We start from the raw sequence: 55,042 nt of genomic DNA on the forward strand, positions 1-55,042 counted from the left end.
GTCGTTCCACTCCATCGCTGCCGACTCCGCGACCCCGTTGTCCGAGGGCGAGCGCGCCGAGTCCGCCGGGCGGATGACCGGCGAGGCGATGCTCGCGCGGGACTCCGACGCCGTCGTCGTCGTCAGTGAGGCCGAGGCGCACACCGTCCGCTCCCGGCTCGGCGGGGAGCCGTCCCGGGTGTGGATCGTGCCGCCGGGGGTCGACGGGTCCGTCTTCCGCCCCGCCGCCGTCGGTGCGCGCCGCCCCGAGGCCCCCTACGTCGTCGCCGCTGCCCGTGTCCAGCCGCTCAAGGGGCTCGACCTGGCGATCGAGGCCATCGCGGGCATCTCCGAGGAGGCCCGTCCCACCCTCGTCATCGCGGGCGACTCCTCGAGCGAGGCCGGCGACCACATGGCCGAACTCCAGGAGCTCGCCGCCGCGCACGGCATCGCCGACCGCGTCACCTTCATCGGACCGCAGTCGCGGGCCGACCTCGCGCTCGTGTTCCGCGGGGCCTCGGCCGTGCTGGTGCCGTCGCACTCGGAGACGTACGGGCTCGTCGCACTCGAGGGCTCGGCGTCCGGGGTGCCCGTCGTCGCCGCCGCGGCCGGTGGACTCCGCGAGGCCGTCCTCGACGGGGAGACCGGGGTGGTGCTCGAGTCCCGGGACCCGGGCGTCTGGGCCGCCGAGATCGAGCGCATCCTGACCGAGCCGGAGTACGCCCGCGGGCTGTCGGCAGCGGGGCGCGAGCACGCCGAACGCCTGAGCTGGGAGCGGTCCGCCGCCGGGCTCGAAGACGTCTACCGGCGGGTGCTCGGGCGTTCCGCGTGACCGAGCTCGACGGGTTCTGGGCGGCGCTCGACGCGGTGCCGGTCGCAGCCGACGCGGAAGCGCTGTACTCCGCGGGGACCGCCGAAGGGGTTCTCCGTCGGGAGAACCTGTCGCGGTACCTCGACGCCGTCGGCCCGGGGGCGGACACGCTGCTCGTCGCGGAGGCTCCCGGGTGGCGCGGCATGACGAACACCGGTGTGCCGTTCACGAGCATGCGGGAGCTCGGGCCGCAGTACCTCGTGCCGCCGGCGCCGACCGCCCCGTGGGAGGCGTCCTCGCGCGTCGTGCACGCTGCACTCGCCGAGTGGCAGGGGCCGCTCCCCGTGGCGTGGGCGATCTTCCCGCACCACCCGTTCGTCCCCGGGGACCGGCTGACGAACCGGACGCCGCGTCCCGCCGAGGTCCGCGCGGGAGCGCCCGTCGCGCTCGAGCTCATCGCTGCGCTCGGGGTCCGGCGCGTGGTCGCCGTCGGGCGGAAGGCGCAGGGGGCGCTCGCGTCCGCGGGCATCGACGCCGTGGCCGTCCGGCATCCGGCGCAGGGTGGGGCGCGGCAGTTCACGGAGCAGGTGCTGGCGTTGTCGCGGGCGTAGGCGTGGGCGCGGTCGTGTTCGTGGTCGTGTCCGCCGTGAGACGCCGGTGTCTCGCGGGTCGGGCACGCTGAGCTCGCCGAGACGCCGGTGTCTCGCAGGTCGGGGTCGCCCAGACGCCGGTGTCTCGCGGGTCGGGCACGCTGGATTCGCCGAGACGCCGGTGTCTCGCGGGTCGGGGTCGCCCACACGCCGGTGTCTTGCCGAGACGCCCTCTCGACGTCGAGACGCCGCAGTTTTCGGCGGCGTCTCGAGCACGAGGAAGCGTCCCGCGCAGACAGGGGTGTCTCGCCGCCGGGGCTCGGTGAGACGCCGGCGTCTCGAAGTTCTGCGAGACGCCGGCGTCTCACGTGCGAGTCCTGGGCGAGACGCCGGTGTGTCAGCGAGACGTCCCTATGACCTCGAGACGCCGCAGTTTTCGGCGGCGTCTCGAGTACGAGGAGGCGTCTCGCACAGACAGCGGTGTCTCGCAGCAGGCAGGGCCGGTTCGCGCTCAGAAGGGCGTCTCGCGCAGACAGGGGTGTCTCGCAGCAGACGGGGGTGTTTCGCGGCAGACAGGGGCGTCTCGCGCGGGCGGGGCAGGGCGGCGCCGGGTCAGGCGGAGCGGACCTCGATGTCCTTCGCGGCGAGGGCGTCGGCGACGTGCGCCGGCAGTCGGGTGGCGGCGTACACGGTGCGGAGCGCGGGGAGGTCGAGCACGTCGTCCCAGTTCTGCGGGTCGAAGCGGTCGTCGGTGCCCTCCCACCCGGGGTGCACGTCCTGCAGCACCTCGAGCGCGGAGTCGACGGTGAGCTCCGTCACCAGGGACAGGTGCGACGGCAGCAGGTCGAGGTCGTCGTAGTACTCGCGGGCGCGGTCGTCCTGGCCCTCGACGTCGAGGTCCTCATCGGTCTCGTCGGCGGTGTCGGCGTCATAGGGCTCCAGCACGCCGAGGTCGTAGCAGAGCACGTCGAGCACGAGCAGCTTGGCGTTGAAGTCCGCGAACTCGACGGGTTCCTCGGTGGTGTTCGACTCGTCGTCCATGCAGCGGATCGTAGCCGGGCGCTGGCACGTCGTCCGGTTTCGGGCAGGGCACGGCCGTGTTGCGATCGAGGTCGAGAACTCTGTGAGACTCGACAGGGAAGCGATCGTCGGGAACAGTGTGTGCATGGCCACCACGAACACCGAACGCCCGTCCACGGAGCAGCCAGCGCTCCGACGGGTCATCGGCCCCAAGCTCCTGCTGCTGTTCATCATCGGAGACATCCTCGGCACGGGCGTCTACGCGCTCACCGGTCAGGTCGCCGCGGAGGTGGGCGGGGCAGCGTGGCTCCCCTTCCTCATCGCGTTCTCCGTCGCCCTGCTCACGGCGTTCTCGTACCTGGAGCTCGTGACGAAGTACCCACAGACCGCCGGTGCCGCGCTCTACGTGCACAAGGCGTTCGGCGTCCACTTCGTCACGTTCATCGTGACCTTCATCGTGATGTGCTCCGGGATCACCTCGGCGTCGACGGCATCGCGTGCGTTCGCCGCCAACCTCGGCGTCGGCTTCGGTCTCGAGCTGCCCAACACGGTGGTGATGCTCATCGCGATGGGCTTCATGCTCGCGGTGATGCTCGTCAACTTCCGCGGGGTGAGCGAGAGCGTCAAGACGAACGTCGTGCTGACCCTCGTCGAGCTGAGTGGTCTCGTGATGGTCATCCTCATCGGGTTCTGGGCGATGGCGGGCGGCAACGCCGACTTCTCCCGCGTGGTGATGTTCGAGACGCCCGAGGACAAGAGCCTGCTGCTGTCGATCTCCACCGCGACCTCACTGGCGTTCTTCGCGATGGTCGGCTTCGAGGACTCGGTGAACATGGCCGAGGAGACCAAGGACCCCTCGCGCATCTTCCCGAAGGTGATGCTGACCGGCCTCGGCATCACCGCCGTGATCTACGTGCTCGTGTCCATCTGCGCCGTCGCCGTCGTGCCGATCGGTGAGCTCGCCGGCAACGAGACGCCGCTGGTCACCGTGGTGCAGACCGCCGCACCGGACTTCCCGATCGGCAACCTGCTGCCGTTCATCTCCATGTTCGCCGTCGCCAACACCGCCCTGATCAACATGATGATGGCGTCGCGACTGCTGTACGGCATGAGCAAGCAGGGCGTCCTGCCCGGGTTCCTCGCCAAGGTGTCCCCCACCCGCCGCACGCCGTCCACCGCGATCGTCTTCACGACGCTGATCTCCCTCGCGCTGATCGGGTGGGTGTCCCTCAGCCCGGACTCCCCGATCGTCGTCGTCCTCGGCGGCACCACGTCGCTGCTGCTGCTGTCGGTCTTCGCCGTCGTGAACGTCTCGGTCCTGGTGCTGCGCCGCGACAAGGTCGACCACCGCCACTTCAAGGCCGGGGTGGTCATCCCCGTGATCGGCATCGTCACCTGCCTGTGGCTCGTGCTGCCGTTCTCGTCCGGCCGCGACATCGAGCAGTACCAGATCGCCGGCGGGCTGCTGGGGCTCGGCATCCTGCTGTGGGCCGTGACGTGGTTCACCCACGGCCGGAAGCAGGCCGGCAAGCCGCCGACGGGCGTGGTCACGGAGCCGACGAAGGTCGTCCACCAGGACGAGCACCGCGGCTGACCGACCGACGCACCGAGCGCGCACGGGTGACCCTCGGACCGGGGCATGTCGAGGGCGGCCGTTCCCAGGCCGCCCTCGTACCCTCGTCCTGGCACCCGGACGGAAGGACCCGAGCATGCGCCGCGTCGGCATCACCCTGGCATCGGTGTTCGGCGCGGGGATCGTCGCGGTCGGCATCGGTGTCGTCGTGCTCGTCGTGATCGCGGTCAACTCGCTCTCCGGCATCGGCAACTCGGCGTCCACGCCGCGGGCGGTGACGTGTCCGGCGGTCGCGTCCAAGACCGTCGGCGGGATCGTCGTCCCCGCTGGCCCCGTCGCCGGGTACTGCCAGGACCGCCTGGTCAACGCCGCCTCGGTGATCCAGGCGGCGCGGGCACTCGGCATCGGACCGCACACCCAGGCCGTCGGCGTGATGACGGCGATCGGCGAGTCAGGGCTGCAGAACCTCGACCACGGGGACACGGTCGGGCCGGACAGCCGCGGCCTGTTCCAGCAGCGCGACAACGGCGCCTGGGGCACGTACGCCGACCGGATGGACCCGTACACGGCCGCGTCGATGTTCTACGCGAAGCTCGTCAAGGTCCCCGGGTGGAAGACGATGACGCCGACGCAGATGGCGCACGCCGTGCAGGTGAACGCAGACCCCGACCACTACGCGAAGTCGTGGCCGGCCGCGAAGGCGATCGTCGAGCGCCTGACCGGCGAGACCGTGCCGGACACCGCCCCGCAGGGCTGACCCCCAGAACCACGCTCCGCACCGCGCTGCACCCCGTCATGCCGCGGCCCCGGTGACCTCGTCGTCGTCGAGCTCGACCATCGACGCACCGCCGTCGTGCACCACGACCTGCCCTCGCAGTCGAACGCGGTACTCGGCGAAGACGCACACCATGGCGTCGACCCACTCCCAGTCGACCGGGGAGAGCTCCGTGGTGGTCGGGCGTTCCCACGCGAGCACGACCTCTCTCGCATCGACCTGCTCCATGAGGTCGGCCACCAGGGCGGCGAAGTCCTCGACGTGTTCGTCGGGTTGGTACGGCAGGTCGGCGATCGGGATCACGAGGCGGATGGGCACGGCGTCGGCGCCGAGGAACAGCACCCAGCACTGTCGGCGGACGGGGCGTTCGAGGAGTGCGACGACGAGGTCGACCACGTCGTCGTCGGTACGGACTGCGGTTCGCTCGAGTCGGTCGAGCACGTCGGTGTCTGGCATGCCTCCACGCTCGCGGACGCCGACGCCCCGAGCACGCCCACGACGAGAACTGTGGACAACCGACGGAATGACCGGCCCTGTGGAGGAACGGCTCCGCAGCGGAGTCCTAGATCCCGAGCGTCACCGCGCTGTCGACGAGCAACAGCGCCGCGAAGAACACCGCGACGACGGCAACGAGCCCGGTGACCGCGATCGGCCAGGCCATGCGGCGCCGGACGAGCCGCAGGACGCTCACCACGACGGCCAGCACCACGATGAGGGCGACGACCACGGGTCCGGCGTAGACGACCACCCCGCCGAGGGTCTCGTCACACCGGTTCCCCGGCGCCGAGCACGAGTGGAAGCCGAGGGAGAGGAACACGATCCCCCACGCGACCGCCAGCGCAGCCGCCGTCGCGATGGTGAGCACGGTGATCGTGGCGACCATGTCGGCGACGCGACGCCCGCCGACCAGGGGCTGGCGAGCCTCCCGTCCGGTCGTCGACGCAGGGGCGTCCGGAGCGGACAGCCGCGGCGGCATCAGCGGCGCCCGCCGGACGGCCGCCGCACACCGCGAAGCCGGGACGGCACGGCCCGGAGCGGCAGGAGACGGACGGTCGAACGCATGGTCCCAGCATGCCCGCCGGAGCGACCGTCGGTCAGCCCGTGCCCCCTGGACCGGCGTCTCCCGGACAGCTGGCCGCGTCGGTATGGTCAGGGCATGGCCGCTCGGACCCGAGACCACGAACCCCCCGCAGCCCCGGCGTTCGCCGCCGTCGTCCTCGCGGTGATCGCGCTCGTGCTCGGGTGTCTGGTGCCTGCCGAGTCGATCGTCCGGCACTGCGTCCTCGGGGCGGTGTTCGGCCTGGCCGCGCTGCTCAGCTCCTGGCGGGCGATCAGCATCTCCGGGCGTCGGCGAGCGCCGCGGGCCTGGGCGTGGGTCGCCGTCGTCGTCGCCGGTGTGGGGCTCGCGATGCTGCTCTACCAGGTGCTCGAGATGGTCTCGGGCGGTGCGCTGCCGCGGCCGTTCTGGTCCCCCTACGCGACGCACTGAGGACGCAGGACGGCGCGCAGGAGCGCGAACCACCGAAGACGAGCAGGACCGAGCACGGACCCCGCCGAAGGTGCATCCTGGCCGGGTGACAACGACGCCGCGCCCCACCCTGTTCCGTCGCAAGCCGATCGAGGAGATCGACGACGACACCGGGGGCGACGGCGGCCTGCAGCGGCACCTCGGGCTGTGGCAGCTCACCGCGATCGGCATCGGCGGGATCATCGGCGCGGGCATCTTCACCCTCGCCGGCACGGTCGCCCACGGTGTCGCCGGACCCGCCGTGCTCATCTCGTTCCTCGTCGCCGGGGTCGCGAGTGCCGCCGCTGCACTGTCCTACGCGGAGTTCGCCGGGATGATCCCGAAGGCCGGCAGCGCCTACACCTACGGGTACGCGGTGCTGGGCGAGATCGTCGGGTGGTTCATCGGCTGGGACCTGCTGCTCGAGTACACCGCGATCGTGGCAGTGGTCGCGATCGGCATCTCCGGCTACGTCGGGTTCCTGGTCGGCCAGTTCGGCATCGACCTGCCCGCGTGGATGCTCGGCGCGCCCGGCACCGGCGACGGACACGTGATCGACGTCTTCGCGATCCTGCTCTGCCTGCTCACCGCGTTCGTGCTCACGCGGGGCATCCGCAGTGCCGCGCGGTTCGAGTTCGTCACCGTCGGCATCAAGGTCGCGCTCGTCGTGCTCATCGTCGTGCTCGGCGTGTTCCACATCGACAGCGCCAACTACGACCCGTACTTCCCGTTCGGCTTCGGTGGCGTGATGACCGGAGCCGCGACGGTGTTCTTCGCCGTGTTCGGCTACGACGCCATGTCCACCGCCGCCGAGGAGTCCGTCGACGCCCGGAAGCACATGCCGAAGGCGATCCTGCTGTCCCTCGGCATCTCGATGGTGCTCTACGTCCTGGCGACGATCGTGCTGACCGGCATGCAGAAGTACACGGACATCGACCCGGCGTCCGGGTTCTCCTCCGCGTTCGCGTCGGTCGGGCTCGGGGGCGTGGCGAACGTCATCGCGATCGGGGCGATCGTCGGCATCGTCACGGTGCTGGTGACGTTCATGCTCGGCGCCTCGCGGGTGTGGTTCTCGATGAGCCGCGACGGCCTGATGCCCGCGTGGTTCGCCAAGACCGACCCGAAGCGACACGTCCCCACGCGGGTCACGTGGATCCTCGGCATCGCGGCAGCGGTGCTGGCGGGCGTGCTGCCGATCGGGGTCGTCGCCGAGCTGACGAACATCGGCATCCTGCTCGCGTTCGTCGTCGTCTGCACGGCCGTCGTCGTGCTCCGCTACACGCAGCCGGACCTGCCGCGGCAGTTCAAGCTGCCCCTGATGCCGATCGTGCCGGTCATCGGCGTGATCGCGTCACTGTGGCTCGTCACGTTCCTGCAGTGGGAGACATGGGTGCGCTTCGCGGTGTGGTTCGCGATCGGGCTCGGGGTGTACTTCGGCTACTCGCGGAAGCACAGCAAGCTGGCCGAGAAGGCCTGACAGCCGCCCCGCAGGCACAGCAAGTTGGACGACGAGGCCCGACGCCGGTCAGCGCCGGTGCTTGCCCTCGGCAGCCGTCGGGTCCGCGAGCGGGTGGTTGCGGAACCACCGCAGCAGCTCGCGGGGCCGGCTGTGGTCGGCGCTCTGGTCACCCTGCGTCAGGAAGCCGCTGAAGCCGTCGGGTGTGCCGTTCTCCTCGGAGCGGTCGAAGGCCATGGACCACTCCGGGAAGCGCCGGGTGTGGATGGACTCCTCCACGAGCAGCGAGACGTCACCGTGGCGCTCGTCCGCGAGGATGCGGGAGTACGTCGCCATCACGGCGTCGTAGGGCCCCTCGAGCAGCTGCATGAAGCGGCCGGCGCGGTGCACGAGCATGCCGGAGAGGCCATCGGCGGTGTTCCGCTCACGTGAGTACGCGAGCACCGCCTCGAGCTCGTCGTCGTCGAACTGCTCGACGGCCGAGCTCATGTAGACCAGTGACTGCAGCATGGTGCTCCTCCCTGACGGACCTCCCCTGAGCCTGCCTCGTCTGCCACACCAGCGACAGCCCCTGTCCGGGGTGCGTGGCACGATGGGCCTGTGCCAGCAGCCCCGATGATCGACGCCGTCGACGTCATCCGTTTCGTCGGGCCCCAGACCTTCGGCCGCGCGCGTGACCTCGTCCGCCGCGGACTCGTCGAGGACGCCACCTCCCACGAGGACGGCTCGATCACCGCCACGGTCGCCGGCTCCGCCGACGAGCCCTACGACGTCCACGTCGACACCACGGTCGCCCGCGGCGAGTTCGTCCGGCCCGTCCGGTCCCGCTGCACGTGCCCGATCGGCGGCGAGTGCAAGCACGTCGCCGCCGCGCTCCTCACCATCAACGCGCGAGCGGTCGCCGCCCACGCTGGCCCCCGGTCCAAAGCACCGGTCGCGTCCACCACGGACTGGAGGCACGAGGTCGCCCGCCTCGCCGGTGACGCCGACGAGCCGATCACCACCGGCACCACGACCCCACTCGGTCTGCAGTTCGAGCTCCGCGACGCCGTCCCGGCACGGATGGCCGCGCGAGCGCGTGCCGCGGGGCGGACCCTCGCGGCGCCCTCGCGCTCCGTGCGGCTCGGCGTCCGGCCCGTCACGCGGAGCGGCGCCGGCAACTGGGTGCGCGGGCAGCTCACCTGGGGCACGCTCCCCTACTCGATGAACCGGCTCGGGCTCTCCCCCGAGCAGCACGGCTGGTTCCTGCAGTTCGCCGCGCTCCACCGTGCGGGTCAGCTCGCGGGGCTGCCCGGGGAGAGCGACTGGATCCACCTGGACGACTTCCAGAGCCCCCTGCTGTGGCCACTGCTGCGGCAGGCCCCAGGGCTCGGCGTCGCGTTCGTGACCGGGAAGCGCGAGGGCGGGGTGGCCCTCGGCGCCGACGCCCGGGTGCTGCTCGACGTCGCGCGGTCCGACGCGGGACTCGTCATCGGCACGAGCGCCGTGCTCGACGGCCGCCCCGCAGCCGACGGCGCCGCGCGGCTCGTCGGGGACCACGGCGTGTACGTCTTCCGCGAGTCGCCCGAGTTCCACGTCGACCTCGCGCCGACGCCCGACCCGGTGCCCGAGGACCAACGCCGCATGCTCGTCGAGGGCTCGCGCATCACCGTCCCCACGGCCGAGGTCGACGAGTTCCTGGCCGACTGGTCCCCTCGACTCCGCGGTGCGCTGGGGCTCGTGAGCTCCGACGGCTCGATCGAGCTGCCGGAACGGACGCCGCCCGAGCTCGTCCTCACCGTGACGTTCGAGCCGGCCCGGGCGCCACGGACCGACGACGTCGCGCACCTGCAGTGGCGCTGGCACGTCGACGGGCGCAAGGACGCGGTGTCGATGCACGGACCGCTGCCCGACCTGCGCACGGTGCTGGCGGCAGACGACGTCGCGCCGACCGACGACCTGGCCCCTGCCGCTTCCTCACCTGCTCCCGATGCGGAGGCCGCGGAGCCGGCCACGTCAGGACCGGCGGCCGACGACGTAGCGCAGGTCGAGCCTCCCGTCGGTGTGGACGGCGACCACGTCGCGACCGGACCCGGCGGCGGACTCGACTGGTTCCAGGACGGCACCGTCGAGGGCGCGGACGTCGCGGTCCTCGCGACCGAACTGCTGCCGACGCTGGGCGACCACGGCGTCCGCGTGGTGGTGCAGGGCGAACGACTCGACTACGAGCGCCTGACCGGGCGACCGCACATCCGCGTCACGACGATGCCGTCGGACAAGCACGACTGGTTCGACCTCGGGATCTTCGTCAGCGTCAACGGCAAGCAGATCCCGTTCACCCCGCTGCTCCGGGCGCTCGCCAAGCGGGACCGGCGGATGAAGCTCATCGACAACTCCTACCTGTCGCTCGCCGACCCCGCCTTCGACCGGCTCAAGGAGCTCATCGAGGAAGCCCGCGAGCAGGACGAGTGGGAGCCGTCGCAGACGATGACGGTCACGCCGCTGCAGGCCGGGCTGTGGTCCGAGTTCGACCAGCTCGCCGACGAGACCGACCACGACGAACGCTGGCAGGACATCGCCTCGCGGCTGCTCGACGCTGCCCCCGAGACCGACCTCGCGGTGCCGTCGACCGTGCACGCGGACCTGCGGCCGTACCAGCGGTCCGGGTACGCGTGGCTGTCGTTCCTGGTGGCGCACGGGGTCGGTGGCGTGCTCGCCGACGACATGGGGCTCGGCAAGACCCTGCAGGCGCTCGCGATGATCGCCGACCGGCGGGCGTCACACCCGGACGACCCGCCCTTCCTCGTCGTCGCGCCGACCTCCGTCGTGGGCAACTGGGCGCTCGAGGCCGCCCGGTTCGTCCCGTCACTCCGGGTCACGACGATCGAGACGACCTCGCTGAAGCACCCGTCGCTCGTCGCCAGGGCCGCGGCGGACGCCGACGTCGTCGTGACCTCCTACGCGCTGCTCCGGCTCGACGCCGCGGCCTACACGGAGCAGCGGTGGTCGGCGCTGCTCCTCGACGAGGCCCAGTTCGTGAAGAACCCGCAGTCGCAGACGCACCGGGTGGCCGCGGAGCTGCAGGCACCCGTGAAGATCGCGATCACCGGCACACCGCTCGAGAACGGCCTCACCGACCTCTGGGCGCTGTTCTCCATCGTCGCACCCGGGCTGTTGTCGTCGTGGACGCGGTTCGGCGACGACTACGTGAAGCCGCTCGCGTCGCCTGACCTCCGCGGTGACGCCCGGTCGGAGCTCACCGCCCGACTCCGTCGCCGGATCCGCCCGCTCATGCTCCGCCGGACGAAGGAGAGCGTGGCGTCCGACCTGCCGCCGAAGCAGGAGCAGGTCGTGCGGGTCACGCTCGACCCCGCGCACCGCGAGGTGTACGAGCGGACGCTGAACCGGGAGCGCCTCAAGGTGCTCGACCTGATCGACGACCTCGACCGCAACCGGATGATCGTGTTCCGGTCACTGACGCTGCTGCGGATGCTCGCGCTCTCCCCCGCCCTCGTCGCGGACGGCGACACGTCGATCCCCTCCGCCAAGCTCGACCTGCTGCTCGACGAGCTCGAACAGCTCGCGGCCGAGGGACGCCGTGCGCTCGTGTTCAGCCAGTTCACGTCGTTCCTACGGCTCGTCGCGACGGCCCTCGACGAGCGGGGCATCGGGTACGACTACCTCGACGGGTCGACCAGGCAGCGCACGAAGGTCATCGACCGCTTCCGCACCGGCACCGCGCCGGCGTTCCTCATCTCGCTCAAGGCCGGCGGGTTCGGGCTGACCCTGACCGAGGCCGACACCGTGTTCGTGCTCGACCCGTGGTGGAACCCCGCGGCCGAGTCGCAGGCCGTCGACCGGACGCACCGCATCGGGCAGACCCGGCCGGTGAACGTCAACCGGCTCATCGCGGAGGACACCATCGAGGAGAAGGTCCTGGCACTCGCGGCCCGCAAGGCGAAGCTGTTCGCCACGATGATCGATGACGACGCCCTGTTCGCGGACGACCTGACCGCCGAGGACGTGCGCTCCCTGTTCGACTGAACCGGCGGCGAGATGCAACATCCGGAGAGTTGGCGGCGGCGGGTTGTCCGCGCTTAGCGTCGGCGCATGCTCCTTCTCGATGCGCCGCCGATCAGTCGCTCTGTCCTCGAACCTGACCGCGCCCATGTGGTGCGTTCCGCGACCGGAATGTCATCCGTCCTGAGGCTGCCCAACGGCACGGACGTGCCGCTGTTCGGCGGCACCGGGATCTTCTCGGGCATGTACCCGCCGAACTACCTCGAAGACCTGCGCTCCGCCGACCAGTGATCGCCCTCGACGCGAGTGTCCTGATCGCGTGGTCGGACGCTGAGGACGCGAGCCATCAGCGCGCCGTCGACCTGATCGACGAGCATGAGTGGGACGAGTTCGCCACGAACGCCGTTGCACTCTCCGAGCTTCTCGTCCGACCGCACCGACGTGGTCGGACGGAGGGGGTGACGGCGCTGCTGGCCGCGCTCGGGGTGAGTGTGCTGCCCATCACCTCGGATGACGCACCCGGGGTCGCAGCTCTCCGCGCGGAGCTGGGTCTCCGCGCGCCCGATGCCACGGTGTTGCACACGGCGGTCTCGAGCGCCGACGCTCTGGCCACCTTCGACAAGCGCTTGGCGTCGGCGGCGAAACGACTTGACGTCACCGTGATCACCGATGCGCCGGATGACCTGCCGGACTGGCCGCTCGCGTTCCACTCAGCCGAGTGAAGCAGTCCACTCCGCGGTCGTGACGACGTCGGCCTGCCGCGGGAACACCTTCTCCAGCAGCACCCGGTGCACCTCCGGGTCGCCGTCCGCGCACGCGTCCGACAACACCGTCAGCCCGAAGTCGAGATCTGCCGCCTGCCGCAGCGTCGACAGGACGACACCGCTCGTGGCGATGCCGGCGAGCACCAGGTTGCGCACCTCGAGCCCACGGAGCAGCACCTCGAGGTCGGACCCGGCGAAGGCACTCACGCGGAGCTTCGTCACGACGAGGTCGTCGTCGTCCACGCCGAACGCGGCGTGGACGTCCGTGGCACCGGGAGCCTGCGACCCCATGCGGTCCCGCATGCCGCCGAACATCCGGTTGGACGCAGCGACCTCGGGAGCGCCCGGGCGGAACGCCACCCGGACGAACACCACCGGGATGTGCCGCTCACGCGCGGCGGACACCGCGGCCGTCGCGGCAGCGAGGGACTCCTCGCTGCCGAGACGGTCGACGATGCCGTTCTGGTAGTCCATCACCAGGAGTGCGCTGCCGGCCACGTCAGTGCCCGAGCGCGTCGATCTGACGGACCTCGTCCTCGGACAGGCTGATCGTGGCACCGGCAGCGTTCGACCGGATGCGCTCCGGGTTCGACGACTTCGGGATCACGACGAACTCGTGGGCGACGTGCCACGCGACGATGACCTGGGCAGCGTCGGCGTCGTGCGCCTCGGCGATGGAGACCAGCGTCGGGTCCTCGAGGTTGCTCGCCTTGAAGGGGCTGTAGCCCTCGAGCACGACACCACGCTCGCGCAGCCCGTCCGCGATGGTGGCATCGAACTCGACGGGGCTCCACTTGATCTGGTTCACGGCCGGCGTGACCCCGGTGGCCTCGATGAGCTCGTCGATCTGGGCGAGCGAGTAGTTGCTGACTCCGATGGCCTTCGTCAGGCCGTCCTGCTGCGCCTGCACGAGCTGCTGCCAGACGTCGGGGCGGGCCTCACCGTTCGGCGGCCAGTGCACCAACCACAGGTCGAGGTGGTCGAGCCCGAGCTGGTCGAGGCTCTCCTCGATGGTCTCGCGGACGCGGTCGGCGTTGTCCGGCGGGAGCTTCGTCGTGACGAAGACGTCCCCGCGGGCGAGCCCGGAGTCGGCGATGGCCTTCCCCACGCCGCGCTGGTTGCTGTACCCGGTGGCGGTGTCGATGTGGCGGTACCCGGCCTCGAGGGCGGAACTCACGGCGGCGGGCGCGTCGGAGTCGTCGATCTGCCAGGTGCCGAAGCCGAGGAGCGGCATCGCTCCACCGGGCACCGGAACGGACGGTTCTGCGTAGTCGGTCATGTCCTCGTGTCTACGCGGCGATGTCGGGGGCGTCCGCCAGGATCGACGGGAACCGCCGAGCACCACAGGAGTCCCACCAGCAATGCCGTCCCGCCGACGCCGACCCATCCGCCTCCGCACGGGCATCACGTCCGTGCTCGTCCTCCTCGCGATCGTCGTCGCCGGGTACGCCACCCTGACGGCCGAACCGTCCGCGCCGGAGCCGAACCGAGCCTCCAGCCCGACCGCCGCGAGCCCCACGAGCCCAGCGAGCCCCACCCTCTCCGCGAGCCCAGCGACCTCCGTGAGCGCCGCGCCGACGGCGCCCACCGCCACACAGGCTGCTGCCGCGGCCCACACCCGCGACCTGCTCGCCGCGCTCCCGGTGAAGGGCCCCGCGCCGGCCACCGGGTACGACCGCACCGGGGACTTCGGCTCCGCCTGGCTCGACGTCGACCGCAACGGCTGCGACACGCGCAACGACGTCCTCGCGCGAGACCTCACCGACGTCGTCCGCAGTGGTCCGTGCCGCGTGCTCGCCGGCGAGCTCGTGTCGCCGTACACCGGCGCCACGATCGACTTCGTGCGCGGGAACACGACGTCCACGGAGGTGCAGATCGACCACGTTGTCGCCCTCGAGAACGTCTGGCGCACCGGCGGGCAGCAGCTCTCCCAGGACGAGCGCGAGGCCCTGGCCAACGACCCCGAGAACCTCTTCGCGGTCGACCAGCACTCGAACGCGCAGAAGCGGTCCGGCGACGCAGCCACCTGGCTGCCCTCGAACACCGCGTTCCGCTGCACGTATGTCGAGCACCAGGTCGCGGTCAAGACGACGTACCGGCTCTGGGTCGTGCCCGCCGAGCGTACCGCCATCGAACGGGTCCTCGCCCGCTGCTGAGGGAGCCAGGCCGAGCGAGCCCGGCCGACGGAGCCCGGCCGAACGACCCGGTCGACGGACCCGACCGAACGAGATAGACGACAGGTGTAGCCTGGTCGAAGGCTGATGCGCACGCATCGACCTTCAACGTCGAAGACCTCAGGAGGCCTCCCATGACCGTGACCAGCACCGTCACCCCCCGCTTCACCGACCGCGTCGTCCTCATCACCGGCGGCGGCTCCGGCCTCGGCCGCGCCACCGCCGTCCGCCTGGCCACCGAGGGCGCAGCACTCTCCCTCGTCGACGTGTCCGAGCAGGGCCTCGCCGCGTCCGTCGCCGCCGTGCACGAGGTCGCGCCCGACGCCGCGGTCCTCACCACCATCGCGGACGTCTCGGACGAGGCCCAGGTCGACGCCTACGTCGCCGCCACCGTCGAGCGCTTCGGTCGGATCGACGGCTTCTTCAACAACGCCGGCATCGAGGGCAGGCAGAACCTCACCGAGTCCTTCACCGCCGCCGAGTTCGACAAGGTCGTCTCGATCAACCTGCGTGGCGTGTTCCTCGGCCTCGAGAAGGTCCTCGCCGTCATGCGCGAGCAGGGCTCCGGCAAGGTCGTCAACACCGCGAGCGTCGGCGGCATCCGCGGCGTCGGCAACCAGTCCGGCTACGCGGCCGCCAAGCACGGCGTCGTCGGGCTCACCCGCAACTCCGCCGTCGAGTACGGCCAGTACGGCATCTCGATCAACGCCATCGCCCCCGGCGCCATCTGGACGCCGATGGTCGAGAACTCGATGAAGCAGATCGACCCGGAGAACCCGCGGAAGGCCGCCGAGGAGTTCATCCAGGTCAACCCGACGAAGCGCTACGGCGAGGCCCCCGAGATCGCCGCGGTCGTCGCGTTCCTGCTCTCCGACGACGCCTCCTACGTCAATGCGGCGGTCGTCCCGATCGACGGCGGGCAGTCGGCCAAGTACTGAGTCCGATCGAGGCGGCGGGGCCGCGAACGGGCTGGAGGCTCGGCCCGCCACCGTCCCGCCCCGCCCGTCCGGCAGACGGCCGCTCCCGATCCGCGCGCTGACGGATCCGGTGGCAGTGACCCGGACATCGCGAACCAGATCCGTCACAGCTCGTCACCAACGGCGCCAGGGCCGGCACACCGGCCAGGAGGCTCCATTCGCGCCCGCCACGCCTGGAGCGGCGGCGGCGGCGTCGCGAGTCGGCGCGACAGGGCCACCGCGTCGAGGCGCTGCGACTGCGACGCGCGGCCGGAGACGGTGCCGAACACGATGCCCTCCTCGACCAGGACGGTCCGGACGTCGCGGCCGTCGGCTGTGGACCAGCGCGATGCCGGCGGGATCGATCCCTGCGCATGGAGCACCCGATGCGCGTTCGGCATCGGCGTCGTCGCCAGGTGCTGTCCGATCGGCATCGGGTGCGTCCCCACGAGCGCCGCGAGGTCGCCGTAGGACGTCCAGGACCCGGGCGGCACGGCAGCGACGGCACGGTGGACGACGTCCCACCGGACAGCACCGACACGTGCAGGCTGCTCGGGGTTCGGTGGCAACCAGAGCGCACAGATCCGCCGCGCCAGCCAGGTCCCGCGCGCGCGGATCTCAGCCCTTCCCCACTCCGGTTCCGCGGCGATGCGGTGGTTGAGCTGGAGGCCACTCGCCTGGAGTTCGACGCGTTTCTCCGCGAACGGCCGGTTGCCCAGCTCCGCGTTGTACCCGGTCAGCGTGAGGTTGCCGAGCGTGTGGACCAGTCCGTCGTGCAGCGCCTCGACCGACTCCCCCGGCCCCGCATCCGCCTCGAGCACCTGCCGCCACGCCGGGGTGAGGCGCTGGGGCAGCACGTGTTCGATCGTCGTCGCGGACAGGTCGATCGGCTCCTTCGGTCGGAGCGACTCCTCCACCCACGCCAGCACCAGCTTCTGGTGGGGACGCCGCCCTCGCAGGTAGTACGGGGCGTTCAGGACGGCCTCCGTCACGGCGGCGTCGTCCGCGAAGTGCTTCCGTCCGGCCGAGAGGTAGTCGAGCACCGCCCGGTCGTCCGACGTCGCGGCGTCGTCCCGGAGCTCCCCGCACGCCTGCAGCAGCGTGCGGTTCACGCCCTCACCACCACGTCCCGTGATCGTGCGGCGCACCAGGAACGACTCGATCGCGGCGAGCGCCCCGGCGGTCTCGTTCGACGTCGTCCGACCGGCGGCACGACGTGCGAGCAGCCGGAGCGTGATGGGGACCGTCGTGGTCGATCCCCACTCGGCCAGGTGTTCGAGGCGCTCACGGACGGCGACGTCAGACTCGAGCGACGGCTGCCGGATCACGGCCAACAGCTCGGAGAGCCGCGCGAGCCGCACCACCTCGTCGACCACCTCCGCGTCCGACCGTTCGGCCAGTCGTGACTGCACCGCCGGGTGGATCTCGGACTGTTTCAACGACGGACTGTCCGCGACCGCGTCGAGCCAGAACAGCAGTTCGAGGTCCTCGGCTGACAGGCGCTCCTGCATCGGCAGCCACCACGACGTGTAGACGGTCTCGCCGCGCGACCCCAGCCGCATGAAGAGGTGGTTGCGCACCAGGTCCGCCTGCGTCAGCTGCAGCCCCGTGGTGTTGATCGACTCGAAGATCCGGTAGACGTCGTCGTCACCCTTCGCTGTGATCGAGACGAACGCGAGTCCGCCGAGCACCGCGTCCCGGAGGTGTTCGACGCGCTGGCGGTCCACGCCGTCCTCGAGGTCGTCGAGCGCCGAGCGGAAGTCCCGGTAGGTGGCGGTCACCTCGCTCGGCGCGGCGGCGGTGTCCGACGACGCACCGAGCCCGTCGTCGACCACCGAGCGGAAGCTCTCTCGGTCCGCACGCGTTGGCAGGAGCTTGAGCCGAGCGTCTCCCGACTTGTACCGGTCGGCGATGTACTGGTCGTGCAGGCTCGCGGCGAGCATCGGGTCGTCGGCGCGGTGCGCCCCGAGGTGGTCACGGATCGCGCACAGCAGGATCGACAGCGTGGTGAGCCGCTGCTGCCCGTCGACGACGAAGAACTCGACGCCGGTCGGCCCGACCCTGCCCGAGGCGAGGACCAGCGACCCCATGAAGTGCGTCGCCGCGGGGTTCGTCCGCCGCAGCGCCGCCAGCGTCAGCACGTCCTGCCACAGCCGGGTGCGCTGCCGGGCACCCCAGCCGAACGGTCGTTGGTACAGCGGTACCACGTACTGCTTCGAGCCCTCCAGCAGTTGCCGGATCGTCGTCTCCTGCACGTCCATCCCGGCAGCGTAGGAACACACGAAGGACCCGTGAGCGCCGAGGAAGCTCCTGTGGACGGCGTCCGTGTCGCCGCTGCCTGTGGAGGACGGCACGAGCTGAGCGGCCGTGGCAGCATGGACGACCACACGACCGTCGAGGGGAAGACGATGAACGCGAACGGGGCGACAGGATCCAGCTTCGGCCGAGGTGCAGAGCGGACGCAGCCGAGCGACGACGGACGCGAACTCCCCCGATGACCGAACACCTCACCGTCCCCCAGGCGTTCGCGCTGCTCCTCATCGAGCCCGACGGGCGTCGCGCCGTCGCCGGCCAGACGTTCGACGCCGGCCTGGCCGGTGCCGTCCTGGCGGACCTCGTACTGCGCGGTGCCGTGTCGCTCCACGGCAAGGACGTCCAGGTCGTCGACGGCACGGCCACGGGCGACCCGGTCCTCGACGCAGTGGTCGGCGTGATCGCAGGCTCCGGAGCACCGCGCAAGGCGACGTGGTGGGTGTCGAAGCTCGGGCGACGTCCGCTCCGCGATGACGTGCTCGGCGGCCTCGTCGCGAATGGTCTGCTCTCCGAGGCGCAGCGGAAGACACTCGGTATCTTCCCGTCGACCACCTACCCCGAGCGGGACGGCGGACCCGAGTCGTTGCTCCGAGCGGCGATCGCGGACGTCCTCGCCGCCCGATCCGCTCCGACGCCCTTCACGGCGGCGGTCATCGGGCTGCTGGACGCGACCGGCTCGCTGCGGAAGCAGTTCGGGACGGTCGACCGCGGGCTCGTCGCCGACGTCACATCGGGCGCGTGGGCGTCCCCCGCGGTCAAGGCCGTGCTCGACGAGCTCCAGATGGCCGTGATCGTCTCGGTGGTCGCGGTCACCGCGGCGACGACGGCCACGACGTCCATCACGAGTTGATCGTCCCGATGCGGCGGCCCGAGCGACGGTACGACCGATCCCGTTCTCGGCATTGACGGATCCGGTCGACGAACCTCGACGTTCCTGAACCGGATCCGTCACAGCCCCTTCGGAACTCTGCTGCACGGACGGCCGACTCCCGGCGGCGCGGGGCCAGTGTTGACAGCGCATGCGGCCCGCTCCTGCTCCCGCCCCGTTCTGGGGATCGTTCACGTCCATCGATCCACGGGAGGATGCCGTCCGTCGCAGATGAACGATCGGGGGGCGACGATGCCATTGGGTGGACCCGGACCGCGTGACTGGTCCCCGCCGGAGTCGTTCGCATCAGCGAGCCGACCCAGCCGCGGGGGCGCCGCCCTGCACGACCCGAAGCCGTGGCTCGGAGTCGCGCCTCGTCGTCGGACCCGCCCGTGGGCGTACGCCACGATGGCGATGCTCCTCGGTGGCGGGAGCGTCGTGATCGCTCTCGTCGAACCGCAACGAGGTGGCATCCCGACCGGCTTCATCGTCTCGACCATCGGCATCACCGCGATCGTGGTCGGCGTCCGAGCCAAGCGTGCGGCGCGGTGGGGCTCTGCGACGGCTCGGGCGTTCGGCCGCGGCGGCGCGATCCTCGGATCGGTCGGTACGGCACTCATGGTCTACGCCGTGATGAGCATGGCACTGACGAACGTCGGCGTACAGCTGCCTGCGCTCTCACTGCCGATCCGCGATGGCGACACCTCGACCGTCCTCCAAGCAGCCGACCAACCGGCGCCGCAGGCACCAGTTGCTGCGTCCACGACGAGCCCGGCCGGAACCGCCGCCGCGCCCAGCACCGCCGAGGACCCCTCGGTCGCCGCGAGCGCCACCGAGCCGCCGACGCGAGACGCTGAACAGGCCGCGGTGACGCAGAGCGCCGGCACGCTCGCGTTCGTGATGCGCGAGCGGTTCGGAGCGGGACCGTTCCCGCCGGAGCTCGCGGTCGGCATGCGTGCGCCGCAGCGGATCATGCTCGTCGACGGCACCGGGCTCGCACCGGTCCCGGACGACGCCCGCGTGCTCTACTCGGTGTCCGACGACGCCACCGCCTGGTCCGTCACCGTCATCGGCGCCCGCTTCGGTGCCGTGGCCACTTACTCCTCGGCCGTCGGCACGGTCCAAGCCGGCTGACGTACCTCAGTCCCGCGGTTCGACGAGCTCGATGAAGCGGGAGAGCAGGGACAGCCCCGGGATCGAGGGCGGCAGGGCCGTCGTCAGCGCGGGTGAGTACACGAGGTACGCCGCCCACTTCGCCCGCGACAGCGCCACGTTCAGCCGGTTCGGCATCAGGAGGAAGTCGAGCCCGCGCGGGATCTCGGATGCGGACGAGGCCGCGAGCGAGACGATCGACACGACGGCCTCACGCCCCTGGAACATGTCGACCGTGCCGACCTGCGTCCCCCGGAGTCCGGCCCGGTCGAGCTCCTGCCGGATCACCGCCCCCTGCGCGTTGTAGGGCGCGACGACGATGACGTCCTCGTCCGTGAGCGTCCGCACGGTGTCGCCGTCAGTCCAGGTGCGCCCGACGACGTCCTTCACGAGGGCGACCACGCGCGCCGCTTCCTCCTCCGAGGACGTCGTGTTGCCCGCGTGCACGACCGGCTCCGGGTGCACGCCGGCCTCGATGCCCTCGAGGTGCCGGCCCCTGACCATCGACGTCAGCTGCCCGTCGTAGGAGAGCCCCGACACCGCCGAGGTCAGCGCCGGCTCCATCCGCCGGGTCCGCGCGAGGAAGTACCCGAACTCCGGCGGCAGCACGTGCTCGCCGTCCGCCAGCCATCCGAGCGCCGACTGGTCCACCGGCTCGGGGTGCGAGCCCTGCGACACCTGCGGCAGCTGCTGCGGGTCCCCGAGCAGCAGCAGCCGGGTCGCCGCGATCGAGGACGCGATCGTCGGCGCCAGCGAGAACTGCCCGGCCTCGTCGACCACGAGCAGGTCCAGGGAACGCCGGGCGATCGTCGTCTCGTTCGCGAACGTCCACGCCGTGCCACCGACGACTCCTCCGGTGCCCGACTCCTCGCACGACGACAGGAACGCACCCACCGCGGCGTTGTTCTTCACCGGTGTCCACCGCGCTGCCTCGAGCTCGTCCTCGGACGCGCCGGCCTTCGGCACCTTCACGACCCGCTCGGCTGCGACCCCCGCGGCGATGACGGCGTCGAGGAAGTTCTCGCTCGTCGCGTGGGACTGTCCGACGACGCCGACGCGCCAGCCGTGCTCACGGACGAGCCGCGCGACGACGTTCGATCCGACGTACGTCTTGCCCGTGCCGGGAGGCCCCTGGATCGCCAGGTACGAGCGGTCGAACCCGAGCAGCGTCGTCACGACCGCGCCGACGGTGTCGTCTCCGGCCACGGGCTCCAATGCACCCCGTGGCGGCACCCGGCGCAGCAGGTCGAGCGCGGGGTCCGGCAGCATCGCCGGGAGCTCGTCGAGCACGAGCGCGCCCCACTCCGCGATGGCCTCGGGCTGGGGCTTGGCGCGCGGCGGGGCCGACGGCGCGAGTGCGACCGGGTACTCGTGGTGGGGCTCACCGCCGACCGGAAGCCGTTCGAGCAGCAGGACCTCGGTGTGCTCGCCGTCGTCCCGCACGTCGAGGATGACCGCACGGTCCGACGCCCCCTTCGACCCGGGGCCGGGCGAGCCGACCGATGGCGGAGTCGGGGTGTCGTAGACGAGGTGGGGCGAGCCTCCCGGCCGGAGCCGACTGCCGGGCGCGAGCGTCCCCGACAACCGGAGTTCTCGTGACTGCGACCGGGCGCGCGGCATCGTGGCCCAGTCGCGCTCGACGGACGCGCGCTCGACGACCAGGACGTCGCGCGTGTCGGCCCACTCGTCGACCGGGTTGCGGAGACGGTCGAAGTGGTCCTGCCAGAAGGTCTTGGCCTCGCGCCGGTGGTAGTCGATCGCGGCTGCGGCGAGCGCCAGCGCGGTCTCGTCGGGAGTGCGGTCGAGGGCGTCCACGTGCTCGAGGTGCTGGCTCAGTGCGACGTACACGGGGTTCGGCTCGCGCTCGACGGGCACCGGCGGCAGGTCCAGCTCGAGCGGCGCGTCCGTCGTGGCGGGCTTGAGCGACAGGAGCCAGTCGCGCAGGCGGAGCGTCGAGCGGCAGTCGTAGGCGTTGTAGTCCGCGACCTGGTCGAGCATCCGCTGCCCCTCGGCCGAGTCACCGGTGCGGAGCTCCTCGATCGCGTCGACGTAGGCGGTGATGCTGTCCACCGCGTTCGTGACGTCGCTCTCGCGCAGGTCCGACCCCATGTAGAGCGGCTCGAGCTTCTTGATCGAGTAGCTGCGGCTGCCGACGACCAGCGCCTTGCGCACGATCGGGTACAGGTCGACGAGGACCCCGGCGCGGAGCAGGTCGTCCACGGCTTCTTCCCCCACGCCGTGCCGCGCTGCGAGCGAGAGCAGGTGCGTCCGTTCGTAGGACGCGTAGTGGTAGACGTGCATGCCGGGGTACTGCGCGCGGCGCTGCTGCACGTACGCGAGGAAGTCCACGAGCGCCTGACGCTCGTCGCGGATCGTGTGCGCCCAGAACGCCGTGAAGTCCGCGCGGTCGTCGACCAGGCCGAAGAGGTAGTCGAGGCCCCAGTGGACGCCGTCCTCGGTGTGCAGCGGGTCGCCCTCGAAGTCGAAGAAGACGTCGCCGGCATCCGGCGCCGGGATGGCATCGAGTGCGGTCGGGTCCAGGAGTTCGAAGGCCGGCGTTCTCGTACCCGCTTGCGTTCCGTCTTCCGCGGCACGTCGTTCCGTCTCGGTTCGTTCCGTCTCGATCTGGAGGCTCGCCTGACGGACCAGGCGATCTCGCGTCGTGCTCGACATGCCGGGCACCGGGGCGGTGCGGACCGCCAGGTCGTCGATCGTCCGCACCCCCTGCCGGATCAGCTTGGTCCGTTGGTCGAGGCGCATGCCGGCGACGAGGACCAGGTCGCGGTGCTGCGCGACCTGCTGCTGGCACGCCCCACAGCGGCCGCAGCTGCTGTACCTCGGGTCGCCCCACTGCAGGGCTTCGTCGGCGCCGAGTCGTTCGTCGATCACGCGCTGGAGTTCGGCGCGCTGCGTGCGGTACACCGGCGCGATGTCGGCCAGGTCGTGCGTGGTCGTCGTGCGGTCGCCGAGGACCAGGTGCACCTGCTGCCCGGTCGGGATGCCGTGTGCCTGCATCTGCTCGGCGTAGGCGGCGAGCTGCAGGAGCGCGCTGATCTTGGCGTGGCGGGCGAGCTTGGTGTCGTAGACCTCGTACTCCCCCGCGTCGTTGCGGATGATGAAGTCCGCGAAGCCGATGAAGCCCGCGGTGTGGGCGGTCGGGGGTGCATGGAAGGTCGGCTGGAAGAGGACGTCGGCGCCGTCGTGCATGGCATCTCGTGCGGCTTCCGCTGCTTCGGCGTACTGCGGCGGTGCAGGGCGGTCGAACTCGACGACGTCGTGCGTCTGCTTCAGGATCTGGAGGTAGTCGGACTCGTGCTGGTCCCCGAGCTTGGCCGTGCGGTCGAGCATGTCGTCGTGCTCGTCCGGCAGGGGTTCCGCACGGCCGAGCTTGGCGTCGAGGCGGCGGAGGAACGCCCACTCGCAGGTCGCCCACGTGGTGAGGTCGCTCGGGCTGAGGAGCGGCCGGCCCTCGGTGGTGATCTGCATGGGATCAACCGTAGGGGCGGCCGGTGACGTCGGCACTGCACGAGAACGGGTCGGGCTCCTGGCAGGGAGTCCGACCCGTTCCGTGGTGCGCTCGGACTACCAGCAGATGTAGAAGCTGACCGAGGAGAGCAGGATGTGGCCGCCTTCCTCGGGCGCGTCCGGCTCGATCGCCTGCAGGTCGTGAGCGTTCATGTCGTTCGTCCTTTCGCGATGAAGAAACGCTCCGAACGTACACACGCCACGTTTGACATGTCAATACCAGCGTTGCCAGCATCGCTGGATGGCGAACGGATGGGTACAGCAGGACCTCGACTGGTCAGGATGGCGGGTCGCGACCGACCAGAACTGGACGCGCTACGCGCGCTCCGATGCCGCCTTGCCCGACCAGGGCTGGAAGATCCACCTCTCTGCTCGGACAGAGGACGCCGATGAGGTCCAGGCACGATCAGCCGTCTTCTGCAGGACCGCGGGGTGGCCGTTCAAGCACCTGGTCGACACCACTGGGCTCATCCGATCCAACGACAAGGACGCGCCGCGCGCGAGCAGCGGGAAGTTCGTGACGATCTACCCTCCCGCGTCCGAGGTGGACGAAGCGTTGCTCGACCGCCTCGCCGCACTCCTCCATGGCTGCCGCGGGCCACGGATCCTCGGAGACCTCCAGTGGCGAGACTCGATCGTGCACATCCGCTACGGCGCCTTCCGCTCACTCTCAACGTGGAACGGGAAGCCCGCTGTCCGGGCCCCGAGCGGGCGCCTCGTACCCGACCGCCGAGGCGTCGTCTTCGACCCACCCGACTGGGTGGACCTGCCGAGCTGGGCGGCGGCGGAACGTCTCCGCACCACTGCACCCGACGAGGCGTTGTCCCGGATGTCCGTGACCGGCGCCTACTCGTTCTCGAACGCTGGCGGCGTCTATCGCGCGTCTCACGACGTGCACGGCGAGGTCGTCCTCAAGGAAGGCAGGGAGTTCGTCGCTGAGCACGCCGGTCTCGACGCTGCGAGCCGTCTCGAACACGAGAACGAGGTCCTTCAGCTGCTCGAAGCCGCGAAGGTGGCACCCCGCACCTTCGGCACGTTCCGCTCCGGTGGTTCGGCATTCACCATGATCGAACGCCTGCCGGGTACGCCGTTCAACCGCGCCGTCATGTCGCTCAACCCGCTGACCGCTGCCGCGGCTGACCGCAGCAGGCTCGACGACCACGAGCGAACCGTTCGTGTCGCCGTGGATGCCATCGAGCGCGAGCTCACCCGGCTGCACGCCACCGGAGCTGTCCACGGCGATGTCTCACCCCGGAACGTGCTGCTGGAGTCGCCGACCGCCGTGCGGCTCATCGACTTCGAGTCGTGCGTGATCGCTGGGCAGTCCGTCGCACCCGGGCCAGCGACCCCTGGGTTCAGCGCTCCGACCGCGGTCACCGGGCCGGACCGGGACTGGTTCGCGGTGGCGTGCCTGCACCTGGCTGCGCTCGTCCCACTCACCGAGCTGTTCCCCCTCGACGCCGGGAAGATCGAGGAGACGCTCGCCGCGGCGGCATCCTGGTTCCCGAACGCGCCGGTGGACCGGCTCCGGAGCGCCTTCGGTCGCTGCGTGGCACTTCCCCGCCCGGATGCTGCCCGTACGGCGCTCCCCGACGTCGCCGAGACTCGGAGCGCCGTCCAGACGAGAACGGCCTCGACAGACCCGGATGTCCGGCCGGGTCTCGAGCACGGCGGTGACGGGATCCGACTCGCGCTCGAACGTTCCGGGATCGACACCGGTGCCCCCGACGCGATCGCCGACGGCAGCTTCATGGCCGGAGTCGGACTGTTCTCGGGGGCGGCTTCGAAGGCCCTGCTCGGCTGCACTGATCCCCGGTTCCTGGCCGGACTGCGGGCGGCAGTGCTCGACCTGCACCGCGTCGACCTCGAGGACGGGCTCGCGGGAATCGGGCTCGCTCTCCTGTGTGCTCCCGCACGAGCGGTCCACCGAGAGATGACCGAAATGATCGCAGGACGCTTGACTGCGTTCAGTGCGGACCGCGACCGCTCACTGCGGTTGGCACCGGGTCTCCGCCACGGCCCCTCCGGCATTGCCCTGTTCCTGGCACTCCACGGGCGTCTACACGACGATGCCCGAGCCGTCGAGGCCGCAAGCCGATTGCTCGAGCTCGATCTGCAGCGCCTTGAGCACCGAGAAGGCTGGGGCCTGCAGCTTCGCAACGGCAGCCGACTCGTGCCCTTCCTCGCGTCTGGGTCCGCCGGCGTCGGGGCCGCCCTCGTCCAGGTCATCCGCGCCACGTCGGACGAATCGCTCCTACCGGTCCTTCACGACGTGGCTGCATCGGCTTCGCCCGCATTCACCGCGCATCCGGGACTACTCGACGGACGCGCAGGCCTCGTTCACTTCCTCGTCGACGTCGGCGAGCTCGGAGCAACGCCGTCCGCCGTCACCTCCGTCTCGGAGCGACTCGATGAGCATCGTCGACGACTCGCGCTCCACCGCCTCCAGACCGCCGATGGGGTCGCCTACCCGGACCAACACCTCAGAGCAGTCGATGACGGCTGGGGACACGGCGGGGCAGGAATACTCAGCGCGTTGGCCGCGATCGAGGACTTCGATCGCGGTCACGTTGGCCCGCAGGACACTCCGTCGTTCCTCCGCGGTGGACGCTGATGATCGCGCTGTCAGCCCTCGGGATATCCTCGCGGTCGGCGTACCCGGACGGACGCAAGATCATCAGCGGCCTCGACCTCCGCGCTGAACCGGGGATGCTCACCGCCGTCGTCGGGCCGTCGGGTGCAGGCAAGTCGACCGCACTCGACCTGGTGACTGGGATCCAAGTCCCCGCAGCCGGCTCGGTCCTGCTCGGCGAGACACGCATGCACCCCGCGACGAACCGCGGTCGAGCACGCCTCCGGGCGCGAGTGATCGCCTCCGCCCGTCAAACGGATGACCTCATCGATGCGCTGTCCGTCGATGAGAACGTCCTGCTCGCTCAGCGGCTCGCTCGCAACCCGGACCGTGGGTTCGCGGAACACATGTTCCTGGCGCTCGACCTCGACCGCGAAGTACGTCGAACACCGGTTCGCCACCTCTCGGGAGGCCAGCGCCGACGTGTCGCCATCGCCAGGGCATGCGCGACGGGTACGCCGATGCTGGCCTGCGACGAGCCGACCACTGCCCTTGACGAGTCGAAGGCCGGACTCGTCCGCTCGCTGCTCCGCGGCGCTGCGAACTCAGGGAGGACGGTGCTCGTCGTGACCCACGACGTCGAGCTGGCGACGGACGCCGATCGCCTCGTCCAGCTGGTCGACGGCCGGACGAACGCTGTGCTCGATCGCCCCTCGGAGCAGCAGGTCCGTCACCTGATGGGGGCGTCGCGGTGATTGCTGTCCCGGTACTCGTCCGAACCATTCGTGCTGACCCCCGGCCAGCATTCGGCTTCCTGGTCACGGTGGTCACGGCGACGCTCGGACTCAGCGTGGTGCTCGGCGGCACGCTCGCGTTCGCTTCGAGCACCTCGGGTACCGCAGAGCCGCTCGAGGCGATCGTGCAGCTCACCGCGCTCAGCGCCGTGGTCGCGTCCTTCCTGGCTGCTCGCGGCCTCGCGATCTCGTTGCAGCCAGAGAAGCGTGTCCTGCGGGCGCTCGGCGCGACCGAGGTGGCCCTCGGTGTGTTCGGGGTACTGGTGGTCTCGTTCGCGGCACTCGTCGCCGCGCTGGCAGGGGTCTTGTCCGGCGAGTACCTGACCACGTCCTGGCTCGCCGGACTCGCGGAGGTGCTCCACGTGGCGCCTCCCCCGTTGGGGCGCATGCCGACCGGGGAGATCAGTGGCCTGCTCGCCTGTGTGAGCGCGGCCGGCTGGTGGAGCGGGCCCCACGCGGGTGGAGCCCGCGTCACCCGCTCCGGTCCTGTCTGGAGGGCTGCCGGCGCTCTCCTCTTGGTGGCGATGATCCTGATCCCGTCCGTGCTCGCGGTCACGTTGGCACCACAGTTGGTCGGCTTGGCCCGAGGCGCCGGAGAGGAGGTCGCCGCCGACCGGCTGCGGACGCTCGACTCGACCGACGGACCGCTTGTCATCCTCTCCGCAGCGGCGTTCGCGCTCGTCGGCGCTTCGAGCATCCTCGCATCGGACGCAGCCCGGGGCGTCGTCGGGATCGTCGCTCGTCTCCTGCGAGCAGGGCCGACTGGAACGATCATCGGCCTCCGGATCGCCAGAGCACGGATCGCCTCGTTCGGCGCGCTCACGACACTCGTCACAGCCGGGGTCGGGCTCGCGGTGACGCGGGCCATGACGGCGTCCGTCGCGGCCAGCATGGCGAGCGACAAGGCCGGGGCGGGCATGCTCGAGCTGAGTGTCACACTCGGACCGGCGCTCGTCATCTCCAGTGCGGCTGCGGTCGGCGCAGCTCTGGCTCAGAGTCGCGGTACGGGTGCCGACCTCGCCCGGCTCCGACGAATCGGCTGCACCAGTGCCTGCACCGGAGCCGCGCTGCTCGTCGCGGCCATCGCGGTCGGGGCGTGCGGAGCGCTGATCGGGTTCTCGGCAGCGCTCGCTGTGGCGTTGGTGGGCATGGCGAGCGGCATAGAGGCCTCGGCGTTCCTTGCCGTGAGCCCGACCGTGCCGATCGTCGCCGCGCTCACCACGATGATCGGTTCTGCCACAGTGTTCGTGTGCAGCGAGCTCGTCGGTGTCGTCCTCGACGGGCGACGTCCCCGGCGAATGCCGTTGGCGATCACCCCGCAGGGAGACGCTGCTCCCCCGACGGTCCACACATCGAACGGTCACCTCTAGCGGCCGCGCTTCGTCCCCGAGCGTTGCCGTGCGGTCGACCACGTCATCGTGCTCATCGGCAAGGGTGCCTCCCGGCGGTACAGTCGCCGTCGGAGGGGGAACGATGAGCGAGAGCATCAACACATGGGGCGGAAGCGCGACCAAGGCGGAGGTGGCGCCGATGATCGTCGTCCGACGACCTCGGTTCCCCGGGGTCGTCTTCACGGTCCTCGGCACCTTCTGCCTGCTGATCGGAGTACCGGGGATCATCGTGCAGCTGGTCTCGACACCGAGTGACGACAGTCCCGCGTACGGGATCTTCCTCGGTCTCGGAGCCGGGTCGCTGCTGCTCGGGCTGGCGCTCGCGGCTGGTCGCATCAACGTCTACGACCGGCACTACGACGTGAAGTCCGGCTTCGGCCGGTTCCGCCGTCGCGAGGTCGACGACATCCACACCCTCCGCTACGGAGTGCAGTCGAACGGTGGTCCGACCTTCATCAGCCTGACCGCCTGGAACGCGCAGCGGAAGAAGCAGTTCATGATCTTCACGAACCACCGTGGGTACGGGGATTTCACCGCGTGGATCGCCGAGCGCCGCCCCGAGCAGTGGGCAGAGTGCGAGCGGTTGGGGCTGCCCAAGTAGCCACTTGGTCGGACGCACCCCAGGAGGACAAGGGGGCGGCCGCTGACGACATCGAGCTGCTCCTCGCCCGCACGACTTACTGATATGCTGCCGTTCGTACCATCTCGGGGGAGGGTGATGACATGGCGCAACTCGTGTTCGACAAGGGGGCGGTCGGGCAGATCGCGGACAAGGTCAGCGGCAGCGGGGACGACCTGTCGGCCCTGACGCTGAGCGCTCGAGCTGGAGGGGCCGACACCGGCAGCCCGGCGGTGACCGCAGCGCTCGAGAACGCGGTCCGGATCCAGTCGGCGATGCTGCAGTCGGTCGCAGCCTCCGCTGCCGCTCTCGCATCCGGCGTCCGAGCGACCGTGACGAGCTTCACCCAGGCAGACGACGAACTCGCCAAGAAGGCACACGGATGAGCGTCGACCCGATGTCCGGCGACGTGGACTCGATCCGACGACTCGCTCAGGTACTCGACCAACGGGCGATCTCCGTTGACAACGCCGGTGAGTCGATCAGCACCGCCGCGTCGTCTGCCACGAGCAGCGTCTGGGAAGCCGCATCCCGGACGGCGTTCACCGCCAAGGCGCAGGAGCTGCGGACCCAGGTCGGACGCGTGTCGAGTCGGATCGACACCGTCGCCTTCGCGCTGTCCGACTACGCAGCCAAGCTCGAGCAGATCCAGTCCGACGCGCGAACGATCAAGGCCGCGCAGCTGCGCAACGACCAGGACATCGCATCGAACACTCGCACGCTCGACCGTCTGAGCACCGCCGATGATGACCAGTCAATGACCGAGGTCGTCACGGCGTCGGCGCTCGGTGTCGCCTACCAGACGACGAAGCTGGCCCTCGACCGGTCGTGGAATGACCTCGTCGCCCGCCGCCAGTCCGCCGATGCTGCCGTCGTCGCGAAGCTCCAGGGCGACGAGGCACTCGGCACGCCGCCGCCGTCTGCGTCCGCGGTCGACGGCATGAGCGATGCAGCGTTCCTCGCCTGGCTCGCGAGTCAGCCGGCGGACGCGCTCCCCCGGATCGGGCTCGACAAGGCCGTGACCGATCGACTGGGGCAGATCCGGGACCCGAAGGTCATCGCCGACTGGTGGAACTCTCTCGGTGGCCCGGACGGCAAGGGCAGCGCCTCGACGCACAGTGACGCACAGCAGGCCTTGGTGGACGGTGTCCCGCTGCTGCTCGGTAATCTCAACGGCGTGGCCTACTGGGCTCGCGACAAGGCGAACCGCACAACGCTCGAGTCGCAGCTCAAGACGGCGTCGGGGCAAGACGTTGTCGCCTACAAGAACATCAAGTCCTCCCTCAAGAAGTTCAAGGGCGTCTCCCTGATCACCCTGCAGCCCGATCACCCACCACTCGCCGCGGTCGCGATCGGGAACCTCGACACTGCCCAGAACGTCACCTACGTCGTACCCGGAATGAACTCAGACACTCCGAACACGACGGTCGTCGAGCGTGCGGCCTACGACCTCCGCCGTCAGCAACGCGCATGGACAGAGGAATCCACCGCAGTCGTCGCCTGGCTCAACTACAAGACCCCTGGTGGGCCGCCAGCAGTCCTGCACGGAGACATGGCTCGAGCAGGAGCGGAACGCCTCGGCGATGACCTCGCTGGGTTCAACGCGACGCGCGGAGACGGCAAAGGGCACCTCAACGTCGTCGCACATTCCTACGGCACAACGACCTCGTCGATCACACTCGCCGAGCGGGACTACGGCGTCGACAACTGGGTGTCAGCCGGTTCTGCGGGGATTGAACAGGACATCCCGACCGCTGCAGACATCCACGCCGATCACGTGTTCGTCGCACAGGCACCACGCTCGATCGGGGACGACGGCCTCCTCGGAAAGAAAGGCGACGGCTGGTCGTGGCTGGGGCAGATGGGCAGCATGACCCGACACGATCCGGCAAGCCCGTCCTTCGGCGGGACGTACCTGGCGACCGCTGGGGTGCCACGACTCGACGACATGCACGGCGTCACGACACACGACCCGCTCGCGAACAGCGCGTCGCGTCCGAACTCGTACGGTTACTTCGACATGGACACTGAATCTCTCAACAACATGGCCCGTGCGACGACAGGGAACTTCCCGACCCGATGACATCACACATCCGCCGCGCCACGACGGCCGCGCTCATCCTGACGGTCGCATTCGCCACCAGCGCATGCACTACGACGAAGGGGACATCGACCTTGGACGCCAAGCACGCTTCGGAGCAGATGCAATCCCTCGTCCGCGACACCATGGAGGTCGCTGGCGGAAAGTGGACAAGCGCGAGCAACGGTCCGGCTGCGGACCCATGCACTACGCCTGACGGCGGTAAGGGCGTCTGGTTCTCCTGGGATCAAGACGCCGCCGGTCCGAGCGATCCGGAAGCCGTGATGCAGCGCGTCGATCGAGCCTGGCGAGACAAAGGGCTCGCGACCAGGACTCAGAGCGTCAAGCGTGCGGACGGTCTGACCCTGCATCGAGTCGGTTCTGCAGGTCGCGAAGTCGACTCAATTCAGTTCAACGCCACGACGGGCCGCATGTCGATCAACGTGGAGTCGCTCTGCGGCTCTGGTGATGTCGACGACTTCACTCAGCACTGACGATGCAGGTTTGGCTTTGTCGATCACGAGTAGTCAAGAACGCCCTGGTGCGCATCGTTTTGCGACGGCGGCGCTCACCCTGACGATGATGTTCACTGTTACTTCGTGCACCCGGGCTCCGCTCGGGCAGATTGCGACAGCGAGCCACGCATCTGATCAGATGCAGTCGCTGGTCAAGGACACGATGAAAGTCGCGGGTGGAAGGTGGACGAGCACCAGCGACGGGCCTTCTCCTGACTCGTGCAGTACTCCGTCGGGTGAAGAAGGGGTCACCTTCTCCTGGGACCAGATTGCCGACGGGGTTGAAGATCCGACGGCGGCCCTGGAGCGCGTCGACGGAGCCTGGCGGGACAAGGGTCTCGCGACGAACACGCAGAGCGTCAAACGCGCGGACGGCGAGATCCTGCATCGAGTGGGCTCCGTCGACAGGGACGTCGACACGATCCTGTTCTCCGCCACAACGGATCGCATGACGATCGAAGTGCAGTCCTTGTGCGGCACGGGAAACGTCAACGACTTCATCAAGCGCTGACGGATCAGCGGACGCAATCAGATGCCATCGCCCGAGCGACCGAGAAGCTGGCACCAGCGGTTCCGAGTGCTTCCCTGGCGGACCGCCGTTCTCCTCACGATCGCGACGGTGCTGACCAGCTGCGCGAGCACGGGAAGTTCCGACAAGGACATACAGAAGAGCAAGCAGGATGGCGACGCGGCGCTGCTTCGCGTGTTCGACGTCCCTGGCAGCGACTGGCCCGCCAATCAACGCGAGGCCAGGCCTGCGCCGACTGTCTGCACGTTCAACGGTGATGCCCACGCTGGCGTGCAGTACCACTGGTTCGTCAACGGGAGCGCTCCGACGGACCCCAAGGCGTACATCGCGGCCGTCGGCAAGGCGTTGCGCGAAGGAGGCTTCTCGGTGCAGTTCCGCGAGACCGAGTACGGCAAGTACGGGACACTCCACGAGGCAGTGGCTCGGGGCGAGCGCTTGCCGACGGTCGCTGCATCAGCGAATGCCAAAGGGTCCTCGATCATGGTGGACTCGGTCTGCGTCGCTGGCGACGCGGAGAAACTCGGTCCAACGGGTGACCGGACCGTTGCTGGCGAGACCGAATGGGAGGGTGATCGGTGAAGCGACGAACTTCCCTGCTCCTGTCTGGAGCGATCGCCTTCAGTACGACACTGTGTCTCGCCGGCTGCTCGCAGTCGCATGACGAAGGGGGTGCAGACCTGATGAACGCTGACAAGGTTCGCTCTTCGATGCAGCAGTTCGTGCGGGACACCATGACGGAAGCCGACGGTGAGTGGACCAGCGTGGGCGGCGCGCCGTCGCCCGACGCCTGTGTTCTGAAGGCTGGAAGTTCTGGCGTTTCGTTCTCGTGGAACCAGCAGGCCGCAGGCGTAGCGGACCCGGAATCGCTGGTCCACCGGATTGAGAAGTACTGGAAAGCGCAGGGCCTCACGAACTCGGAGCGCCAGGGTCAGCGAGGCGACGGGCTGACCCTCTACACGGTGGTGGGCGAAGGTGAACCCGTGCGATCCATCTCGGTCAACGCGAGCGAGCACCGGACCTCGATCCAGGTGGAGTCCTTGTGCGGGACGGGGGAAGTCTCGGACTACATCGGTGGTGCGAGCGATGGGTAGGTCTGGTGCAGTCTCGGCAGTCCTCGCGACGTTGCTTGCAGCGGGGGTCGCCGGTTGCGCGTCCGATCCCGGAGGAAGTTCGTCGACGAACAGCACGAGCACTCGGTATGCCGCAGAAGATTCGCTCCGACTGGTCTTCTCGGTCCCCGGCTCGACGTGGTCGTCCGGCAACACGAACTCCGAGCCCGCCGACGCCGAGTGCACGCACCACGGCGATCCGCACGGCGGCCAGCAGTGGCACTGGAACGCGGCGGGTTCTGCATCGGAGGATCCGAAGGCCTACATCGACTCGGTCGCGACGACGCTGCGACATGACGCCCGGCCGGTCACCATCACCTCAGCAGAAGCCGGGACGTACGGGACGCTGTACCAGGCGACGGCCGACGACGACGGACGCCCGACCATCGCGGTGACAGCCAATCCGCGGACGACGACAGTCACAGTCGAATCGACCTGCATCCCGGCGTCTCGAGGATCTGGCCGAGGGCGAACATGACCGATCGCCGAGGGCCGTGCGCCCGAGAACAGGCCACCCGAGCTTCAGCCGCAACATCAAGTCACCGCCGAGCCCTGCGGAAGCGACCACCTCGAATGCACTCGAGACGCACGATCATCATGGCGGCGCTCGTCGCGCTCGTCCCGCTCTCAGTCAGCGCGTGCGCGGGCTCAGGCCCGGTCCGGTCATCCACACCAACGCAGTCCGAGGAACAGACGGTGAGACCCACCGAAGCGCGCCAGGAAGGCAGCGACGTCATCGCCGAGCTGCGGAAGCTCGACGACGAAGCCGTGCCGCTGTCCCCGTCGCCCAGTTCGGTGGAGTGCGGACCGCATTCGGACGAAGGCGTCGAGTTCCATTGGGCTGTCCAGGGCGCTGCCACCGAGGACCCACGTGAGTATGCCGCACGCGCAGCCACTGTCCTCAAGGGCGCTGGTTTCTCGACGAACCGGTCGACCAGCGAACTCACCGACAAGCGGCCCCTCTACTTCGTCGGCGGCGAATCGTCGAGCGGCGCACAGGTCGCTCTGAGCGCAAGTGCGATGAACACGGTGCTGCAGGTCTCATCCGCTTGCGCGGACGGAGCGGCAAGCGACTTCGACTGAGCCGCGGCTCGCCCGCAATCCCGACCACCCAGCCGGCGCCGGAGACTCCCCCCATCGAAGCCTCCGACGCCGCGCCGACTCAGACCGCGGCACCCCGCAGTGCCTGCGAGCTCAGCGCCACGAGGTCGTCCGCGCGGAGCCCCGGCCACCCGTGCAGCAACTCACGCCACTGCGCGGGCAGCGCCGACGCGCCGTGGACGGCCCCCGCCAGTCCTCCGGCGATCGCCGCGACCGTGTCGGTGTCGTTGCCCGACCGGACTGCGGCGACGAGGGCGTCCTCGAGCGAGTCCGCCCGGAGCACCGCGGCGTACGCGGCCTGCAGCGCCGAGACGACCCAGCCGTTCGTCGCGGTGAAGTCGACGGGCACGCCGGCCTCGGCTGCGTCGAGCCGGTCAGCCCACAGCGCGCGGCGGTCCTCGGGCAGGAAGTCCAGCCCCCGCCGGACGTCGAGCACCCCGTGCACGATCGCGTGCCGGATCGCCAGGCACCAGAGCACGCAGCCGTCACCGGCGTCCGCCTCGAAGTGGGTCAGATCGCTGACCGCGCGCGCCGCCGTGACGAGCGCCGCCTCGTCGTCCAGGTACCCGAGGACCAGCGGCGTCGTCCGCATCAGCGAACCGTTGCCAGCGGAACGACCGCTCTGGTCGTGTTCGAGACGGGCCGCAGCGCGCGCTGCGGAGGCGGTCCGAGCCTCTCCCCACGAGCTCGGCCGTCCCGCCGCTCCGCAAGCTCCGCGCCGCGCCGGAACCGGCTCGCGTGGGCCCAGACCGGCCAGGACGCTCCGTGTCTGGATGCCGACGTCCGGGGCGGTCCGCGCCCAGTCGGCCCAGGCCGCGACGAGGCTGTCGAGGACAGCCTCGTCGGCGAAGGACCCACCGCGGGCGAGGGTCCGCAGGATCGGGACGGCCATGCTCGTGTCGTCGGTCCACTCCCCCGGTGCCCAGTTGAACATCCCGCCGCCCTTCATGCGGATCAGGGTGGGCTCCGGGACGGGCGGCTGGAACTCGTAGCCGGCGCCGAGGGCGTCGCCCGCGGCGGATCCGAGAACGGCGCCCACCGCACGGTCGAGGATGTCCGGGTTGAGGGTCATGGCCGCTCCGATCGGTTCGGGTTCACGCAGGATCGCGTAAACCCATCATGCACGGCGCTTCACGTTTGCGCAAGACCGCGTAAACTCGCCGCATGAGCGACTCCTTCCGGGACAGCAGCGGCAAGCGGCTGTCGGACTACCCTCGGCCCTCGGTCGCGGTGGACACCGCCGTCCTGACCGTGCCGATCGGTGGGCCGCTCTCCGTCGTCCAAGTCCGCGACCAGGTCGCCGGGGACTGGCGCCTGCCGGGGACGTTCGTCCACGAGGGCGAACGGCTCGCTGACGCTGTGCTGCGATCACTGCGGGACAAGGCCGGCGTGACCGGGCTCGCGCCGCGGCAGCTGCACGTGTTCGACGATCCCTCGCGGGACGACCGGGGATGGGTGCTGTCGGTGGCGCACCTCGACGTGGTGCCGGCTGCTGCTCTGCAGACGGCACTGGAGGCTCGGGTCACGCCCGTCAGCGAGGCGACCGGGATGGTGCATGGGCACGACGACATCCTCGAGTTCGCGGTTGCGCAGCTCCGCGCCGACCACCGGGGCGCTCCCGATCCGCACGGGCTGCTGCCGTCGCCGTTCACGATGTCGGCGTTGCGGGGGTTGCACGAGGCCGTGCTCGGGGAGCGGCTGCTGCCGGACTCGTTCCGGCGGGCGATGCTGCCGATGTTGACGGCCACCGCCGAGAAGCGAGCGGCGGGGCCGGGGAAGCCGGCGGTGTTGTACCGGCGGTAGCGCGCGGCCGCTCCGCGACGTCGCCTGACGGCGCAGACCCGGCCTGGAGGCGCGGCTCACCTCCGCAACGCACGTGACCTTGACGAGGTGATCCGGGCCTCCACACCGGTCCCCCTGGACCGCCGGCTGCGCGCCGGAGAGCAGCCGTGCCTCCTAGGGTGGAGGCATGGGGGAACTCGACGAGATCGCACGGCGGGCGTGGCGCCGCACCATCCCCATCGCGATCGGTGGCTTCGTCGTCGGAGCCGTCATCGGGGCATTGCTGCCGGGCACCGACTCGGCGCTGGGACGGTTCCTGTCGGTCGTCGGCTTCGGTCTGTGCGTCGGCGGACTCAGCGGGACGTTCTCGCTGCTCACGGCGACCTTCCGGGTCGCTCCGTCGCTGCAGGGCCCCCTCCGCGGGCTCGGCCGCGCGGACCAGCAGGGTGTTCGGCGCGCGGTGTTCTCCGGTCAGCCGATCGAGCCCGCGGGGTCCGAGCTGGCGCACAGGGCTCACGACTGGGCGCGGGGCAGCGTGGTGGCGTTGCCCGTGGCCCTGGGACAGTTCCTGCTGCTGTACGCGGGCATCGCCGGGCCACAGGTCCCGAACGTGATCCGCGATGACGTCTGGAACCCGGAGTTCCCCCGCATCCTCATCGCTGCCCTCGTGGTGGTGGCGACCGTCTTCAGCGTCGTGCTCGGCCGTCAGATCCGGGGCGCGCGCCGGTACCTGGCCGCGACGAATGATCGGTAGCGGCCGTCCTTCGACGCGTCACACAGCGGGACGAGCTGGGGGCCGTCAGCGCCCGGACATCGGCACGAAGCGCGGTCCGTCGTACCCGTCACGGACGACATGTGCCGTGAAGTCCTCGAGCGACCGCACCCAGTGGCCGCGCTCCCCGTACAGCGCCTGGTAGACGACGACCGGCGCCTCGGTCTCGACGTCCTTCGCAACGAGCAGCACCTCGTATTCGCCGCCCTTGAAGTGTCGGTAGCGTCCCGGGGTCACGTCGCTGCTCACGCACCCGATGCTACGGCCGGGCAGCCACCGCAAAACACGGCCTCCCCACGCGAGAACCCGCCACAGGTCAGAGAATGAACACCGGCCGATTCCACTTGCGACGTGGTCGCCGAAATCAGCGCGTTCCACAGGTCGCTCCGTGTGGTCGTAGCCGTTCGGGAGGCTTGGCATCCGGCCTCCTTGCTGGTCTCCGCTCCGTGCAACGCGGGGGCAACTGCGGATCGGGTCGCCGACATCACCGCCGAGGATGGCGATCTGGAGGTCTATGTAGTGGAGGAAACACCCGAGCACGAGGGCGTTCAGAAGTTCCTGCAACAGGAGCTCGAGCGGTGAGGCACCACGGGCCTGCCGCGACACGATAGAACTGACTCATGCGGGTCATCGAAGTCGTTGCAGCCGTGATTAATCGGGAGAACGGTCAAATCCTCGCATGCAGACGAGCGCCTGGGCGGACGTCTGCCGGCCTCTGGGAGTTTCCCGGTGGGAAAGTCGAGCGAAGCGAGGATCCGAGAGAGGCACTGATTCGAGAGATCCGCGAAGAACTCGACACGAAGATACGCATTGGGCTTCTGGTGACTCGGACCACCACTCGGGTGGGCGAGCTGCAAATAGACCTTGCGTGCTATCGAGTCGAGTTTGACGGTGTCGAGCCCAAGGAGAGCGCCGACCACGACGAGTTGCAATGGATGTTCCCGTCGGACCTCCACCACCTTGACTGGGCCTTGCCGGATCTTCCCGCAGTCCAGCTTCTGGCTGAGGATCAGCCAAGGCCGTAACGTTGCGCTTTCGCTTTCTGGAATCGACGATGGTGAGCGAAGTACTGCTCTGTGGCCTTGTTCCAGACGTAACAGGTGCGCCCGAGCAGCGCATCGATGGCGAGAGTCAGGTCCTCCGTCATCGGTGTGCGGCGCGGGCCGCGTGCCACCACTCCTCCTGGGTTGACGACCACATAACCCAGTTCGAACAGGGAATCGCATCCGATCAGACAGGCTGGCATGACAGTGTCCGTTCGACCGCGCTCGGCGCGGGACGTGTCTGCTCTCCGCTTGATGTGCGCGGTGACCAACATTGCCACAGGCAGATCCCGACCGCACAGCGAACAGGTCGCGAGGAGGTCGTCCCCGAAGAGATGTTTCCGAAGCAGCGTCTGCTCGCCCCGGACGTTGATCACGACGCGCCGATCCCCTCGGTAGTCGATCTCTGCATTGGCGGTTCCATCATCAGGCCAAGCGGGAAGTTGCGCGGCGTCCACGCGAAGGCCAACTTCCGCCAACAGCCATTCGGAGAGCGCCCCTGCAACCTCGGAGAGATACACCTGCTTCACAGCGCCGCGCGTTGAGAACGGCCACGCGGTGTTGTCCCGTTCGGTACGGAGTTCGAGAGGAATGCCGTTCAGCTCGATCGGTTGGTCAAGCTCCTGCATCTCGACTCTCAGCACTCTGCCGTCTGCGGACCATCGGGTCGCGGGATCCTCGAACGGCGGAGGTCCGTCAAAGGCGGGGGCGAGGACAGTGCTCCATGCCCGAACTGCCCCACGGGAGTAGTGGAAGACGAGGTCCCCCGCAGACGCGTCGAGCATGCGTTCCCAGTGTCCGCGAGGAGTTCCTGCTTCCACGCCTGCGCGTGGCCGCGACAGCTTGGGCGCCCAGAGCACGCGCGCTCGCAGCTCTTCTCCGAACGTCTGTCCCTGGTTGACCCAGAAGATCCGCACGTTTCCCCTCTTCCGTTTTGCTAACGGACGAGAGGCTAACGAGTGACTGCCGGTTGCGCTACATCCACACCCTCTTGAGCCGAAGGATGCCGACCGACCGCATAGCGTTCACGCGCGTCGGCGTCCAGATCGTTCAACGAACTGACGTAGGTGGCGGCGCAGATCCTCATCAGCGACGTAGAGGAACGTGCCTCGCACCCCACGGGTGAGCAGCACCGCGTAGATGTTACCGACCAAGCGGCGGAGGTCGTCGTCCGAATAGGTGATCCCGAGGCGCGGGTTGTTCTCCACGCCCTTCTTGTCGAAGTAGCTCGACCTGTTGAACAGGATCCGCTGTGCGACGGGGTCGAAGCGCAGGTCGGGCCCGATGATCACCCCGACATAGTTCAGATCGTATCCCTGCACGGTATGGATCGATCCGACTTGCTCAATGGCCCCCGGGGAAGTGATCCAGTCCGTTTGAGTCTGATTCCATTGGAGTCGCCGCCCGTCGATCTCGATATCGATCGCGCTCTTGTCCCGCTTGCTCTTCCACTCCCACGCGTACCCGGCGACCAAGCGGGCAAGTCCGACCTCCGCGTCCTTCAGACGGATCGCGTCGTGCATCTCGCCGAGATCGTCGAACATCCGGAACTCGTAGTCGCCGAACGTCTCTTGCTCAGGCGATTCACCTCGCATGATCGCCCGCACGTACGAGACGTAATCTGCACCGCCCTGGACTCGCATCTGTGTGAAGAGTCGGTAGTACCGTCCACCTTCCCGAGCATGCCGAGCGAGGTCCGACTGGAGCTTCTGCGGAAGGTCAGCAGGCCGCACACTCTGCTCCGAGTCGAGAAGGAAGATCTGGTGCGTGCTCTGCTCTCGAATCCAATCGGCCTGCGTGTAGCGGTCACCGTCAGCGCCGAAGAGCTTCTCATTGATGTCCCCGAAGCTCTTGTTCTGGGGACCGGAGGCCTGGTTGGCGCGGTGGTTCAGCCGATGTGATTCGTCAACGACCAACAAGTCCCACTTCTCGTCGCTCTTGCCGACCTCGAATGGAGTCAGGACCATCGACTGGTCCAGCCCGGGCGTCTTGCGGAAGACGCGCTTCAAGGAGGCCCGAAGCGCTTGCTGCGGTACTACGAGACCGACACGAAGCTGAGCGAGCTGCTCGCGGTTCTCCAGGTTGAAGTAGTCCGAGAACATCGAGTCCCCGTCGACCTCGTCGACTCCGACGCCATTGGCGATGTCGCTGAGGAGCTTGAGGAGGTAGACCGCGACGATCGTCTTACCCGTGCCCGGGTCACCTTGCACCACGATCGTGCTCCCGGTGTCTGACTCCAGATCCTCGAACAGTCCTTCAAGGATGTCCTCCATGACCACCGCCTGGTCACGATTGAGTGCTTTGAACGGCGAGAGCTTGTAAAGCTCACTGTTCTCAATGTCCGCGATGCTCCGCGTGAAGAGGTTCTGCTCCCGCAGTGCGTCGAAGATCTCCTCGAAGGTTGCGCGGTAGCGCTCTCGGTCGTAGTAGTCCGCGTTGACGACGCCCTTGTTGCTGTTGAGGACCGTGTACTTGTCGTCGCCGGCGAACAGTCCGATGAGTCGAGACTCCAGGTCGAGACAGACCGACTTGTTGAACGTACTGTCAAGCACCAGACGAACGGCCTTCAATGAACGCCGCTCCGCAGAGTCGAGATGTTGCCGCATTCGGGACGCCGTGTTCAGCGTCTCGCCGACGTAGACACGCTTTCCGTCGTCCAGGATGTAGACGACTGGCCAGTTCAAGAACCGTGGATCCTCTGCGCGCCAGAGCCGAAGGTGCGCCTCGGTGAACGGCCACCTGGCGATCTCAAAGCTGGTCATACTTCGTGCTTCGTCCTCGTGCTCGGTCGGCTGGATACTTCTCCCGCGTGACGGCGAGCTTCTCGCGCACGATCGTGGTCGGATCGAAGCCCAGACGATCCGCGAGCAGATGGCAGTAGGTAAGGACGTCGGCGAGCTCTGCTCGCACGCGATCCGTGTCCGCCTCGGCAGACCACTGGAAGCACTCGAGGAGCTCAGCGGCCTCGATCGAGATGCTCTTTGCTAAGTTTTCGGGCAAGTGGAATTGCGCCCAATCACGTTCCGCTACGAACTCGCGGAGTTCGTCGCGTAGCCCCTCATCCGCCATGTTCGCACGTTAGCAGTGAAGAGGTCCTCTCCCACCGCCGATTCACCTGCTGCCTGCAGCCCATGAAGGTTTGCCTGAACACCTACCCGATTGACGGCTGCTCAAGTGGCACGCGCGGTGTGTGCCTCCGAGCGACATCACGACCGCGGTCCCACTCAGCGCTGCCATCGATGCAGCTTCGAGCACAGCGATCCGACGCCGCGACCAGCCGACGGTGCGCCGCAGGACCTGCCATTGCTCCCGACGACCGGACTCCACGATGAGTGCGACCGTCACCCCCAGCGCCGTGGCGGTGACAGCGGCGAGGCTGCCCGGATTCCTCAGCCCAGCAGCGAGGGGCGCAAGGCCGGCCGGAGACAGGTCCTCGTAGCGGTAGCCGGCGGCCCGGAGGTCCTCGAGGCAGTCATCGACCGCGGCACCATCACCGCCGACCGCGTAGGTGGTCCGTAGGTCGAGCTCCCCACCGCCGCCGATCGGCCGCACGTGGAGGCTCCCGTCGAACACCGGTTCGGCCGGTGCACCGCGCAGCACGCACGCAGTCCACACCCCGGGTCGGCCTTCTCGGTCCGGCACGAGCATCGAGAGCGCGACGTCCGAGTCGTCCGCGAGCGCAGTCAGGGTCGCGATCTGCTCCGGCGTGGTCAGCCCGAACGGCAGATCGGTCATCGCCACGGTGCTGCGCCCGGCGAGCAGTCCCAGCGACTCCAGGCTCCCGACCGCGGAGACGACGAGACCGGTCGCCACGAGGACTGCGGCTGCCACCGCTGCGACGGTGGCAGCCGCGAAGGACCTCATCCGCGGGTTGCCCAGAGGGCCTGGTTCCCCGACAGTGCCGTCGCCCGGTGGGCGTCGGCAACCGTGTGCGGCGGCACCCACGGCGAGCAGCCTCCTTCTCGACAGCGGTCGTCGTCGGACCACACGAGAGGACGGTACTTCCGTCCACCTCACATCGGGAGTTCCAGATATCTGAAATACGCGATCACCGCCGGACTGGAGGCTCGACTCTCGTTGGCAACGCAAGGAACGCGATCGGAGCCTCCAGTCCTTCTGTTCCAACCACGTGCTCGACGACCGCTCCGGCGAGACGGGACCAGCCGTCCACGGCCGGGGCCGCGGGTGGCCTGTCCACAGGGTCCGAGGCCTGCTGTTCGTCCGGCGAGCGGCCCGGATACCGTCGCCGGATGCAGCGGTGGGAGGCAGATGACGCCAGGCGGAAGCACATGGCTCGGTTCCGGCGGCGCGACACCGCGCCGGAGCTCGCGCTCCGCCGGATCCTGCACGCACGGGGTCGGCGGTTCTTCGTCGACCGACGCATCAGCTCACGGACACGGGCGAGGGCTGACCTCGTCTTCCCTCGGGCCCGCGTGGCAGTCTTCGTCGACGGCTGCTTCTGGCACTTCTGCGAGGAGCACGCGCACCTGCCGAAGGCCAACGCCGAACTGTGGCGGGCGAAGCGCCTGGCGAACCGACAGCGGGATGCCCGGCACGACGAGCTGCTCCGTGCTGAGGGCTGGAAGGTGGTTCGCGTGTGGGAGCACGAAGACCCGGTTCAGGCTGCTGACCGGGTGGAGCGTGAACTCGTGCTCTGGGCTCAGATCGTCGCAAGTCGACGAGTATCAAGCACGCCGACTCAACCGATGGACCGCAGGAAGACGCCGGCAGGACGCCGACGTGATCAGGAGCGCATCGCAGTCGTGTCCGATGCCGCGTCACTCCTCGTAGTCGTCGAGCGACCCTGCTGCACACGCTGACAGGACGCGGACGACCACCGTCGTGTTGCTGACCTGGTAGGCGGCGCTGGCTGCCCCCGCCTCGTCCGCGGTTGCCGAGTACAAGATGCCGCGCTTCTCGCCGAAGTTCGTCGTCGACGGAGACACAGTCAGCCCCTCGTCCGTCCAGAACCGCTGGAACGTTGTGGCGAGTTGCTTCGCGTCCGTCCGGATCCTCGCCGTCACGTAGTACCCGAACCGAACGCCGCCTTCGCACTGTTCTGCGCTCGGGGACGGTGTCGCTGGCCAGGCCAGATCGGCTTGCTTCTCGGTGTCGTTCAGCAGCTGCACCGCTGCCTTCTGCGCATCGCGCGGCGTGGACACGGCTCCGTGTCCTGCTCCACACGCAGTTGCCCCGAGACCCACGATCAAGGTGAGAACGGTGAGGCGGCCGGTCTTGCTTCGGCTCCTGCTCACCTCATCGTCCCTTCTGGGGCGCTGGCCGAGCCAAGCGCCGAATTGACCTCGAAAAGCAGATCAGCACCAGCAAGAGAACCACTGTCCCCAGGCCGTGCGCTGCTCACTCGTAGTCGCTGACGTTCCCCTCGGCGCACTGAGAGTCAACGTACAAGTTGATGCCAGTGGTGGAGATCTCGTACGAACCCCAGGGCATCCGATCCGCACGAGCCCTGGCCGAGTACATGACACCGTACTTGCCGGAGTCTTCCTGGGATGGCTTGACCTCAAGACCACGGCTCTTCCAGTACGACTGGAGTGTCGAAGCGATCTTCTGTGCGTCCACATCGGTGTCCACCGAGACGAAGTACTGGAATCGCACTCCGTCATCTCCATCGGGACATCGCGTAGCCACGGGTGTGGGAACCATGGGCCATGCGACGTCCTGGTCGTGCTGCATGGTGTCCTTCAGGAACGCAACGGCCTCTGCTTTGGCGTCGTCGACGTGCACGTTCGAACCTCCGGTAGCGGCGCAGCCGCTGAGTAGGAGCATCAATGAGGAGAAGATCGCTGCGGACGCGATGAGGTTGCGTCGACTGGCTGTGGTCATGGAAGCGTCACCTTCGCTGTAGCGGTGAACTCGTGCTCTGGGCTCAGATCGGCAGGTGAACGGAGCCCAGGGACTGAGACCACCGAGCGCGATCCGTCTGCCCTTCCGTTCACCGGTACGAGTCCGGATCACCACGGACGCAGACCGAATCGACGTAGAGATGCGCCCGGATGGTCGTCCCGGCCATCGACGCGCTCGGCTTGCCTGCGGCCCGCGCGGTCACCGCGCTGATGTCACCCGTCTCTGCGTCCACAGGAATCGACACCTCCTCGATCCGGTACCCCTCGTCCTTCCAGCGTCGAGCTGCGGCGCGGACGAGGCTTCTTGGGTTCGAGGGCTTGTCAGCCTCGGTGAAGTAGGTGAACTGGACACCGCGGTGCCCGTTCGCCGTGCAGTCGTTCGGCACAGGCGGCGGCGTCGCACCGCTCCAGGTCTGGGGGTCAAGGGCGACGACTTCCCTGAACTCTGCAGTGGCCTGGTCCTGGGCCTCCATCACAGACGTGACGACTCCGGGCCTAGCCGTCGAGCAGCCCCCGAGAACGATCACGACGGTGCCGACCGTCACGCTCAGGAGCCGCGACCGCGCACGGGATGACGACCGGGCTCGCCCCGCTCCGCTGACCACATGGTCTTCTGACTGGAGTTCCACCTCCATACGCTTCGCCCCTCTTGGTCGTTGAGGAATCGTGCCGCACATCGCACCGCGACCGGACCGGTCTCCACGCAGCATGCTCGCAGAGACCAACTGAACTACATGCACCCCTCCGTTGTGATGGCATGGGTGATGTTTCTCCGCCCCCTGCTAGCGTGACGGAGGGTCGTCGGAGGGGCTGACGATCTGAACCACCGAGGGGAATCACCATGCCGAACATCAACGTGTCCTACCAGGAGCTCAACGGCAACGCCGACCGGCTGCTCGCAGGGCGTGACGAGATCAACGCGACGCTGTCGAAGCTGCAGGCGCAGATCGCGTCGCTGACGCAGGCGGGGTTCCAGACCGACCGCTCGTCGGGTGCGTACAACGACGCGTACCAGCGCTTCACCTCCGGTGCGCAGAACACCATCGGTGGCCTGAACGACCTGGCCCAGTTCCTCCGCACCACCGCGACCACGCTGGGCGACGTCGACCAGCAGCTCGCATCCAAGCTCGGCCGCTGACACGAATCGGGATCATGGATGCCCGCGCCGGTGTGGGGACACCGCGTCGAGCGTCGTTCTCAGGGGGGTGAACTGTGAGTGCAGAACTGAAGGTCGACTACGCCGCGTTGGATGCGGCAGCGGCAAAGGTGTCTGCTGCTGCTGATGACATCCAGATCGGAGCCCGCGTCCGTCAAGGGGCGAGCAACGCTGAACTGGGGTCTGACGCGGTGGCGTCGGCGCTGTCGAACGCCACCGCCCAGCAGGCACAGCGCTCGGACCTCGCCGCCGAGAGCGTCCGGGCTGCGTCCAAGTTCCCACTACAGGCGAAGCGCTCGTACTCGGAACAGGACGCGGCACTCGCCGGAGCGGCGGCGAGACGATGACCTGGACGCACGACGACCCAGCCCAGGGCAGCCCTGCCGCGATCCAGGGCATGGCCAAGCTCCGGAGTTCCCGCGCAACGAAGATCCGCGATGCACAGCAGGCCCTGCGGGCCGCCGCATCGGGATCTGGTGCAGAGTGGAAGGCCATGAGTCAGACTGCGTTCGCCGCGAAGCTGTCGAAGGACGCTGCGGACATCGAGTTGCTCGCTGCGGGCCTCGAGGCGCAGGCTGCGGCGTTGCAGACGTATGCGGGACAGTTGTCGCAGCTGAAGGACCGACAGCGGGTACTCGAGCAGCAGCGCTCAAGTGCGCAGATGGCCGTGGGCTTGGCGAGGGTCAAACTCCTCACTGCAGGCGCCGCCGAGCCGACAGCCATGAAGGCAGAACTACCGGACACTGACGCGGTCGCCGCGTCCAGGCGAGAGACAGCGGCTGCACAGACGGTAGTGGACGACGCGGATGCCAGGTTGCGAGCCGTGGACGCCCAGTGGCGCCAGCTGGTGAAAGACAGAAGCTCGATCGACTCCACGTGCGCGGCTGCGCTGCAGGCAGAGACAGCCCTCGGTGGCCTCGCCGGATTGTCGAGCGCGCGTATCGCCGGGACCTCACCAAGCGCGCTCCTCGACCTGATCAGCTCCATGAGCGAGAACGACCTGAAGATCCTCCTCACGCGGCACCCCGAACTGGCGAAGGCGCTCGAGAAAGCCAATCCAGACCAAGTCGCTCGCTGGTGGGGAGCGCTCTCGAGCAGTCAGCATGAAGCATTGACGGTCGGGCTTCCCTCCATCGTCGGCGCTCTCGATGGTGTCCCGGCGCTCTCCCGCGTCGCGGCAAACAAGATGAACGCCCAAGAGCGCATCGACACCCTCGAGAAGGCGATCGCGCACTGGCAGAAGCTCGCGGAGAACGCAGGCACTCCACACCGCTTCGACGAGCGAATTGCTGAGTTGAACAAGGAACTCAAGTACCTGGAACGCGCTACGGGCGCCGATCCAACGGTGCGCTTGTATCTATACGACCGCGGAAGGGATCGAATCGTCGAGATGATCGGTACGCCCTCCGACGAGACCAAGAATGTGATCACCTACGTCCCGGGCACCTTTGCGGCAATGGATGATTTCTTCGGCGGAGAGGTGCAAAAAGTTGCGAAGTACCTGCAGCAGCAAGGCGGGGCAGGGACCGTGGCGTTCGTCTACAAGGACGGAAATTTCCCACAGAGTATTCCTCAGGCGAACGATCAAGAGTTCGCGCTTGCCGCTGGTCGACAACTCAACCGTTTCACCGCCGGACTCAGCGCTCAGCCGCTCCTCGATCACGTGCAGCAGGTCGGCATGGGTCACAGCTGGGGCTTGGCGAACGTCACCGCTGCCGAAGAGTCCGGCACCCACTGGGGCAAAGTCCTCTCGCTGTCCGGAGCCGGTGTGCCAACTGCTTGGGAAAGGGCGCCACACACGCGGTACGCGGACTTCTCCTACGAAGACGTTCTCCAGGACGCACAGCATCTACCGGGTAACCCTGTCTGGAGTGGGCGCAATCCGCGAGACGTGGGTTTCGAACACGGCGACTACTACCCTCCACCAGCTGCCCTGCAGAATCATCCCCTCAACGGCATTGTAGAATCAGTCAGAAATGGTTTAGGACTTCACAACCTCATTGCTGGAACAAGCGCTGACAACCGAGCTGCCCTGCGCGACATGAAGTCTTTCATCGAGGAACAGTGATCATGAAGGCAGTCAAGCTCTTCACCATAGCGACTACGGTCGCTCTCCTGACAGGATGCGCCATGAACGGTGCGAACGACCCGGCCGACCCGGCCAACCCGAAGCAGCTAGTGATGGACGCAAAGGATCGCACGCAACAGTTCGAACTCCGTGTCGCGAAGCTGGTGCCAGAGAACGACGTGAGCAAGGTGACACAGCTCCAGCAAGGCTCATTGCAGTCGTGCGCATCTGGCGATATGTGGGCCGGCGGCGTCACGATTCACTTGAAATCTGGGGTGGAGCCCGACGCCGTTCTTGGTGGTCTTGGTGCCAGCGCTCGCACCGCGGGCTTCGAAGTAGAGTCGACCAAAGCATTCGGCGGGGGGCAGCGGGTCACGATCACGAGCAAAGGGGGGATGTCGATCTTGGTCGATGCCACCGAGCGGAGCCTTGAAGGCGGATCATTCTCCGAGTGTTTCAACCTTCCCGAGGACTTCTACAAGGGCGGTGATTTCTGAGAAGCGACACCGACATGATGGCGGAAGTCAACCAGTCGGAGTACACGACGATCCCGATCCGGCGAGGAACGCGGCGATCCGTACGACCAGCAGTCAGGATCAGCGGCATATTTGCCGTCGCGGCGACCTTGGTGCTGCTCAGTGGATGCTCAATGAAAGACGGCGCCCAGAAGCACCCTCAAGGTGCGATCAGCCGAGCGAAAGCTCTGACGCAACGCGCAGAACTCGCGGCAGTGAGGCTCCTCCCCAAGTCGGACGTCAAGGACATCAAGCAGCTCTCGAAGGGAACGTTTCTAGGCTGCTCCGACGGATATCAGTGGAGCGGGAACACCCGGGTGACCTTGAGCGACGGGGTGGACGGCGCTACAGCGCAGAAGCAAATCGCAGTCGCAGCAGAGAAGCGCGGCGACGACGTCAGTGACGACACCGTGCTGACCGGAGACAAGCGCTACTCGATCACGACGGGACAAGGCGTCCTGCTGCTCGTGAAGGTGTGGGACGGGGGCCGAGCGCTCGAATTGAACTCCGCATCGCCGTGCTTCGACCTGCCGTCGGACTTCGACAGGCCTCGGACGTTCTGAGGTGCGTCGGATTCTGATCGGCGTTTTAGCGGGTGCCGCACTGCTCCTCAACGGGTGCGCACGATCCGACCAGCCTCAGATGGAAACGCCATCAGCGGCGATCACGAAGGCGAAGAGCGCGACGCAGGACGGCGTCGTGCAGGTGGTTGATATGGCGGGCGATGACCTGGTCCAGGGTCTCAATCAGAGTCCGACCGGATCACTGGTCTCTTGCCGGGACGGCAAGCAGTGGGCCGGGCACGCGACGGTGACGCTTCGGCGGGGCGCGAACGCAGCTGCGATCATCAATGGCATCGAGGACTCGATCTCCGAGGCGGAATGGAGTGCCTCGCGAGACACGACTGGTGAGGGCAGGAGCCGACTCACCCTTCGATCGCACTCGGGCCTGTCCCTTCTGATCAGACCGGATGGCGGAGCGTCGATCAACATCGCCTCGTTCTCGGACTGTTTCGCTCTGCCATCCGACTTCGTACCTGCAAGGTCGTACTGAATCGTGTCCGATGCTCGCGATGGCCATGGTTGGCTTGACAGGAGTGCACGATGAAATCAGCAGGGGTGTTACTCGGCCTGACACTGGTCATCGGAATCAGTGGATGTGCAGTGAACGAAGATCTGCCAATGAACCCCGATGACCGCATTCTCCTCGTCAAATCACAGGTACAAGAAGCCGAGATGAAGGCCGCCGAGCTCGTCCCCGTCGATGACCGCATTGACATCGAGCAAGCGGACAAAGGGACACTCCTGTCGTGCTCCGGCGGCAGACAATGGTCTGGCAGCACCACCATTCAGCTGAAGAACCCGGCGAACGGCGAGCAGGTGGTGGATCGACTCGGCAAGGTGGCCGCTGACCAAGGCTTCACGGTCACGCGCAGCACCACGCCGGATGGAGCTGCCCGCCTGCGCCTCATCGATGGGCACGGAACGACGGTGTACGCGTCGACGTGGGTGGATGGGAGGTCGATCGAGGTCAATTCGTTCTCCGAGTGTTTCCCGCTCCCGAAGGGCTTCCGCCCTGATCGCTCCTACTGAAGACGTGTCTCGCAAACGGCCTGTCGACAGGAGGGTTGCCAGCGTGAAGTCTGCAAGACGGACCTGGGTCACGCTCATCGCGCTCACACTCCTCATCGCTCTGGCAGGAGGCTCCCCTTCGAACCTCACTCATGAACCGAGCGACGAATGGCCGCATGAAGGACGCACGGAAGCAGAGAGATGAGCAGCCAGTGAAACGGAGTGGCCTTCTGGTGGGCATGGCCCTGGTCATCGGACTGACGGGATGCGCAACGGACACTCATCTCCCGTCTGATCCAGAGGAGCGCATCCTGCTCTTCAAAACTCAGGCACAAGCGGCCGAGAGCGCGGTCGCGCGCCTGATCCCGACAGCCGCACGGGATGAGGTCAGGCAGATCCCCGAAGGGACGGTGCTCGCTTGCTCTGGTGGCCGACAGTGGTCAGGGAACACGCGGATCACGCTGACGCATCCGAGCGCGGGACCTGCAGTCCTGCGCGACCTGTCCAGCGAGGCTGCCGAGCATGGTTTCAGGGTCACCCGCAACACCACGGCAGACGGCGCACCCCGGATCCGACTCGTCGACGACAACGGCACCACGCTCCTGGCAACGGTGTGGGTGGACGGGAAGTCCATCGACGTCGACTCGTTCTCGAAGTGCTTCCCCGTACCTGCCGACTTCATCCCCCACGGCTCGTACTAGCCGCGCGCAGGTTCGTTCTGACACTGCTGCGAGGTCCCGGGCGACTTCAGGACGAGTTGAGACCTCGAGCACCATCCTCCGATCGGAGGACCCCACCCCGCCCGCTTCACCGATCCGCCGACCGCCTCCCCCGACCAGGCTGGTCTCATGCCCGACTCCCCCGCCATCGAGGTCCACCACCTCGCGAAGCAGTACCCCACCGGCAGACGCGCCGTCGACGACGTCAGCTTCACGATCGAGCGCGGCGAGACCTTCGCCCTCCTCGGCCCCAACGGCGCCGGCAAGTCGACGACCGTCGAGATCCTCGAGGGCCACCGCTCCCGCACCGGCGGCGACGTCCGGGTCCTCGGCCACGACCCGGCGAAGACGAGCCGCAGCCACAACGCCCGCATCGGCATCGTCCTGCAGTCGAGCGCGGAGTCGCCGAACGTCACGGTCGCCGAGCAGCTGAACCACTTCGCCAAGCTGTACCCGAAGCGCCGCACCACGGACGAGCTCCTCACCGCGACCGGCCTCGAGTCGCACCGCAACGTCCGTTTGAGCAAGTTGTCCGGCGGACAGCGTCGCCGCGTCGACGTCGCGCTCGGGATCATCGGCCGCCCCGAGGTCCTCTTCCTCGACGAGCCCACGACCGGCTTCGACCCCGAGGCACGTCGGCAGTTCTGGGACCTCCTCCGACAGGTCCAGCACGAGGGCACGACCATCCTCCTGACGACGCACTACCTCGACGAGGCCGCCCACCTGGCCGACCGGGCAGCGGTGATCGTCGGCGGTCGATTGCTCGACATCGCGCCGATCGACGAACTCGGTGGCCCGGCGGGACGAGAACCACGAGTGCGGTGGCGCAGCGCGGACGGCACCCACGAAGAACGAACGACGGACCCGACCGCCTTCATCCGCAGCAGCACCGAGCCGATGCTCGACCTCGAAGTCATCCGACCGTCCCTCGAGGACGTCTACCTGGAGATGGTGGGACACGCATGAACCCGGCAACCGTGGGCATCGCCCGCATCAGCTACGAACTCCGCTCCTACTTCCGGGCGCCGGAGTCCGTCTTCTTCACCTTCCTGTTCCCGATCATCATGCTGGCGCTGTTCTCGGTCGCCTTCAGCAGCGCGCCCGACATCCAAGCCGGCCCGGGCACGAGCGTCGACTACGCCACCTACTACCTCCCCGGTCTGGTCGCGACCGGCATCCTCCTGTCGGGCACCCAGGCCCTCGGCGTCGACATCGCCACCGAGCGCAGCGACGGCACCCTGAAGCGCCTCGGCGGCACACCGCTCCCCGTCCTGAGCTACTTCGTCGGCAAGATCGGCATGGTCCTGGTGACCACGTTCGTCCAGACGGCGATCCTGCTGGCCGTGGCGAGCCTCCTGTTCGGCGTCGACCTGCCGACGGATGCAAGCCGCTGGGGCGTCTTCGCCGGCGTCCTCCTCCTCGGCATCGCCACCAGCTGTGTCCTGGGCATCGCGATCTCGGCCCTCCCGCGCGAGGGCCGTCGCGCCACCGCCACCATCGTCCCGGTGGTCCTGGTCCTGCAGTTCATCTCCGGCGTCTACCTCCCCTTCACCCAACTTCCCGCCTGGTTGCAGGATGTGGCGTCCGTCTTCCCCCTCCGGTGGATGGCGTCCGGCATGCGGTCGGTCTTCCTGCCGGACGCGTTCGCGTCCGGTGAGCCGGGAGGCTCGTGGCAGCTCGGTCTGGGCGCCCTGGTGTTGGTCGGATGGCTGGTCCTGGGCACGGTGGCCTGCGTGGTCACCTTCCGCTGGAACCGCAAGGACGTCTGATGCCCCGGCAGGTCCGGCCTGTGGACAACCGCCTCCAGCCCGGCGAAGGGTGGGATGCTGTCGGCATGGACACGGTCACGGAGCGCGAGGACACCTGGGTACGGAACCGGTGGCTGCACGTCTTCTTCGCGGGCACGATGCTGCTCACCGCGGTCATCGCGGTGTTCGGGTGGTCCCCCTGGTCCACGCGGTGGCCGGCGTTCGCGATGCTCGCCGTGCTGGTCGTCGCCTACGCGGCGTACGGACACCGGGGCTACGACGGCCGACGACCGGCAGCTGCGTTCCTCCCGCTGGTGGTCGTCGCTGCCGTCGTGCTGCCGGCCGTGACCCCCAGCACGGCCTTCGTGCAGTGCATCCTCTTCCCGCTCGTCTGGCGCCAGTCGCAGCGCATCCGCACCGGGGTCGTGCTGTCGGTCGCGGTCGGCGTCGCGAGCGGCATCGGCCTGCAGGTGAGTGGTGGTCCGGACGCGATCGTCGCGACCCTCCTCATTGAGGGCATCAGCATCGTCGGCGCGTGCGCGATGGGCGTCTGGATCTCGAGCATCGCCGGCCTCTCGGAGTCCCGCCGCGCCCTGCTCGACGAGCTCCGAGCGACGCAGACATCCCTCGCTGAGGCGAACCGCGCCGCCGGCATCGCCAGCGAACGGGAACGCCTCGCCCGCGAGATCCACGACACCGTCGCGCAGAACCTCGCCGGCATCGTGATGTTGACCGAACGCGCCCGCCGTGACCTCGCCGACGACCATACCGATGCACTCGAGGAACGCCTGACGGTCCTCGAGGAATCAGCTCGAGCCGCGCTCGAGGAGTCACGCGTCCTCGTCGCCGCGGGGGCCGCCGGCGCGACCCACGACAGCCTCGCCGGTGCCCTCCACCGCCTCGGCGAACGGCACACCCGCGAGACCGGCACACCCGTGACCGTCAACGCGGCGGACTGCCCGTTGGATCGCGACGCGCAGGTGGTCCTGTTGCGTGTCGCCCAGGAGGCCCTGGCCAACGTTCGCACACACGCCAACGCCGCCTCGGTGCGCGTCGCACTGCACCACGCACCCGAGCAGACCGTCCTGCGGATCCAGGACGACGGCGTCGGCTTCGCCACCGCCGTCCGGAGCGTCGGGCGCGGTCTCGCCGGTCTGCGCGAACGGCTCGCCCTCGCGGGTGGCACCTGCGTCGTGACCAGCGCACCGGGCGACGGCACCACCGTGACGGCCACGCTGCCCACGGTGAGCACCGCCGGACCGGTCGTCGCGAACCAGGCGATGCCGAGCCTCCCGACCGTCGCGCGCCCCGTGGCGGAGGTGACCCGATGATCCGTGTCGTCGTGGCGGACGACCACCCCATCGTGCGGGCCGGCATCGTCGCGCTGCTGCAGTCCGCGCCGGACGTCGACGTCGTCGGTCAGGCGTCCGACGGCGAAGCCGCGGTGTCGATCGTCCGCGCTGAACGCCCCGACGTCGTGCTCATGGACCTCCGCATGCCGCTCCTCGACGGCGACGCTGCGACCGCGCAGATCCTGGCCGCGCAGCCCGACGTCCGCGTGCTCATCCTCACGACCTACGAGTCCGACGACCAGATCCTCGCCGCGATCGAGGCCGGCGCCACGGGCTACCTGCTCAAGGCCGCTCCCGAGTCGGAGATCCTCGCCGGCGTGCGGGCGACAGCCCGAGGCGAGACCGCACTCGCTCCCTCGGCGGCGGCGGCCCTCGTACGACGCGCGACGGGAGGGACGCCAGCCGGGCCGAACCTCACCCCGCGGGAGCTCGAGGTCATGCGCCTCGTCGCGCAGGGCAACAGCAACCCAGCGATCGGCCGGGCCCTGTTCCTCAGCGAGACGACCGTGAAGACCCACCTCGGCCACGTGTTCGAGAAGCTCGGCGTCAACGACCGCACCCGTGCCGTCACCCGCGCGATAGAACTTCATCTCCTCTGATCGCGCAGCGTCATATATCACACTCTGCTTGTTGTACGGTTGACGCATGAGCAATCAAGCCACCGCCGCATGGGTCGGAGTCATCATCACCCTCGTGATCTCGGTTTGGAGCATCACCGTCGCACGACGGGCCGAACGCACAGCGAGGACGGAGCGAAGCGTCCGCGAGGCCGCGAAGGTCAGCGCCTGGATCTCCACCACCTGGTCAGTCTCCGCGCCGGAGGACGACTCCCAGAAGAGCAACATCCTGGTCATCCGGAACTCGTCTGATGCGGTCATCCACGACGTGGAGGCCACCGCGCTGATGAACAAGCGAGAAGCGACGTTCTCTGCCGCGGTGTGCCCGCCAGGAGAGTCCTTCGCGACCTGGAAGCCAGGCGGGCGCTTCGCGTGGGAACTCCTCGCATCGTGCAGTGAACTAGCCACCGGGAACCGGGGATCCCGGGCGTTCACAAAGAGCCCGAACTGGAAGCTCGTCTCCCTCCGGTCCACCGATGCCTTCGGGGCACGTTGGGAGTACCGATCGGGCGAGGGCGTCACGCTCGTCCGATGACCGTCACCAGGTGAGGACGAAGCGGCCTCGGGTCCCGCCGGCCTCGAGTCGTTCGTGCGCCTCCGTGGCACGCGACGCTGGCAGGACCTCGGCGATGCGCGGCGTGATCGTCCCGCCTTCGACGCCGTGCCGCAGTCGCTCGAGCTTGTCGAACGACCGGTACTCCTTCCCGACGAGCGCGCGCTCGAACCGCACGCTCTCGGCGCCGTTCCCTTCCCAGCCCCGCACGTCGATGAACACACCGCCCTGCCGAAGCGCCGGGACGACTCCGTCTCGCTGAACCGCGCAGTCAGCGAGGGCGTCGACGCCCTCGGGCACGATGCCCCGGACGGACTCCGCGAAGGAGTCACCGCGCGGGACGATGTGGTCCGGGCCGAGCGACCGCACGAGCGTCTCGTCCTTCTCGGCAGCGTCAGCGATGACCGTGATGCCCTCGGCCTTCGCGAGCTGCACGAGGTAGTTGCCCAGCAGTCCGGCAGCGCCCGTGACGGCGAGGGTGTCGCCGCGCGCGAGTCCCGCCAGTTCGAGGATCTGGACGGCGGTGAGCCCGTTCATCGGGATCGTGGACGCCAACTCCACCGAGGTTCCTCGCGGGATCCGCGTGAACGACCCCACCGGGGCGACGAGCTCCTCGACGTAGGAGCCGCCGTGCCCGGTCAGCGGCAGCGCGATCGCCATGACCTCATCCCCGACAGCCCACCCGTCGACGTCCGGACCGACCTCGTCGATGACCCCTGCCGCGTCCATGCCCGGCACGTACGGAGCCGACGCCTGCGAGCTGTCGCGCTCCCCCGCCCGGACGCCCGTGTCCGTGGGGTTCACCGCGAACGCGCCGACCCTGATGCGGACGGACCCTGCGCCGGCATGCGGCTCCGGGACTTCGTGGACGGCGAGGGCCTCGGGCCCTCCGAACTGCTGCACTCCGACGACCTTCATGCATCCGGTCTACCGGCCCCGCGAAGGCGGCTCTCAGACTGCAGCGTGCTGATCACCCGAGCGAGACGACGGAGTCAGCGGCCGACCCATCTCCACCGAGTCGCCGGGAGCAAACCCGATCGGACGGCGTCGCCCAGTGAGAACGAATCCGTGACGCGCGTAGAAGGACCGTGCCCTCGCCCCCGCCGGGTT

The 55,042-nt window shown here is 68.7% G+C and carries 61 protein-coding genes (2 of these 61 cut by a window edge); 42 read left to right on the forward strand and 19 right to left on the reverse strand.

Going from position 1 to position 55,042, the window contains the following annotated elements; genetic code table 11:
• Positions 1–811: the 3' portion of a glycosyltransferase gene (locus tag BIU98_RS12285; RefSeq protein WP_071276238.1), read on the forward strand. It extends 395 nt beyond the left edge of the window; only the last 811 of its 1,206 coding nucleotides appear in the window; its start codon lies beyond the left edge, outside the window; it ends in the stop codon at positions 809–811.
• Positions 808–1,401, forward strand: coding sequence for a uracil-DNA glycosylase (locus BIU98_RS12290; protein WP_071276240.1), 594 nt, complete (start codon positions 808–810; stop codon positions 1,399–1,401). The genes BIU98_RS12285 and BIU98_RS12290 overlap by 4 nt, the downstream gene beginning before the upstream one ends.
• A gap of 591 nt (positions 1,402–1,992) precedes the next feature.
• Here BIU98_RS12290 and BIU98_RS12295 read toward each other — a convergent pair.
• A complete protein-coding gene (locus BIU98_RS12295) occupies positions 1,993–2,421 on the reverse strand; it encodes a hypothetical protein (RefSeq protein WP_071276242.1) in 429 nt (142 codons plus the stop codon).
• Positions 2,422–2,545: 124 nt separating this feature from the next.
• On the opposite strand from BIU98_RS12295, the gene BIU98_RS12300 reads away from it, so the two are divergent.
• On the forward strand, positions 2,546–3,994 hold the full coding sequence (locus tag BIU98_RS12300; RefSeq protein ID WP_071276244.1) for an APC family permease: 1,449 nt from the start codon (positions 2,546–2,548) through the stop codon (positions 3,992–3,994).
• A 115-nt stretch (positions 3,995–4,109) separates the two neighbouring features.
• A complete protein-coding gene (locus tag BIU98_RS12305; RefSeq protein WP_071276246.1) occupies positions 4,110–4,730 on the forward strand; it encodes a hypothetical protein in 621 nt (206 codons plus the stop codon).
• A 36-nt stretch (positions 4,731–4,766) separates the two neighbouring features.
• Here the strand turns inward: BIU98_RS12305 and BIU98_RS12310 are convergent, their stop codons facing one another.
• Positions 4,767–5,204, reverse strand: a complete 438-nt coding sequence (locus tag BIU98_RS12310; protein WP_071276248.1) for a hypothetical protein — start codon at positions 5,202–5,204, stop codon at positions 4,767–4,769.
• Between the two features lie 106 nt (positions 5,205–5,310).
• A complete protein-coding gene (locus BIU98_RS12315; protein WP_139200689.1) occupies positions 5,311–5,631 on the reverse strand; it encodes a hypothetical protein in 321 nt (106 codons plus the stop codon).
• A gap of 273 nt (positions 5,632–5,904) precedes the next feature.
• Here BIU98_RS12315 and BIU98_RS12320 point away from each other — a divergent pair, with 273 nt between their 5' ends.
• Positions 5,905–6,237, forward strand: coding sequence for a hypothetical protein (locus tag BIU98_RS12320; RefSeq protein ID WP_071276252.1), 333 nt, complete (start codon positions 5,905–5,907; stop codon positions 6,235–6,237).
• A gap of 85 nt (positions 6,238–6,322) precedes the next feature.
• Positions 6,323–7,732, forward strand: a complete 1,410-nt coding sequence (locus BIU98_RS12325; protein WP_071276254.1) for an amino acid permease — start codon at positions 6,323–6,325, stop codon at positions 7,730–7,732.
• A 48-nt stretch (positions 7,733–7,780) separates the two neighbouring features.
• Here the strand turns inward: BIU98_RS12325 and BIU98_RS12330 are convergent, their stop codons facing one another.
• A complete protein-coding gene (locus BIU98_RS12330) occupies positions 7,781–8,221 on the reverse strand; it encodes a BLUF domain-containing protein (protein ID WP_071276256.1) in 441 nt (146 codons plus the stop codon).
• Positions 8,222–8,311: 90 nt separating this feature from the next.
• Between BIU98_RS12330 and BIU98_RS12335 the strand changes: the two genes are divergently transcribed.
• From BIU98_RS12335 to BIU98_RS12340, 3 genes are all read left to right on the forward strand, one after another.
• A complete protein-coding gene (locus BIU98_RS12335; RefSeq protein ID WP_139200690.1) occupies positions 8,312–11,734 on the forward strand; it encodes a DEAD/DEAH box helicase in 3,423 nt (1,140 codons plus the stop codon).
• A 66-nt stretch (positions 11,735–11,800) separates the two neighbouring features.
• Positions 11,801–12,001 (forward strand): hypothetical protein, encoded by a 201-nt coding sequence (locus tag BIU98_RS19480; protein ID WP_175481350.1) that lies wholly within the window; start codon positions 11,801–11,803, stop codon positions 11,999–12,001.
• The gene (locus BIU98_RS12340) at positions 11,998–12,432 is read left to right on the forward strand and encodes a PIN domain-containing protein (protein ID WP_071276260.1); all 435 of its coding nucleotides are present in this window, start codon (positions 11,998–12,000) and stop codon (positions 12,430–12,432) included. Before BIU98_RS19480 ends, BIU98_RS12340 begins: the two co-directional genes overlap by 4 nt.
• Here the strand turns inward: BIU98_RS12340 and BIU98_RS12345 are convergent.
• Both BIU98_RS12345 and BIU98_RS12350 read right to left on the reverse strand, forming a co-directional pair.
• Positions 12,421–12,972, reverse strand: a complete 552-nt coding sequence (locus BIU98_RS12345; RefSeq protein ID WP_254787883.1) for a cysteine hydrolase family protein — start codon at positions 12,970–12,972, stop codon at positions 12,421–12,423. The genes BIU98_RS12340 and BIU98_RS12345 overlap by 12 nt on opposite strands.
• 1 nt (position 12,973) lies before the next feature.
• Positions 12,974–13,753, reverse strand: a complete 780-nt coding sequence (locus BIU98_RS12350) for an aldo/keto reductase (protein WP_071276262.1) — start codon at positions 13,751–13,753, stop codon at positions 12,974–12,976.
• Between the two features lie 82 nt (positions 13,754–13,835).
• Between BIU98_RS12350 and BIU98_RS12355 the strand changes: the two genes are divergently transcribed.
• Both BIU98_RS12355 and BIU98_RS12360 read left to right on the forward strand, forming a co-directional pair.
• Positions 13,836–14,630 (forward strand): HNH endonuclease family protein, encoded by a 795-nt coding sequence (locus BIU98_RS12355; protein ID WP_071276264.1) that lies wholly within the window; start codon positions 13,836–13,838, stop codon positions 14,628–14,630.
• Positions 14,631–14,782: 152 nt separating this feature from the next.
• Complete coding sequence (locus BIU98_RS12360) at positions 14,783–15,586, forward strand: SDR family oxidoreductase (protein WP_071276266.1); 804 nt, start codon at positions 14,783–14,785, stop codon at positions 15,584–15,586.
• Positions 15,587–15,729: 143 nt separating this feature from the next.
• On the opposite strand, the gene BIU98_RS12365 is transcribed toward BIU98_RS12360, so the two are convergent.
• Positions 15,730–17,865 carry a DUF262 domain-containing protein gene (locus tag BIU98_RS12365; protein ID WP_139200691.1) on the reverse strand — a complete coding sequence of 712 codons (2,136 nt, stop codon included), beginning with the start codon at positions 17,863–17,865 and terminating at the stop codon, positions 15,730–15,732.
• Positions 17,866–18,098: 233 nt separating this feature from the next.
• Between BIU98_RS12365 and BIU98_RS12370 the strand changes: the two genes are divergently transcribed.
• The gene (locus BIU98_RS12370) at positions 18,099–18,767 is read left to right on the forward strand and encodes a GPP34 family phosphoprotein (protein ID WP_071276270.1); all 669 of its coding nucleotides are present in this window, start codon (positions 18,099–18,101) and stop codon (positions 18,765–18,767) included.
• A 426-nt stretch (positions 18,768–19,193) separates the two neighbouring features.
• Complete coding sequence (locus BIU98_RS12375; RefSeq protein WP_139200692.1) at positions 19,194–19,919, forward strand: hypothetical protein; 726 nt, start codon at positions 19,194–19,196, stop codon at positions 19,917–19,919.
• A gap of 6 nt (positions 19,920–19,925) precedes the next feature.
• On the opposite strand, the gene BIU98_RS12380 is transcribed toward BIU98_RS12375, so the two are convergent.
• Positions 19,926–23,423, reverse strand: a complete 3,498-nt coding sequence (locus BIU98_RS12380) for a TM0106 family RecB-like putative nuclease (RefSeq protein ID WP_071276274.1) — start codon at positions 23,421–23,423, stop codon at positions 19,926–19,928.
• A gap of 280 nt (positions 23,424–23,703) precedes the next feature.
• Between BIU98_RS12380 and BIU98_RS12385 the strand changes: the two genes are divergently transcribed.
• The 11 genes from BIU98_RS12385 to BIU98_RS12440 all read left to right on the forward strand — a co-directional run bounded on the left by BIU98_RS12385 (position 23,704) and on the right by BIU98_RS12440 (position 34,154).
• Positions 23,704–26,076 carry a protein kinase/lanthionine synthetase C family protein gene (locus BIU98_RS12385; protein ID WP_071276276.1) on the forward strand — a complete coding sequence of 791 codons (2,373 nt, stop codon included), beginning with the start codon at positions 23,704–23,706 and terminating at the stop codon, positions 26,074–26,076.
• Complete coding sequence (locus tag BIU98_RS12390) at positions 26,076–26,789, forward strand: ABC transporter ATP-binding protein (RefSeq protein ID WP_071276278.1); 714 nt, start codon at positions 26,076–26,078, stop codon at positions 26,787–26,789. Before BIU98_RS12385 ends, BIU98_RS12390 begins: the two co-directional genes overlap by 1 nt.
• A 68-nt stretch (positions 26,790–26,857) precedes the next feature.
• On the forward strand, positions 26,858–28,198 hold the full coding sequence (locus BIU98_RS12395) for a hypothetical protein (protein WP_071276280.1): 1,341 nt from the start codon (positions 26,858–26,860) through the stop codon (positions 28,196–28,198).
• Between the two features lie 103 nt (positions 28,199–28,301).
• A complete protein-coding gene (locus tag BIU98_RS12400) occupies positions 28,302–28,820 on the forward strand; it encodes a hypothetical protein (protein ID WP_139200693.1) in 519 nt (172 codons plus the stop codon).
• Positions 28,821–28,942: 122 nt separating this feature from the next.
• Positions 28,943–29,224: a hypothetical protein gene (locus tag BIU98_RS12405; protein WP_071276284.1), complete on the forward strand. Its 282-nt coding sequence runs from the start codon at positions 28,943–28,945 to the stop codon at positions 29,222–29,224.
• Positions 29,221–30,921, forward strand: coding sequence for an alpha/beta hydrolase (locus BIU98_RS12410; protein WP_071276286.1), 1,701 nt, complete (start codon positions 29,221–29,223; stop codon positions 30,919–30,921). The genes BIU98_RS12405 and BIU98_RS12410 overlap by 4 nt, the downstream gene beginning before the upstream one ends.
• The gene (locus tag BIU98_RS12415) at positions 30,918–31,412 is read left to right on the forward strand and encodes a hypothetical protein (RefSeq protein ID WP_071276288.1); all 495 of its coding nucleotides are present in this window, start codon (positions 30,918–30,920) and stop codon (positions 31,410–31,412) included. Before BIU98_RS12410 ends, BIU98_RS12415 begins: the two co-directional genes overlap by 4 nt.
• Complete coding sequence (locus tag BIU98_RS12420) at positions 31,387–31,944, forward strand: hypothetical protein (RefSeq protein WP_139200694.1); 558 nt, start codon at positions 31,387–31,389, stop codon at positions 31,942–31,944. The genes BIU98_RS12415 and BIU98_RS12420 overlap by 26 nt, the downstream gene beginning before the upstream one ends.
• A 21-nt stretch (positions 31,945–31,965) precedes the next feature.
• Complete coding sequence (locus tag BIU98_RS12425) at positions 31,966–32,541, forward strand: hypothetical protein (RefSeq protein WP_139200695.1); 576 nt, start codon at positions 31,966–31,968, stop codon at positions 32,539–32,541.
• A gap of 128 nt (positions 32,542–32,669) precedes the next feature.
• Positions 32,670–33,053: a hypothetical protein gene (locus BIU98_RS12430; RefSeq protein WP_071276294.1), complete on the forward strand. Its 384-nt coding sequence runs from the start codon at positions 32,670–32,672 to the stop codon at positions 33,051–33,053.
• 615 nt (positions 33,054–33,668) lie between these two features.
• Positions 33,669–34,154 carry a hypothetical protein gene (locus BIU98_RS12440; RefSeq protein WP_139200696.1) on the forward strand — a complete coding sequence of 162 codons (486 nt, stop codon included), beginning with the start codon at positions 33,669–33,671 and terminating at the stop codon, positions 34,152–34,154.
• A 79-nt stretch (positions 34,155–34,233) separates the two neighbouring features.
• Here the strand turns inward: BIU98_RS12440 and BIU98_RS12445 are convergent, their stop codons facing one another.
• Entirely contained in the window at positions 34,234–35,244 is a 1,011-nt protein-coding gene (locus BIU98_RS12445; protein WP_071276300.1) for an ADP-ribosylglycohydrolase family protein, read from the reverse strand.
• A 92-nt stretch (positions 35,245–35,336) separates the two neighbouring features.
• On the opposite strand from BIU98_RS12445, the gene BIU98_RS12450 reads away from it, so the two are divergent.
• Both BIU98_RS12450 and BIU98_RS12455 read left to right on the forward strand, forming a co-directional pair.
• On the forward strand, positions 35,337–35,975 hold the full coding sequence (locus BIU98_RS12450; protein WP_071276302.1) for an NUDIX domain-containing protein: 639 nt from the start codon (positions 35,337–35,339) through the stop codon (positions 35,973–35,975).
• A 166-nt stretch (positions 35,976–36,141) separates the two neighbouring features.
• On the forward strand, positions 36,142–36,708 hold the full coding sequence (locus BIU98_RS12455) for a hypothetical protein (RefSeq protein ID WP_071276304.1): 567 nt from the start codon (positions 36,142–36,144) through the stop codon (positions 36,706–36,708).
• A gap of 45 nt (positions 36,709–36,753) precedes the next feature.
• Here the strand turns inward: BIU98_RS12455 and BIU98_RS12460 are convergent, their stop codons facing one another.
• Positions 36,754–36,975 (reverse strand): DUF1653 domain-containing protein, encoded by a 222-nt coding sequence (locus BIU98_RS12460; RefSeq protein ID WP_254787885.1) that lies wholly within the window; start codon positions 36,973–36,975, stop codon positions 36,754–36,756.
• Between the two features lie 102 nt (positions 36,976–37,077).
• On the opposite strand from BIU98_RS12460, the gene BIU98_RS12465 reads away from it, so the two are divergent.
• Positions 37,078–37,308, forward strand: coding sequence for a hypothetical protein (locus BIU98_RS12465; protein ID WP_071276306.1), 231 nt, complete (start codon positions 37,078–37,080; stop codon positions 37,306–37,308).
• Positions 37,309–37,346: 38 nt separating this feature from the next.
• Entirely contained in the window at positions 37,347–37,751 is a 405-nt protein-coding gene (locus BIU98_RS12470; RefSeq protein WP_071276308.1) for a (deoxy)nucleoside triphosphate pyrophosphohydrolase, read from the forward strand.
• On the opposite strand, the gene BIU98_RS12475 is transcribed toward BIU98_RS12470, so the two are convergent.
• The 4 genes from BIU98_RS12475 to BIU98_RS12490 form a co-directional block, all read right to left on the reverse strand.
• Entirely contained in the window at positions 37,736–38,398 is a 663-nt protein-coding gene (locus BIU98_RS12475) for a hypothetical protein (RefSeq protein WP_139200697.1), read from the reverse strand. The genes BIU98_RS12470 and BIU98_RS12475 overlap by 16 nt on opposite strands.
• A 396-nt stretch (positions 38,399–38,794) precedes the next feature.
• Positions 38,795–40,531, reverse strand: coding sequence for a DUF2075 domain-containing protein (locus BIU98_RS12480; protein ID WP_071276312.1), 1,737 nt, complete (start codon positions 40,529–40,531; stop codon positions 38,795–38,797).
• Positions 40,518–40,838, reverse strand: coding sequence for a nucleotide pyrophosphohydrolase (locus tag BIU98_RS12485; RefSeq protein ID WP_071276314.1), 321 nt, complete (start codon positions 40,836–40,838; stop codon positions 40,518–40,520). The genes BIU98_RS12480 and BIU98_RS12485 overlap by 14 nt, the downstream gene beginning before the upstream one ends.
• Positions 40,839–40,880: 42 nt before the next feature.
• The gene (locus tag BIU98_RS12490; RefSeq protein WP_175481351.1) at positions 40,881–41,582 is read right to left on the reverse strand and encodes a hypothetical protein; all 702 of its coding nucleotides are present in this window, start codon (positions 41,580–41,582) and stop codon (positions 40,881–40,883) included.
• Between the two features lie 437 nt (positions 41,583–42,019).
• On the opposite strand from BIU98_RS12490, the gene BIU98_RS20065 reads away from it, so the two are divergent.
• Positions 42,020–42,589: a very short patch repair endonuclease gene (locus tag BIU98_RS20065; RefSeq protein WP_083393206.1), complete on the forward strand. Its 570-nt coding sequence runs from the start codon at positions 42,020–42,022 to the stop codon at positions 42,587–42,589.
• On the opposite strand, the gene BIU98_RS12495 is transcribed toward BIU98_RS20065, so the two are convergent.
• The 3 genes from BIU98_RS12495 to BIU98_RS12505 form a co-directional block, all read right to left on the reverse strand.
• A complete protein-coding gene (locus tag BIU98_RS12495) occupies positions 42,548–42,898 on the reverse strand; it encodes a hypothetical protein (protein ID WP_139200699.1) in 351 nt (116 codons plus the stop codon). The two genes, BIU98_RS20065 and BIU98_RS12495, sit on opposite strands and share 42 nt — an antisense overlap.
• 229 nt (positions 42,899–43,127) lie before the next feature.
• Positions 43,128–43,613 carry a hypothetical protein gene (locus BIU98_RS12500; protein ID WP_139200700.1) on the reverse strand — a complete coding sequence of 162 codons (486 nt, stop codon included), beginning with the start codon at positions 43,611–43,613 and terminating at the stop codon, positions 43,128–43,130.
• A gap of 109 nt (positions 43,614–43,722) precedes the next feature.
• Positions 43,723–44,178, reverse strand: coding sequence for a hypothetical protein (locus tag BIU98_RS12505; RefSeq protein ID WP_139200701.1), 456 nt, complete (start codon positions 44,176–44,178; stop codon positions 43,723–43,725).
• Between the two features lie 296 nt (positions 44,179–44,474).
• Between BIU98_RS12505 and BIU98_RS12510 the strand changes: the two genes are divergently transcribed.
• From BIU98_RS12510 to BIU98_RS18975, 13 genes are all read left to right on the forward strand, one after another.
• On the forward strand, positions 44,475–44,771 hold the full coding sequence (locus BIU98_RS12510; protein WP_071270879.1) for a WXG100 family type VII secretion target: 297 nt from the start codon (positions 44,475–44,477) through the stop codon (positions 44,769–44,771).
• A gap of 74 nt (positions 44,772–44,845) precedes the next feature.
• Positions 44,846–45,136, forward strand: coding sequence for a hypothetical protein (locus BIU98_RS18965; protein WP_139200702.1), 291 nt, complete (start codon positions 44,846–44,848; stop codon positions 45,134–45,136).
• A 50-nt stretch (positions 45,137–45,186) separates the two neighbouring features.
• On the forward strand, positions 45,187–46,857 hold the full coding sequence (locus BIU98_RS12515) for a hypothetical protein (RefSeq protein ID WP_139200703.1): 1,671 nt from the start codon (positions 45,187–45,189) through the stop codon (positions 46,855–46,857).
• Positions 46,858–46,859: 2 nt separating this feature from the next.
• Entirely contained in the window at positions 46,860–47,354 is a 495-nt protein-coding gene (locus tag BIU98_RS12520; protein ID WP_139200704.1) for a hypothetical protein, read from the forward strand.
• Positions 47,355–47,368: 14 nt separating this feature from the next.
• Positions 47,369–47,935, forward strand: a complete 567-nt coding sequence (locus BIU98_RS18970) for a hypothetical protein (protein WP_139200705.1) — start codon at positions 47,369–47,371, stop codon at positions 47,933–47,935.
• 79 nt (positions 47,936–48,014) lie between these two features.
• Positions 48,015–48,425 (forward strand): hypothetical protein, encoded by a 411-nt coding sequence (locus BIU98_RS12530; RefSeq protein ID WP_071276330.1) that lies wholly within the window; start codon positions 48,015–48,017, stop codon positions 48,423–48,425.
• Positions 48,426–48,475: 50 nt separating this feature from the next.
• The gene (locus BIU98_RS12535; RefSeq protein WP_139200706.1) at positions 48,476–48,964 is read left to right on the forward strand and encodes a hypothetical protein; all 489 of its coding nucleotides are present in this window, start codon (positions 48,476–48,478) and stop codon (positions 48,962–48,964) included.
• A gap of 155 nt (positions 48,965–49,119) precedes the next feature.
• Positions 49,120–49,644: a hypothetical protein gene (locus BIU98_RS12540; RefSeq protein WP_139200707.1), complete on the forward strand. Its 525-nt coding sequence runs from the start codon at positions 49,120–49,122 to the stop codon at positions 49,642–49,644.
• Between the two features lie 147 nt (positions 49,645–49,791).
• Positions 49,792–50,628 (forward strand): ABC transporter ATP-binding protein, encoded by an 837-nt coding sequence (locus tag BIU98_RS12545; protein ID WP_071276336.1) that lies wholly within the window; start codon positions 49,792–49,794, stop codon positions 50,626–50,628.
• Positions 50,625–51,431: an ABC transporter permease gene (locus BIU98_RS12550; protein ID WP_071276338.1), complete on the forward strand. Its 807-nt coding sequence runs from the start codon at positions 50,625–50,627 to the stop codon at positions 51,429–51,431. Before BIU98_RS12545 ends, BIU98_RS12550 begins: the two co-directional genes overlap by 4 nt.
• Before the next feature lie 65 nt (positions 51,432–51,496).
• Positions 51,497–52,741, forward strand: coding sequence for a sensor histidine kinase (locus tag BIU98_RS12555; RefSeq protein ID WP_071276555.1), 1,245 nt, complete (start codon positions 51,497–51,499; stop codon positions 52,739–52,741).
• Positions 52,738–53,361: a response regulator transcription factor gene (locus BIU98_RS12560; RefSeq protein WP_071276340.1), complete on the forward strand. Its 624-nt coding sequence runs from the start codon at positions 52,738–52,740 to the stop codon at positions 53,359–53,361. Before BIU98_RS12555 ends, BIU98_RS12560 begins: the two co-directional genes overlap by 4 nt.
• Positions 53,362–53,407: 46 nt before the next feature.
• On the forward strand, positions 53,408–53,914 hold the full coding sequence (locus tag BIU98_RS18975; protein WP_139200708.1) for a hypothetical protein: 507 nt from the start codon (positions 53,408–53,410) through the stop codon (positions 53,912–53,914).
• A gap of 3 nt (positions 53,915–53,917) precedes the next feature.
• Here the strand turns inward: BIU98_RS18975 and BIU98_RS12570 are convergent, their stop codons facing one another.
• Positions 53,918–54,850 (reverse strand): NADP-dependent oxidoreductase, encoded by a 933-nt coding sequence (locus BIU98_RS12570; protein WP_071276344.1) that lies wholly within the window; start codon positions 54,848–54,850, stop codon positions 53,918–53,920.
• Positions 54,851–54,883: 33 nt separating this feature from the next.
• The coding region annotated (locus BIU98_RS12575) for a GNAT family N-acetyltransferase (RefSeq protein ID WP_217635696.1) crosses the window boundary (this coding region is incomplete at its 5' end): on the reverse strand, positions 54,884–55,042 show 159 of its 816 nt. 657 nt of the annotated region lie beyond the right edge of the window.

The sequence above is a fragment of the Curtobacterium sp. MMLR14_010 genome, assembly GCF_001865015.1.
In the GTDB taxonomy this organism is placed as follows: Bacteria; Actinomycetota; Actinomycetes; order Actinomycetales; family Microbacteriaceae; genus Curtobacterium.

What these genes read in the sequence shown, in the direction of transcription:
- BIU98_RS12295 (WP_071276242.1), bottom strand. Translation starts at nt 2,421, where the DNA reads ATGGACGACGAGTCGAACACCACCGAGGAACCCGTCGAGTTCGCGGAC.
- BIU98_RS12300 (WP_071276244.1), top strand. Translation starts at nt 2,546, where the DNA reads ATGGCCACCACGAACACCGAACGCCCGTCCACGGAGCAGCCAGCGCTC.
- BIU98_RS12305 (WP_071276246.1), top strand. Translation starts at nt 4,110, where the DNA reads ATGCGCCGCGTCGGCATCACCCTGGCATCGGTGTTCGGCGCGGGGATC.
- BIU98_RS12310 (WP_071276248.1), bottom strand. Translation starts at nt 5,204, where the DNA reads ATGCCAGACACCGACGTGCTCGACCGACTCGAGCGAACCGCAGTCCGT.
- BIU98_RS12315 (WP_139200689.1), bottom strand. Translation starts at nt 5,631, where the DNA reads ATGGTCGCCACGATCACCGTGCTCACCATCGCGACGGCGGCTGCGCTG.
- BIU98_RS12320 (WP_071276252.1), top strand. Translation starts at nt 5,905, where the DNA reads ATGGCCGCTCGGACCCGAGACCACGAACCCCCCGCAGCCCCGGCGTTC.
- BIU98_RS12330 (WP_071276256.1), bottom strand. Translation starts at nt 8,221, where the DNA reads ATGCTGCAGTCACTGGTCTACATGAGCTCGGCCGTCGAGCAGTTCGAC.
- BIU98_RS19480 (WP_175481350.1), top strand. Translation starts at nt 11,801, where the DNA reads ATGCTCCTTCTCGATGCGCCGCCGATCAGTCGCTCTGTCCTCGAACCT.
- BIU98_RS12350 (WP_071276262.1), bottom strand. Translation starts at nt 13,753, where the DNA reads ATGACCGACTACGCAGAACCGTCCGTTCCGGTGCCCGGTGGAGCGATG.
- BIU98_RS12355 (WP_071276264.1), top strand. Translation starts at nt 13,836, where the DNA reads ATGCCGTCCCGCCGACGCCGACCCATCCGCCTCCGCACGGGCATCACG.
- BIU98_RS12360 (WP_071276266.1), top strand. Translation starts at nt 14,783, where the DNA reads ATGACCGTGACCAGCACCGTCACCCCCCGCTTCACCGACCGCGTCGTC.
- BIU98_RS12365 (WP_139200691.1), bottom strand. Translation starts at nt 17,865, where the DNA reads ATGGACGTGCAGGAGACGACGATCCGGCAACTGCTGGAGGGCTCGAAG.
- BIU98_RS12370 (WP_071276270.1), top strand. Translation starts at nt 18,099, where the DNA reads ATGACCGAACACCTCACCGTCCCCCAGGCGTTCGCGCTGCTCCTCATC.
- BIU98_RS12375 (WP_139200692.1), top strand. Translation starts at nt 19,194, where the DNA reads ATGGCGATGCTCCTCGGTGGCGGGAGCGTCGTGATCGCTCTCGTCGAA.
- BIU98_RS12380 (WP_071276274.1), bottom strand. Translation starts at nt 23,423, where the DNA reads ATGCAGATCACCACCGAGGGCCGGCCGCTCCTCAGCCCGAGCGACCTC.
- BIU98_RS12385 (WP_071276276.1), top strand. Translation starts at nt 23,704, where the DNA reads ATGGCGAACGGATGGGTACAGCAGGACCTCGACTGGTCAGGATGGCGG.
- BIU98_RS12390 (WP_071276278.1), top strand. Translation starts at nt 26,076, where the DNA reads ATGATCGCGCTGTCAGCCCTCGGGATATCCTCGCGGTCGGCGTACCCG.
- BIU98_RS12400 (WP_139200693.1), top strand. Translation starts at nt 28,302, where the DNA reads ATGAGCGAGAGCATCAACACATGGGGCGGAAGCGCGACCAAGGCGGAG.
- BIU98_RS12405 (WP_071276284.1), top strand. Translation starts at nt 28,943, where the DNA reads ATGGCGCAACTCGTGTTCGACAAGGGGGCGGTCGGGCAGATCGCGGAC.
- BIU98_RS12410 (WP_071276286.1), top strand. Translation starts at nt 29,221, where the DNA reads ATGAGCGTCGACCCGATGTCCGGCGACGTGGACTCGATCCGACGACTC.
- BIU98_RS12415 (WP_071276288.1), top strand. Translation starts at nt 30,918, where the DNA reads ATGACATCACACATCCGCCGCGCCACGACGGCCGCGCTCATCCTGACG.
- BIU98_RS12420 (WP_139200694.1), top strand. Translation starts at nt 31,387, where the DNA reads ATGTCGACGACTTCACTCAGCACTGACGATGCAGGTTTGGCTTTGTCG.
- BIU98_RS12425 (WP_139200695.1), top strand. Translation starts at nt 31,966, where the DNA reads ATGCCATCGCCCGAGCGACCGAGAAGCTGGCACCAGCGGTTCCGAGTG.
- BIU98_RS12430 (WP_071276294.1), top strand. Translation starts at nt 32,670, where the DNA reads ATGCAGCAGTTCGTGCGGGACACCATGACGGAAGCCGACGGTGAGTGG.
- BIU98_RS12440 (WP_139200696.1), top strand. Translation starts at nt 33,669, where the DNA reads ATGGCGGCGCTCGTCGCGCTCGTCCCGCTCTCAGTCAGCGCGTGCGCG.
- BIU98_RS12445 (WP_071276300.1), bottom strand. Translation starts at nt 35,244, where the DNA reads ATGACCCTCAACCCGGACATCCTCGACCGTGCGGTGGGCGCCGTTCTC.
- BIU98_RS12450 (WP_071276302.1), top strand. Translation starts at nt 35,337, where the DNA reads ATGAGCGACTCCTTCCGGGACAGCAGCGGCAAGCGGCTGTCGGACTAC.
- BIU98_RS12455 (WP_071276304.1), top strand. Translation starts at nt 36,142, where the DNA reads ATGGGGGAACTCGACGAGATCGCACGGCGGGCGTGGCGCCGCACCATC.
- BIU98_RS12470 (WP_071276308.1), top strand. Translation starts at nt 37,347, where the DNA reads ATGCGGGTCATCGAAGTCGTTGCAGCCGTGATTAATCGGGAGAACGGT.
- BIU98_RS12475 (WP_139200697.1), bottom strand. Translation starts at nt 38,398, where the DNA reads ATGCAGGAGCTTGACCAACCGATCGAGCTGAACGGCATTCCTCTCGAA.
- BIU98_RS12480 (WP_071276312.1), bottom strand. Translation starts at nt 40,531, where the DNA reads ATGACCAGCTTTGAGATCGCCAGGTGGCCGTTCACCGAGGCGCACCTT.
- BIU98_RS12485 (WP_071276314.1), bottom strand. Translation starts at nt 40,838, where the DNA reads ATGGCGGATGAGGGGCTACGCGACGAACTCCGCGAGTTCGTAGCGGAA.
- BIU98_RS20065 (WP_083393206.1), top strand. Translation starts at nt 42,020, where the DNA reads ATGCAGCGGTGGGAGGCAGATGACGCCAGGCGGAAGCACATGGCTCGG.
- BIU98_RS12500 (WP_139200700.1), bottom strand. Translation starts at nt 43,613, where the DNA reads ATGACCACAGCCAGTCGACGCAACCTCATCGCGTCCGCAGCGATCTTC.
- BIU98_RS12510 (WP_071270879.1), top strand. Translation starts at nt 44,475, where the DNA reads ATGCCGAACATCAACGTGTCCTACCAGGAGCTCAACGGCAACGCCGAC.
- BIU98_RS12515 (WP_139200703.1), top strand. Translation starts at nt 45,187, where the DNA reads ATGGCCAAGCTCCGGAGTTCCCGCGCAACGAAGATCCGCGATGCACAG.
- BIU98_RS12520 (WP_139200704.1), top strand. Translation starts at nt 46,860, where the DNA reads ATGAAGGCAGTCAAGCTCTTCACCATAGCGACTACGGTCGCTCTCCTG.
- BIU98_RS18970 (WP_139200705.1), top strand. Translation starts at nt 47,369, where the DNA reads ATGATGGCGGAAGTCAACCAGTCGGAGTACACGACGATCCCGATCCGG.
- BIU98_RS12530 (WP_071276330.1), top strand. Translation starts at nt 48,015, where the DNA reads ATGGAAACGCCATCAGCGGCGATCACGAAGGCGAAGAGCGCGACGCAG.
- BIU98_RS12535 (WP_139200706.1), top strand. Translation starts at nt 48,476, where the DNA reads ATGAAATCAGCAGGGGTGTTACTCGGCCTGACACTGGTCATCGGAATC.
- BIU98_RS12540 (WP_139200707.1), top strand. Translation starts at nt 49,120, where the DNA reads ATGAAGGACGCACGGAAGCAGAGAGATGAGCAGCCAGTGAAACGGAGT.
- BIU98_RS12545 (WP_071276336.1), top strand. Translation starts at nt 49,792, where the DNA reads ATGCCCGACTCCCCCGCCATCGAGGTCCACCACCTCGCGAAGCAGTAC.
- BIU98_RS12550 (WP_071276338.1), top strand. Translation starts at nt 50,625, where the DNA reads ATGAACCCGGCAACCGTGGGCATCGCCCGCATCAGCTACGAACTCCGC.
- BIU98_RS12555 (WP_071276555.1), top strand. Translation starts at nt 51,497, where the DNA reads ATGGACACGGTCACGGAGCGCGAGGACACCTGGGTACGGAACCGGTGG.
- BIU98_RS12560 (WP_071276340.1), top strand. Translation starts at nt 52,738, where the DNA reads ATGATCCGTGTCGTCGTGGCGGACGACCACCCCATCGTGCGGGCCGGC.
- BIU98_RS18975 (WP_139200708.1), top strand. Translation starts at nt 53,408, where the DNA reads ATGAGCAATCAAGCCACCGCCGCATGGGTCGGAGTCATCATCACCCTC.
- BIU98_RS12570 (WP_071276344.1), bottom strand. Translation starts at nt 54,850, where the DNA reads ATGAAGGTCGTCGGAGTGCAGCAGTTCGGAGGGCCCGAGGCCCTCGCC.